We start from the raw sequence: 40,897 nt of genomic DNA on the forward strand, positions 1-40,897 counted from the left end.
GGGTATGCGGTTCCTTGTGGGAGCGGCCTTGCGTCGCGATAGGGGCGCAAAGCGCCCCTGACAATCTCAAGCCTGCTGCGGTTCGGCAGCCTTTTCCTGCGGCTTGGGTAACGACGACAGGAACGCCATCACCAGCGCTGCCACATAAGGCAACGACTGTACCAGCAACATCGCCACCCAGAAGCGCATATCCGAGCTCGGCAGCCCCTGCACCAGGTAGATGCCCAGCGCCGCGCCCCACAGCAGCACCATGATGAACAGCTCTTCACGCGCTTCGGAAATTGCCACCAGCAACCCATGGCTGTCAGCATTCTTCGGCGTGCGGAAGAACGGCATGCTGCTGGTGAAGAAGCCATACAGGACCGCCTTGGCGATGGTGTGCGACAGTGCCAGCCCGGCCAGTGCAGCTGCGAAGGCATCCTTGAGGTTCACCCCCACCGCTCGGCGGTACAGGAAGACGATCTTGCCGACCTTGAAGAAGAACAGCGCCAGCGGCGGGATGGCGAAGATCATCAGTGGCGGGTCGACCCGATGCGGCACGATGATCATCGCCGCCGACCACAACAGCGCGCCGATGGTGAAGAAGATGTTCATGCCATCGGCGATCCACGGTAGCCAGCCGGCCAGGAAGTGGTAGCGCTGGCCACGGGTCAGCTGGCTGCCTTTGCCGCGCAGCAGCGCACCGGCGTGGTGCTTGATGATCTGGATGGCGCCGTAGGCCCAGCGGAAGCGTTGCTTCTTGAAGTCGATGAAGGTGTCGGGCATCAGGCCCTTGCCGTAGCTGTTGTGGGCGTAGGCGGCGGACAGGCCTTTCTCGAACACGCGCAGCCCCAGCTCGGCATCCTCGCAGATGCACCATTCGGCCCAGCCCAGTTCTTCCAGCACACTGCGCCGGGTCATGGTCATGGTGCCGTGCTGGATGATCGCGTCACGGTCGTTGCGGGTGACCATGCCGATGTGGAAGAAGCCCTTGTATTCGCTGTAGCACAGCTTCTTGAAGGCACTCTCGTGCTGGTCGCGGTAATCCTGCGGTGACTGCACCACGGCAATTTTCGGATCGGCGAAGTGCGGCACCATGTGCTTGAGCCAGTTGCGGTCGACGCAGTAGTCCGAGTCGATTACCGCGATCACTTCGGCGTCCTTGGCCGTGTGCGGGATCAGGTAATTCAGTGCACCGCCCTTGAAGCCGGCCAGAGGCGCGACGTGGAAGAACTTGAAGCGCTCGCCAAGCTTCTCGCAGTGGGCCTTGAGCGGCTCCCACACGGCCGGGTCCTTGGTGTTGTTGTCGATCACCAGTACTTCGTAGTCGGGGTAGTCCAGGGCGGCCAGGGCGTCGAGGGTTTGTTTCACCATCTCAGGTGGCTCGTTGTAGCACGGCACGTGCACCGACACCTTGGGCCGGTAGGCACTGTCGGCCTGCACGGGCAGGAATTCGCGGCGGCGCTTGTGTATCCAGACCGCCTCGGCCAGCTCGTGGGCTTCGGTGAGCAACACGATGAACACGCCCAGCGCGCCGAGGGCCAGCAGCACGCCCACGGTCAGGCTGAACCAGGTGCTGTATTGCTGGCTGTAGTCATAGGCGATCCACACCAGTACCGACCCGCACAGGAAGGTGATGAACGTCAGGAAGGTACGGCCACGCTGGCGCAGGGCCGAGCCATCGATGAACAGCACCATCAGGGCGATCATTGCCAGCACCACCGACGCCACTGCCAGGGCCCGCCACTGCGGGATCGCCACCACGGGGCCGTCGAAGTTGAACTTCTGCTGGCGCTCGGCGTTGTAGACGCCCCAGTAGGCGCCTACCGAGCCTTCGTCGCTGGCCTTCCAGGGTTGGTCATAGGCTTCAATGACAAAGTAGTTGTAGCCACGGCGGTTGAGGGTATTGACCAGGGTGCGCAAGTAGATGGCCTGGTCGGCCTGTGTGGCATCGGCACCACCGCGCATGCGGCCGTTGCTCGGCCAGCCGACTTCCGACAGCAGCAGGGGTTTGCGCGGGAACTGGTGCTTCAGTTCACGGGCGCGGTCGAGGACGAACTCGACCGAGTCCTCCATTGGCACGAACTCCCAGTAGGGCAGGATGTGCGCGGCAATCAGGTCGACGTGCCTGGCCAGCTCAGGGTGTTCCTTCCAGATGTGCCATTGTTCACTGGTGGTCACAGGCACCTTCACGGCTGCGCGTACCCGGTCCAGGTATTTGATCAGGTTTCCCGGTGTGACTTCTTCACGGAACAGCGCCTCGTTGCCGACCACCACCCGCACCACGCTGCGCGAGGTATTGGCCAGCTGGATGGCCGTGGCGATCTCGCGCTCGTTGCGCTCCAGGTCCGGGCTGATCCATATCCCCAGCGTCACCCGCAGGCCGAACTCTTCGGCCAGGCGCGGGATGTCGGCCTGAGTGCCCTCCACGGTGTAGATACGGATGCTGTCGGTCAGTTTGCTCAGTTGCTCCAGGTCCTGGCGCAGTTCTTCGTCAGTGGGGTACTGACCCTTCTGCGGGCTTTCGCCCAGGCGGAACGGCGAATACGAAAAGCCAGAAATCTGTTCTGGCCAGGCGGGGGCGAAGACCGGGCGGTTGATCAGTGCCCAGAACCCGGTGAACAGTGCGGCGATGGCCAGCACCACTACCAGGTTCAGGCCGAATTTACGTGAAGACATCGTCGTCCATTCGTGGCGAAGTGGTAGGACATTAAAGCAGTGTTGGTAGTCTCTTTCCTAACGATGCAGGCCTTGGGGCTGCTGGCATATAATGCGTGCCGGTTTTTTGGGGTATGAACATGAGCACAGAAGATCCACGCTTTGCCGGCGTTGCCCGGTTGTATGGCGACCAAGGGCTGCAGCGGCTGGGCCAGGCCCATGTGGGCGTGGTCGGTATCGGCGGGGTGGGCTCGTGGGTGGCCGAAGCGCTGGCCCGCAGCGGCGTGGGCGAAATCACCCTGTTCGACCTGGACGATGTCTGTGTCAGCAACACCAACCGCCAGGCCCATGCGCTGGAAGGGCAGGTGGGGCGGCCCAAGGTCGAGGTCATGGCCGAGCGCCTGCGGGCGATCAACCCCGGGTGCACGGTGCATGCGGTGGCCGACTTCGTCACCCGCGAGACCATGGCCGAATACATCACCGAGCACCTCGACTGCGTGATCGACTGCATCGACAGCGTCATGGCCAAGGCGGCGCTGATCGCCTGGTGTCGGCGGCGCAAGATTGCCATTGTCACTACCGGTGGCGCGGGTGGCCAGATCGACCCGACGCAGATCCAGATCGCCGACCTGAACAAGACCTTCAACGACCCGTTGGCGTCACGGGTGCGTTCCACCCTGCGCCGCGACTACAACTTTTCGCGTAACGTCAGCCGCAACTATGGCGTGCCGTGCGTGTTCTCCAGCGAACAGCTGCGTTACCCCAAGGGTGATGGCAGCGTTTGCTTGCAGAAAAGCTTCGTGGGTGAGGGCGTGCGCCTGGACTGCTCGGGTGGCTTTGGTGCAGTGATGATGGTGACCGCGACCTTTGGCATGGTAGCGGCGAGCAAGGCGATCGAGAAGCTGGTGGCTGGAGCGCGCCGGCCGTCGGAACGGGTCAAGCCTGAATAGACCGCGTGGGCGTCTTCGCGGGCCCGCCCGCTCCCACAGGTACTGCATCTCTCTCAAGCATGACGCCGTACCTGTGGGAGCGGGCAGGCCCGCGAAGAAACCGGCGCCGATTCAGCGGTTGGACGCCAACTCCGCCATCCGCTGCAACACCGCATGCAGCCCATTGCTGCGCGACGGCGACAATTGGCGTTCCAGCCCGAGCTGGGTAAACCACTCGCGCAGATCAATCCCGGCCAGCTCCTCACTGGCCAGTCCCTGCACCCGCACCAGCAACAGCGCCAGCAGCCCACGCAACAAGCGGGCATCGCTGCTGGCCTTGAACCGCCATACTCCCTCGATCTGCTCGGCCACCAGCCACACCAGGCTCTCGCAGCCATGCACCCGGTTGGCCTCGGTCCTTTCGGCATCAGCCAGCGGCTCCAGGCGGTCACCCCACTGCATCAGCAACCGAGCACGCTGTTCCCAGCCTTTGCCCTGTTGAAAAGCTACCAGCGCTTGATGCGCCTGTTCCGGCAGGCTCATCGCAACAGCTCCAGGCCTTGATCCAGCGCGTCGAAGAAATGTTGCAAGTCATCGCTGTCGTTGTACAAACCCAGCGACACCCGTATCGCGCCCTCCAGCCCCATCCCCTTCAGCAGTGGCATGGCACAGTGGTGACCGGCACGCACGGCAATGCCCTGTTCAGTCAGCAGATGAGCGATATCGGCGTTGTGCACGCCCTCGATGACGAAACTGGCCAGGGCCGTCTGCGGTGCACCCAACACCCGCACACCTTCGCGGTCGCCCAGGCCACGCAGCAGGTGCTGGTGCAGGTTGGCTTCATGCGCTGCGACCGCATGGGCATCGAGGCTGGCCAGGTAGTCCAGTGTCGCGCCCAGGCCTATCACTCCGGCAATGGGCGGCGTACCCGCCTCGAATCCCAGGGGCGCGGGGCGGAAGCTGGCGCTGTGGTATTCGGCCAACTGCACCATCTCGCCACCGAACTGCCAGTGGCGCAACAGCTCCAGGGCCTGGGCGCGACCATAGAGCACGCCGACGCCGTCTGGACCGTACAGCTTGTGGCTGGAAAACACATAGAAGTCGCAGCCCAGTTGCTGCATGTCATGGCGACCATGCACCACGCCTTGGGCACCATCGACCACAGTCAGCGCGCCCTGGGCGCGGGCATGGGCCAGTAGCGCTGGTAGCGGCTGCCAGGTACCCAGCACGTTGGACAGCTGGCTGACGGCGAGCACCCGGGTGCGCGGGCCGATCAGTTGCAGTGCCTGTTCCTGGTCGATACGGCCATGGGCATCCAGCGGCAGCACCACCAGGCGCAGGTTGCGCCGGTGCGCCAGCTGTTGCCAGGGCAGCAGGTTGGCATGGTGCTCCAGGGCACTGACGGCAATTTCGTCACCGGCTTCGAGGCGGTGCTCCAGGCCATAGGCCAGCAGGTTCAGCGCCGAGGTAGCACCGTGGGTGAACACGATCTGCCGCGAGTCTGCGGCATTGAGCCAGGCGGCGACCTTGTCGCGGCTGGTTTCGAAGGCCTGGGTCGCCAGCGCGCCGGGCAAATGCTGGGCGCGGTGCACGTTGGCCGCGCCATGGCCGTAGTAATGGCTCAGGGCGTCGAGCAGGGCTTGCGGCTTCTGGGTGGTGGCTGCGCTGTCCAGGTATGTCTGGTGCTGCCGTTGCAGGGCGGCGATGGCGGGAAAGTCGGCACGCCAGGGAGAGGGCTGAAACATGTTTGCGAGGCCTGGAATGAAAATCGGGTCTGGTGCATTGGCGCCAGACCCGATCTTAACACCTCAAACCCGGCAAGGTTCTCAGTTGTGAGCGTGCAGCGCTTCGTTCAGCTCGATGGCCGACTTGTGGGTCTTGCACTCTACCGCGCCATTGAGCGAGTTGCGACGGAACAGCAGGTCGGTCTGACCAGCCAGGTCGCGGGCCTTGACCACTTTGACCAGCTCGTTGTTCTCGTCCAGCAGGTTCACCTTGGTGCCCGCGGTGATGTACAGGCCGGCTTCGACGGTGTTGCGGTCGCCCAGCGGAATACCGATGCCTGCGTTGGCGCCGATCAGGCAACCCTCGCCAACCTTGATGACGATGTTGCCGCCACCGGACAGGGTGCCCATGGTCGAGCAGCCGCCGCCCAGGTCCGAACCTTTGCCAACGAATACGCCAGCGGAAACGCGGCCTTCGATCATGCCCGGGCCTTCGGTGCCAGCATTAAAGTTGACGAAGCCTTCGTGCATGATGGTGGTGCCTTCGCCGATGTAGGCACCCAGGCGCACACGGGCGGTGTCGGCGATACGCACGCCGGCCGGTACCACGTAGTCGGTCATTTTCGGGAACTTGTCCACCGAGAACACTTCCAGCAGCTCGCCCTTCAGGCGTGCTTCCAGTTGCAGCTCGGCCAGCTCGCCCAGGTCGACTGCGCCCTGGTTGGTCCAGGCCACGTTCGGCAGCAGCGGGAAGATGCCGGCCAGGCTTACGCCATGCGGTTTGACCAGTCGGTGCGACAGCAGGTGCAGCTTGAGGTAGGCCTCTGGGGTCGAGCTCAGGGCAGCGTCTTCGGCCAGCAGGGTGGCGACCAGCGGCTTGTGGCTTTCGGCCAGGCGGGTCAGCAGGGCGGCCTGGGCGGCGTCCACGCCTTTTACGGCTTCGGCCAGTTGCGCGGCCTGGGCGTTGCTGAAGGCGATGGCCTGGTTGCCACCTTCGTAACCGAGAACAGGGGCGACTGCAGCAACCAGTTCGGCGCTCGGGTTGAGCAGCGGTTGTGCGTAGAACACTTCCAGCCAGGCGCCCTGGCGGTTCTGGGAGCCGACACCGAAGGCCAGGCTGAACAGGGTATTGGACATGTGATTACCTCGTGCGAAATAGGGTGGGGGCTCAGGCCAGGGCAGCGGCGTACAGGTCGGGCTTGAACCCGACCAGGGTACGCGCGCCAAGGTCGAGCACCGGGCGTTTGATCATCGACGGCTGGGCCAGCATCAGCTCGACGGCCTTGGCCTGGTCGAGGTCTGCCTTGCTGGCGTCGTCCAGCTTGCGGAAGGTGGTGCCGGCACGGTTGAGGATGACTTCCCAGCCGTGTTCGTCGCACCAGCGGTTCAGGCTGTCGCGGTCGATGCCTTGGGTTTTGTAATCATGGAATTCGTAGGCGATGGCGTTGTCTTCGAGCCAGGTACGCGCCTTTTTCATGGTGTCACAGGCTTTGATGCCGTAGAGCGTGTAGGTCATTGTGTACATTGGGGTTACAAGTCGCCCCAATCTCTCCGTTTTTCGATGTCAGTCGCGGGATTATGCGGGAACGATCCTCGCGGCGCCACGCCCGTGGCGCCCCTGTTTATTGATCAGGATGTGTTCAAGCGACCAGGCGCTGGACCGACCCGATGATCTCATCGCCGTGTTGCTGTTCGGCTGTGCGCAGGTCGAAGGCCGTCTGCAGGTTGAGCCAGAACTCAGGGGTGGTGTCCAGGCAGATGGACAGACGCAGTGCCATGTCGGCGGATACACCGCCCCGTTCGCGCAGGATGTTGTTGACGGTTGGCGTTGCTACACCCAACGCCCTGGCCAGAGCCGCGGCGCTGAAGCCCATTTCCTTCTGGAAGTCCTCCCGCAGGATTTCACCCGGATGGATTGGACGCATACCGTTCTTGAGCATGATGCACCTCAGTGGTAATCGACAATTTCAACGTTAACTGGCCCGTGTTCTGTCCAGGTGAAGCACAACCGCCATTGGTCATTTACACGGATACTGTGTTGGCCGGCGCGGTTGCCGCTCAGTGACTCGAGGCGATTGCCAGGTGGCGACCTAAGGTCTCGCAACTCTGTTGCGGCATCGAGCATGGCCAGTTTGCGCTCCGCGACTGACTTGATATCTGACCAACGCCGTGTCTTTCCCGTTGTGAAGAGCGCTTCCGTGTCGGCACAGCTAAAGCTTCGAATCATGCGCCTGAATGCTTAACGTTATTCGTTAATGTCGATTATACGACGGGATCGCTGTAGTTCAAGTCTTCAATAACGGGGCACGCGACTCGCAAGCTCCGGTCACATCTGCTGGGTATCATCATGTTACATATTCACCCGTCACCTGCGACTATCGTGCAGCGGCCCCGAACCGTCGGTCGCCGCTAACATATTGTTCCAATGGCGATGTCTCGCCTTGATATAGTTTCTGGTTCACAAAGGAAGCTTTCCCGGATGCAGTCCGCCTACACCGTTCTCATCCTGCTGACGCTGGTCAGCCTGTCGAAGCTGGTCGGCCGTGTGATCCCGCTGCCATTGCCGCTGGTACAGATTGCCGCCGGTGCCTTGCTGGCGTGGCCGACGCTGGGCCTGCATGTAGCCCTTGACCCCGAATTGTTCCTGTTCCTGTTCCTGCCTCCGCTGCTGTTCGCCGACGGCTGGCGCATCCCCAAGCGTGAGTTATGGCGCATTCGTGGCCCGGTAGTGGCGCTGGCCGTGGGGCTGGTGTTGTTCACCGTGGTCGGCGCCGGTTACTTCATCCACTGGTTGCTGCCGAGCATCCCGTTGCCGGTGGCTTTCGCCCTGGCCGCAGTGCTTTCGCCGACCGACGCCGTGGCCGTTTCGGCCATTGCCCAGGACCGCCTGCCCACTCCCCTGATGCACATGCTGCAGGGCGAGGCGCTGATGAACGACGCGTCGGGCCTGGTAACCTTCAAGTTCGCCTTGGCGGCGGCGATCACCGGGGTGTTTTCGTTGGCTGACGCCGGCTTCAGCTTCGTGTTGGTCGCACTGGGCGGCCTTGCGGTGGGTGTGGTACTGAGCTGGTTGATCGGTCGCCTGCGCATGTGGATGATCACCCGGGGCTGGGACGATCCAGCTACCCATGTGGTCTTCATGCTGCTGCTGCCGTTCGCCGCCTACGTGCTGGCCGAGCGCCTGGGCGTTTCGGGTATTCTCTCGGCGGTGGCGGCCGGCATGATGCAGAGCTGGCTCGACCTGCTGCCGCGTCAGACCAGTACCCGCCTGCTCAACCGCAGTGTGTGGTCGTTGCTGGAGTTTGCCTTCAATGGCCTGATCTTCCTGCTGTTGGGCTTGCAGTTGCCAGACATCATCAAGGCTGTGGTCAGCCACGAAGCGACCCTCTGGCCGACATTGGCCTACCGCTGCCTGGACGTGGTGGCGATCTTTGCCGCACTGATTCTGTTGCGGTTCATCTGGGTCCAGAGTATCTGGCGCTCGATCGGTGTGGTCCGTCGCTGGCGCGGCAAGCCGGCACTGGTGCTGATGCCTACGGCGCGTTCCTGCTGGTTGCTGACCTTGGGTGGTGTGCGCGGCGCTGTCACCCTGGCGGGTGTCATGTCGATCCCGTTGCTGATAGGGGCTGGTACAGCTTTCCCGGAGCGTGACCTGCTTATCTTCATTGCTGCGGGGGTAATACTGCTGTCGTTGATCAGTGCCTGCCTTGCCCTGCCGCTGTTACTGCGAGGGGTGACCAAGAGCCCTGACGAGCGCTTGCATCAAGAGGTGCAGGAAGCCTGGCGGCGCACAGCCGAGGCGGCGATTCATGCCTTGGAGGCAGAAGAGGTGATCGACAGCAACGCACCGCAGGATGCTGCGCAGGCAACCTTGGCGACCGAGTTGAAGGCGCGCTTGATGGCTGAATACCGGGATGAGCTGGAAAGCTACGACGACAGTGCCGAAGCCAAGGCCCTGGCCGCACAGATGGACTTGCTGGAGCGGCGTTTACGCTTGCGTGCCCTGAGGGCCCAGCGGCTGGAGCTGTACAACCTGCATCGTCAGCACCTGGTGGGCGATGAGGTGGTGCGGCAAGTACTGGGTGAGCTGGATATGAGTGAGGCGAACCTGGGTTCAGTCAAGTAGACCCTATCAAGGCCCTTCGCGGGCGCGCCCGCTCCCACAGGTACTGCGCTGCGCTTGAAATCAGCGCAGTACCTGTGGGGGCGGGCGTGCCCGCGAAGGGGTTGATCAGCGGTTTTGCAGGAAGGCGCGAATCCGCTCCGCCGCCTCGATGCATTCGGCCAGCGGTGCAACCAGTGCCATGCGCACGCGCCCGGCACCCGGGTTCACCCCGTCCACTTCACGCGACAGGTACGACCCCGGTACCACGGTCACATGCTGGGCTTCGAACAGGTCACGGGTGAACTCGGCATCGTCGCCCGGTACCTTGGCCCACAGGTAGAAACTGCCGTCCGGGCGTTGCACGTCCAGTACCGGCTGCAGAATATCCAGCACGGCATCGTACTTGGCCCGGTATTGGTCGCGGTTGTCGCGCACATGCGCCTCGTCCTGCCAGGCGGCGATGCTGGCCAGTTGGGTTTGTACCGGCATCGCGCAGCCGTGGTAGGTGCGGTACAGCAGAAACGGCTTGATGATCCGGGCATCGCCGGCGACGAAGCCCGAGCGCAGCCCCGGCAGGTTGGAGCGCTTGGACAGGCTGTGGAACACCACGCAGCGCGCAAAATCGCTACGGCCTAGCTCGGCGCATGCCGTCAGCAGGCCTGGCGGTGGCGCGTCTTCGTCGAAGTACAGCTCGCTGTAGCACTCGTCGGCGGCGATCACGAAGTCGTGCTCGTCAGCCAGGGCAATCAGCTTCTTCAGGGTGTTCATCGGCACCAGCGCACCCGTAGGGTTGCCCGGCGAGCACAGGAACAGGATCTGGCAACGCTTCCACACTTCGGCCGGTACGGCGTCGAAGTCCGGGTTGAAACCGTTGTTCTCCAGGCACGGCAGGTAGTGCGGGGTGGCGCCGGCCAGCAGCGCTGCGCCTTCGTAGATCTGATAGAACGGGTTGGGGCTGACCACCAGGCCTTCATCGGCGCGGTTGACCACGGCCTGGGTGAAGGCGAACAGCGCTTCACGGGTGCCGTTGACCGGCAGGATGTGGCGGTCGGCGTCCAGCCAGCCGGTCGGCACGCCAAAACGTCGTTCGCACCACTGACCGATGGCCTGGCGCAGGGCTGGCAAGCCGATGGTGCTGGGATAAACCGCCAGCTTGTCGAGGTTGTCGGCCATGGCCTGGGCGACGAACGCCGGCGATTCGTGCTTCGGCTCACCGATCGACAGGGCGATGGCGCGTTTGTCCGCCGCGGGCTTCACGCTGCCCAGCAGGGCACGAAGCTTTTCGAACGGATAGGGCTGAAGCTGGGTCAAGGCATGGTTCATCGGCGCGAGGTCTCGTCAATCGTCTAATCGTTAAATGGTCACGCGGGTCTGGCTGGTGTCGCTACCTTGGCCGGCCTGCAGTTGCTGCACGATGGCTTCCTGCAGGCGGCTGCACAGTTGCGGGTCTGACAGCGGCTGGTTGTCGGCATCGGTAATGAAGAACACGTCTTCAACCCGCTCGCCGAGGGTGGCGATCTTGGCGTTTTGCAGCGACAGGTCGAACTCCAGGAAGATCCGCCCCAGTCGGGCCAGCAGGCCCGGGCGGTCTGGCGCGGTGATTTCGAGGATGGTCACCGGCCGCTGGGCATCGTTGAGGATGGTCACTTGCGGCGGGAAGTCGAAGTGCTTGAGCTGCCGCGGCACCCGGCGCTGGATGATGGTCGGGTAGTCCTCGGGGTTGCGCAGCGCTTCGGTCAGACCGTCGCGAATCTGCTTGACCCTCTGCGGGTTGTCGCCGATCGAGCCACCGTCGTTGTCCAGCACAATGTAGGTGTCGAGGGTGAACTGGCTGCTCGACGTGATGATCCGTGCGTCGTGGATGTTCAGGTTCAACTGCGACATGGCCGCCACCGTCACGGCGAAGAAATCGTGCTGGTCGGGGGCATAGATGAAGATCTGCGTGCCGCCTTCGAACTCGCGCTGGGTGGTTTCCTTGATCAGCACCAGCGGCCCGCCGTCGGCCGGTTGCTGCAGGATCGCATCCGTGTGCCAGGCCACGTCGGCGGCTGTGTGCTTGAGGAAATAGTCATCGCCCAGTTGCGCCCATAGCTGCTCGACGTCGTCCGGGTCGGTGCCCTCGCGCACCAGGATATCCAGCGCTGACGACTGGGTCTGGCGAATCTGCTCTTCGCGGTCCAGCGGGTTTTCCAGGCCGCGGCGCAGGGCGCGCTTGGTCTCGGTGTACAGCTGGCGCAGCAGGCTGGCCCGCCACGAGTTCCACAGGCTCGGGTTGGTGGCGTTGATGTCGGCCACGGTCAGCACGTACAGGTAGTCAAGGCGCGTCTCGTCGCCCACGTGCAGGGCAAAGTCGTTGATCACCTGTGGGTCGGACAAGTCCTTGCGCTGGGCGGTAGTCGACATCACCAGGTGGTTCTGCACCAGCCAGACGATCAGGCGGCTGTCCCAGGCCGGCAACTGGTGCCGTTCGCAGAACTTCTGCGCGTCCACCGCACCGATTTCCGAGTGGTCGCCCTGGCGACCCTTGCCGATGTCGTGGTACAGGCCGGCCAGGTAGATCAACTCGGGTTTGGGCAGGCGCCCCATGAGCTTGCTGGCCAGCGGGAATTTCTCGGACACCGGCGTGTATTGCAGCTTGCGCAGGTGCTTGATGAGGTTGAGGGTGTGCGCGTCGACCGTATAGATGTGGAACAGGTCATGCTGCATCTGCCCGACGATCAGGCCGAACTCTGGCAGGTAGCGGCCAAGAATGCCGTAGCGGTTCATCCGGCGCAGGTTGCGGTGGATGCCGATTTCGCACTTGAACAGCTCGATGAACAGGCTGGTATTGCGGATATCGGTGCGGAACGTGTCATCGATCAGGTGGCGGTGTTCGCGCAGCAAGCGCACGGTATCGGCACGCACCCCCTTGATCTCGGGGTGTTGGGCCATCAGTACGAAAATTTCCAGCATGGCGAACGGCGTGCGCTTGAACACGTTCGGGTTGGCGGCCTCTATATAGCCGTCATGCAGGCGGAACCGCGCGTTCAGCGGCTGGGTGCTGCCACTCTCCTCGTCGGCGAGGATAACTTCTTCGAAGTGCTGGATGATCAGGTCGCACAGCTGGCTGATGCTCATCACCACCCGGTAGTACTGCTGCATGAACTGTTCGATCGCCCGCTTGGGGTTTTCATCGCTGTAGCCCAGCAGCGTGGCGATGCTGCGCTGGTGGTCGAACAGCAGGCGGTCTTCGGCGCGTCCGGCCAGCATGTGCAGGGCATAACGGACTTTCCAGAGGAAGTCCTGGGACGAAGCCAGCAGTTCATTCTCGCTTTCCAGCAAGAAGCCTTCGCCGGCCAGTGCATGCAGGTTGAGCGTCCCGTACTGGCGGCGGGCCACCCAAAGGACCGTCTGGATGTCACGCAGGCCGCCTGGCGAACCCTTGACGTTGGGTTCGAGGTTGTACTCCGTGTCGTTGTACTTGTGGTGGCGGGCCTTGAGTTCGGCGCGCTTGGCCAGGAAGAATTCCTTGCTCGGCCACATTTGCGCGGTGCTGGTGACTTCCAGCATGCGCTGGCGCAAGGCCTCGGGGCCGGCGATGGTGCGGCTTTCCATCAGGTTGGTGATTACCGTCAGGTCGGCGCGGGCCTGTTCGGCGCACTCGTCGACAGTGCGCACGCTCTGGCCGACTTCCAGGCCAATGTCCCACAGCAAGGTCAGAAAGCGCTCAATGGCGTCGCGGTACTGTTCGTGCTCGGCCGCGCCCAGCAGAATCAGCAGGTCGATGTCCGAGTGCGGGTGCAGTTCACCGCGCCCGTAGCCGCCCACCGCAACCAGGGCAATGCCGCTCTGGTCGCCCCAGTCGAACTGGTTCCACGCCTGTTGCAGGATATTGTCGACGAGCCAGGCGCGGGCCTCGATCAGCGGGCGGATGTCGCTGCCGGCGCTAAAACGTTTGTCGAGCACCTCGCCGGCCAGGCGGATGGCTTTCTTGAAGGCGGCGATGGGGCTCGCCTTGAGGGCCAGTTCCGCCTGGAACTGGCCACGGTCGAACAGCTCGGGGTCCACCTGGGGCATCGCGTCACGTTCCTGTCGTGGGGTGGCCTGTCGGGGTGCGGTCAGGCCGAAGTGCGCGGGATGGTGTCGTCCTTGCGCAGGGTGAAGATTTCGTAGCCGGTCGCGGTCACCACCAGGGTGTGTTCCCACTGGGCCGAGAGCTTGCGGTCCTTGGTGATGGCGGTCCAGCCGTCGCCCAGCACCTTGGTGTCGGCCTTGCCCTGGTTGATCATCGGCTCGATGGTGAAGGTCATGCCTTCCTTCAGCTCCATGCCCGTGCCAGCGCGGCCGTAGTGGAGGATCTGTGGCTCTTCGTGGAACACCTTGCCAATGCCATGACCGCAGAACTCGCGCACCACCGAGAAACCGTTCTTTTCCGCGTGCTTCTGGATCACTTCACCGATGTCGCCCAGGCGGCAGCCCGGCTTGACCAGTTCGATGGCCTTGTACATGCATTCCTGGGTGACCTTGGACAGGCGCTCGGCCCAGACCGGCACGTTACCGACGTGGAACATGCGGCTGGTGTCGCCGTGGTAGCCGTCCTTGATCACGGTGACATCGATATTGAGCGTGTCACCGTCCTTGAGCGGCTTGTCGTTGGGGATGCCGTGGCAGACCACATGGTTGATCGAGGTGCAGATCGACTTCGGGTAGCCCTTGTAGTTGAGCGGTGCCGGAATGGCCTGCTGGACGTTGACGATATAGTCGTGGCACAGGCGGTCGAGCTCTTCGGTGGTGACACCGGGCTTGACGTGCTCTTCGATCATTTCCAGCACTTCGGCGGCCAGGCGGCCAGCGATGCGCATCTTCTCGATGTCTTCTGCGGTCTTGATGGTGACGGTCATTACAGGCTCTCTACGGCGCCGTGCACGGCGCGAACAAACGGGAAAGGCCGGATTCTAGCAGAGCAGGGCGCCGATCGGTCGGGATAAAGGCGGCCATGCTGTTGTCTACAGCTGGCATTCTGGCGCGAAAGCCGGGGTGCTGCAAAAAGTGCTGACAGACGCAACAGTATCCGGGTTCCGTTCGCTCGCGGTCTGTGGTATAAAATGCGCCGCTTTCGGGGACGACCCCGTCAGCACTTAACCCACACACGTGTCGACACGATGACCTGGGTGCCCCGAGTTGCAGAATTCGCGGGTTGGTCATTGGGATACGTGGAGGCCCAACCCGACTTATCAAGGAACTATCATGTCCCAAGTCAACATGCGCGATATGCTGAAGGCCGGTGTGCACTTCGGCCACCAGACCCGTTACTGGAACCCGAAAATGGGCAAGTACATTTTCGGCGCGCGTAACAAGATCCACATCGTCAACCTGGAAAAAACCCTGCCAATGTTCAACGACGCTCTGTCGTTCGTAGAGCGCCTGGCCCAGGGCAAGAACAAGATCCTGTTCGTCGGCACCAAGCGTTCCGCCGGCAAGATCGTTGCCGAGCAAGCAGCTCGTTGCGGTTCGCCGTACGTTGACCACCGTTGGTTGGGCGGCATGCTGACCAACTACAAGACCATCCGCGCTTCGATCAAGCGTCTGCGCGACCTGGAAACCCAGGCCGAAGACGGCACTTTCGCCAAGCTGACCAAGAAAGAAGCCCTGATGCGCTCCCGCGACCTGGAAAAACTGGATCGCAGCCTGGGTGGCATCAAGGACATGGGCGGTCTGCCAGACGCTCTGTTCGTTATCGACGTTGATCACGAGCGCATCGCGATCACCGAAGCCAACAAGCTGGGTATCCCGGTTATCGGCGTTGTCGATACCAACAGCAGCCCGGAAGGTGTTGACTACATCATCCCAGGTAACGATGACGCCATTCGCGCTATCGAGCTGTACATGACTTCGATGGCTGACGCAGTCATCCGCGGCCGCAACAACGTTGCCGGCGGCACCGAAGTTTACGCTGAAGAAGCGGCTGCACCTGCTGCTGAGTAATAGGCGCTAGCGTCTACTTGGCACGCAAAAAGGGGGCTTTGCCCCCTTTTTGCCACCTTGAAATCCTGCTGTCAGCATCGGCCCCGCATCATGGGCCTGCTGAAATGAAAGCAGCGGATTTGCAGAATTGAACGCCCGTGATTGACGGGTGGAATGGTTGAAAAACTTTCCAAGAGGATTTTGAAATGGCAGCAATTACTGCAGCGCTGGTAAAAGAACTGCGCGAGCGTACCGGCGAAGGCATGATGGATTGCAAAAAGGCCCTGGAAAAGGCCGGCGGCGACATCGAGAAAGCCATTGACGACATGCGTGCCTCGGGCGCCATCAAGGCCGCCAAAAAGGCTGGCAACGTCGCTGCTGAAGGCGCTATCGCCGTCAAGACCGACGGTACATCCGCCGTCCTGCTGGAAGTGAACTCGCAGACCGACTTCCTGGCCCTGCAAGACGACTTCAAGAACTTCGTGGCCGAAAGCCTCGAAGAAGCCTTCGCCCAGAAGCTGACCGACGCCGCTCCGCTGATCGCCTCGCGTGAAGCTGCTCGTGAAGCCCTGGTTGCCAAGTGCGGCGAGAACGTCAACATCCGTCGCCTGGTGCGCGTTGAGGGTGACGTTGTCGGTGCCTACCTGCACGGCAACAAGATCGGCGCTGTCGTCGTTCTGAAAGGCGGTGACGTGGAGCTGGCGAAGAACATCGCCATGCACGTCGCAGCTTCGAACCCTGAGTTCCTGGATTCGTCGGAAATCTCCGCCGAGGCCATCGAGCGCGAGAAGAATGTCTTCCTGCAGCTGAACGCCGACAAGATCGCCGGCAAGCCGGAAAACATCGTTGAGAACATGATCAACGGTCGTATCACCAAGTTCAAGGCAGAAGCCTCGCTGAAAGAGCAAGCTTTCGTCATGAACCCGGAAGTCAAGGTTGGCGAGCTGGCCAAGAAAGCCGGTGCTGAAATCGTTTCCTTCACCTACTTCAAGGTAGGCGAAGGCATCGAGAAGCCAGTCGACGACTTCGCTGCTGAAGTTGCCGCTCAGGTAGCTGCTGCCAAGCAGTAAGACAGCCCCGTCTGTCGCCCCAAAGAGGCTGCCCGCTCACGCGCGCAGCCTCTTTGTCAAAACGGGGAGGGGTTTATACGACTCCCTCTTCGCTGGCACCGAAGCGGTGCCACGCTACAGTTAGCAGGCTGCAAACAGCCCGCACGAATTTTCTAAAAGTACGCCGCAGGAGAGACTCGCAATGGCTCAGCAGGTGAGTGGTCGCCAACCTCGCTATAAACGCATTTTGCTCAAACTTAGCGGCGAGGCCCTGATGGGCTCGGAAGACTTCGGGATCGACCCGAAAGTGCTGGATCGCATGGCGCTTGAAGTTGGCCAGCTGGTAGGGATCGGTGTACAGGTCGGCCTGGTCATCGGTGGCGGCAACCTGTTCCGCGGCGCCGCGCTCAGCGCAGCCGGCATGGACCGCGTCACGGGTGACCACATGGGCATGCTTGCTACCGTGATGAACGGCCTGGCCATGCGCGATGCGCTGGAGCGCTCGAACATCCCGGCGCTGGTCATGTCGGCCATTTCCATGGTGGGTGTCACCGATCATTACGATCGCCGCAAAGCTATTCGTCACCTCAACTCCGGGGATGTGGTAATTTTCTCCGCCGGTACCGGCAACCCGTTCTTCACCACCGACTCCGCGGCCTGCCTGCGCGCCATCGAAATCGATGCCGACGTGGTGCTGAAGGCGACCAAGGTCGATGGCGTGTACACTGCCGATCCATTCAAGGACCCGCACGCCGAGAAATTCGATCACCTGACCTACGATGAGGTTCTGGATCGCAAGCTGGGTGTGATGGACCTGACCGCAATCTGCCTGTGCCGTGACCACAAGATGCCATTGCGGGTATTCAACATGAACAAGCCTGGCGCCCTGCTGAACATCGTGGTGGGTGGCGCTGAAGGCACACTGATCGAGGAAGGCCAAGCATGATCAACGACATCAAGAAAGACGCGCAGGAGCGCATGGGCAAGTCCATCGAAGCCCTGTCCCGCAACCTGGCTGCAATCCGCACCGGTCGCGCTCACCCAAGCATCCTGGACAGCGTCAAGGTTACCGCCTGGGGTAGCGAAATGCCGCTGAACCAGGTCGCCGCGATCACCGTCGAAGATGCGCGCACCCTGAAGATCGTCGCTCACGACAAGAACCTCAGCGCTGCCATCGAAAAGGCCATCCTCACCTCCGATCTGGGCCTTAACCCGTCCAGCGCCGGTACCACCATCCGAGTACCGATGCCGGCCCTGACCGAGGAAACCCGCAAGGGCTACACCAAGCAGGCCAGCGGTGTTGCCGAGGATGCCAAGGTAGCCGTGCGCAACGTGCGCCGCGACGCCCTGGCTGACCTGAAAAAACTGACCAAGGACAAGGAAATCAGCGAAGACGAAGAACGTCGCGCCGCTGACGAGATCCAGAAGCTGACCGACAAGTTCGTCGCCGAAGTGGATGCTGCCTTCAAAGCCAAGGAAAAGGACCTGATGGCCGTTTAAGGCCGGGGTTTTTTAATGGAAAAGACCAAGCCAGCGGCGCCGTCCTCGGTGCCGCGTCATGTCGCGATCATCATGGATGGCAACAACCGCTGGGCGAAAAAACGCCTGCTGCCCGGCGTGGCCGGGCACAAGGCGGGTGTGGATGCCGTTCGCGCGGTCATCGAAGTCTGTGCCAAGTCCGGGGTCGAGGTGCTGACCCTGTTCGCCTTCTCCAGCGAGAACTGGCAGCGCCCTGCCGAAGAGGTCGGGGCGCTGATGGAGCTGTTCTTCTCGGCGCTGCGCCGTGAGGCCAAGCGCCTTGACGAGAACAATATCAGCCTGCGCATCATCGGCGACCGTTCGCGTTTTCATCCTGAGCTGCAGGCCGCCATGCGCGAGGCCGAGGCAGTGACCGCTGGCAACAACCGCTTCATTCTGCAGATAGCAGCCAACTACGGTGGCCAGTGGGACATTGCCCAGGCTGCCCAGCGGTTGGCGCGGGAAGTGCAGGCCGGGCACCTGCGCCCGGAAGACATCACCCCGGGTCTGCTGCAGACCTGTCTGGCAACCGGCGAGCTGCCGTTGCCGGATCTTTGCATTCGCACCGGTGGCGAGCATCGCATCAGCAATTTCCTGCTGTGGCAACTGGCCTATGCCGAGTTGTACTTCTCCGACCTCTACTGGCCGGACTTCAAACACGAGGCCATGCGCAATGCCCTGGCCGATTTCGCTTCGCGCCAGCGCCGCTTCGGTAAGACCAGCGAGCAGGTCGAGGCTGGAGCTCGTGCTTAATGCTTAAACAACGCATCATTACTGCGCTGATCCTGTTGCCGGTCGCGCTGGGTGGTTTCTTCCTGCTCAATGGCGGGGACTTCGCCCTGTTCATCGGATTCGTAGTGACCCTCGGTGCCTGGGAGTGGGCGCGCCTTGCCGGGCTGATGGCCCAGCCGCTGCGCATTGCCTATGCAGCGGTGGTCGCCGGAGCGCTGATGCTGCTGTACATCCTTCCGGAGCTGGCGCCCTGGGTGCTGGGCGCTGCGGTTATCTGGTGGGGGCTGGCTACCTGGCTGGTGCTTACCTATCCGCGCAGCAGCGAGCTGTGGGTCAGTGCTGCCTGTCGGCTGTTGATCGGCCTGCTGGTGCTGTTGCCGGCCTGGCAGGGACTGGTGCTCCTCAAGCACTGGCCCCTGGGGAACTGGCTGATCCTGTCCGTCATGGTGCTGGTGTGGGCCGCCGACATCGGTGCGTACTTCTCTGGCCGGGCGTTCGGCAAGCGCAAGCTGGCCCCGCAGGTCAGCCCGGGCAAGAGCTGGGAAGGTGTGTATGGTGGGCTGGCAGTCAGCCTGTTTATCACCTTGGGTGTCGGCATCAGTCGCGACTGGGGCTTTGGTCAGATCCTGCTGGGCCTGCTGGGCGCTGCGTTGCTGGTGATGTCCTCGGTGGTCGGTGACCTGACCGAGAGCATGTTCAAGCGTCGCTCCGGCATCAAGGACAGCAGCAATCTGCTACCTGGGCACGGTGGTGTGCTCGACCGCATCGACAGCCTGACAGCGGCAATTCCGATCTTCGCGGTGCTGTTGTGGGCTGCCGAATGGGGTGTGATGTGAGTCGCCCGCAACGTATTACCGTGCTCGGGGCGACCGGCTCCATCGGCCTGAGCACGCTGGATGTGATCGCGCGCCATCCCGACCGTTATCAAGCGTTTGCCCTCACCGGCTATTCGCGCGTCGACGAACTGTTGGCGCTATGTGTGCGTCATCGTCCGGCATTCGCTGTGGTGCCGAGCACTGAGGCGGCGGTGAGGTTGCGTGCAAGTCTGGCTGCAGTTGGTTGTACCACCGAGGTGCTGGAGGGCGAGGCAGGGCTTTGCCAGGTGGCGTCGGCCGCTGAAGTGGATGCGGTGATGGCAGCCATTGTCGGTGCTGCCGGCTTGCGCCCCACGCTGGCGGCCGTCGAGGCAGGCAAAAAGGTGTTGCTGGCCAACAAGGAAGCACTGGTAATGTCGGGCGCGCTGTTCATGGAGGCGGTGCGGCAAAAGGGTGCCGTGCTGCTGCCGATCGACAGCGAACACAACGCTATCTTCCAGTGCATGCCAGGCGACTACGCCCGTGGCCTGAGCGCCGTCGGTGTGCGCCGGATCCTGCTTACCGCTTCTGGTGGGCCGTTCCGCGAGACGCCGGTCGAGGCGCTGCTGGACGTGACCCCGGAGCAAGCTTGTGCTCACCCTAACTGGTCCATGGGGCGCAAGATCTCCGTGGATTCGGCCAGCATGATGAACAAAGGCCTCGAGTTGATCGAGGCCTGCTGGTTGTTCGATGCCGCGCCGTCCAAGGTTGAGGTGGTGGTGCACCCGCAAAGCGTGATCCACTCGCTGGTCGACTACGTGGACGGTTCGGTGCTCGCGCAGTTGGGCAACCCGGACATGCGTACGCCGATCGCCAACGCGTTGGCTTGGCCGGAACGGATCGATTCCGGGGTCGCCCCCCTGGACCTGTTCGCCATCGCCCGTCTGGATTTCCAGGCGCCCGACGAACAACGCTTCCCTTGCCTGCGCCTTGCGCGGCAGGCTGCCGAGGCTGGCAACAGTGCGCCAGCGGTGCTCAATGCAGCCAACGAAGTGGCGGTCCAGGCATTTCTTGAACGGCGCATCCGCTTCCCGGAGATCGCGGGTATGATCGAACAGGTACTCGACCAGGAACCCGTCGTACCGTTGCCGTCGCTGGATGCGGTATTTGCCGCCGATCAGCGTGCCCGGGAGCTTTCCCGAGAGTGGCTGAGGCGTCACGGCCGCTGATGCAGGCCCGCCAAGGTTCGTGAGGGGGCTGGGGATGCCAGCCCGCTGAACATCATTCGGAGATGGACATGACAGCGCTCTACATGATTATCGGCACCCTCGTGGCTCTGGGTGTGCTGGTCACTTTCCACGAATTCGGTCACTTCTGGGTGGCGCGCCGCTGCGGCGTCAAGGTGCTGCGTTTTTCGGTGGGTTTCGGCACGCCGCTGCTGCGGTGGCATGACCGCCACGGCACCGAGTTCGTTGTTGCGGCCATTCCTCTGGGTGGCTACGTCAAGATGCTCGACGAGCGCGAAGGCGATGTGCCGCCAGCGCTGGCCGGGCAGTCGTTCAACCGCAAGTCGGTGCGCCAGCGTATTGCGATTGTCGCGGCAGGCCCGATCGCCAATTTTCTGCTCGCTATCCTGTTTTTCTGGGTACTGGCGATGCTGGGTACCCAGCAAATCCGCCCGGTTATCGGTGCGGTCGACAGTGGCAGCCTGGCAGCATCGGCCGGGCTGACCGCGGGTCAGGAAATCGTCTCTGTCGACGGTAAGCCGACCAACGGTTGGTCGGCGGTCAACCTGCAGTTGGTTCGTCGTCTGGGTGAGAGCGGTACCTTGCAGATTGGCGTGCGCGATGAGGGTGCCAGCGCCGAGCGCCAGTTGCAGGTCAAGCTGGACAGCTGGCTCAAGGGCGCCGACGAGCCGGACCCGATTCAATCCCTGGGGCTGCGCCCCTGGCGCCCGGCGATCACCCCGGTGCTGGCCGAGATCGACCCGAAGGGGCCGGCTGCCGCTGCTGGCCTGAAAACCGGTGACAAGCTGCTGGCTCTGGATGATGTGGCGGTGACCGAATGGCAGCAGGTTGTCGACCGCGTGCGCGCCCGCCCTGATGCCAAGGTAGTGGTGCGAGTGGAGCGCGATGGAGCTGCCCTGGAGCTGCCGGTGACCCTGGCCCGCAAGGGTGAGGGCAAGGCAGTCGGTGGCTATCTTGGTGCTGGCGTCAAAGGTGGCGAATGGCCTGCCAACATGCTCCGCGAAGTCAGCTACGGCCCGCTGGATGCGGTGGGTGAGAGCTTGTCGCGTACCTGGAGCATGAGCGTCCTGACCCTTGAATCGCTGAAGAAAATGCTGTTCGGGGAGCTCTCGGTAAAAAACTTGAGTGGACCGATAACCATTGCTAAAGTGGCGGGCGCTTCAGCCCAGTCCGGCGTGGGGGATTTCCTGAATTTCCTGGCCTACCTGAGCATAAGCCTGGGGGTTCTTAACCTGCTGCCCATACCCGTACTGGATGGGGGGCATTTGCTGTTTTACCTGGTCGAGTGGGCGCGCGGTCGTCCGCTGTCGGATCGGGTGCAAGGTTGGGGGGTTCAGATCGGTATCAGTTTGGTCATAGGGGTGATGTTGCTCGCCCTGATCAACGATCTGGGTCGACTATAAAGCTTCGCTCAATTGCGAACCTGCCGTTTGTGACGGCAGGTTGTTTATTGCCAGTTGGAATAAAAGGACTTCATGAAACGTCTGCTGCTAACTGCGGTCATGTCCGCACTGATGATCGCTGAAGTTCACGCCGAGTCCTTCACCATCTCCGATATTCGCGTCAACGGCCTGCAGCGGGTTTCCGCCGGCAGTGTGTTCGGTGCCTTGCCGCTGAACGTTGGTGACCAGGCCGACGACCGCCGCCTGGTGGACTCGACTCGTTCCTTGTTCAAGACCGGGTTCTTCCAGGACATCCAGTTGAGCCGTGATGGCAATGTGCTGATCATCAACGTGGTCGAGCGCCCGTCGGTGTCGAGCATCGAGATTGAAGGCAACAAGGCGATCAGCACCGAAGACCTGATGAAGGGCCTGAAGCAATCGGGCCTGGCCGAAGGCGAGATCTTCCAGCGTGCCACCCTCGAAGGCGTGCGTAACGAGCTGCAGCGCCAGTACGTGGCCCAGGGGCGCTACTCGGCCGAGGTAGACGCCGAAGTGGTGCCGCAGCCGCGCAACCGCGTGGCGCTGAAGATCAAGATCAACGAAGGCACCGTCGCCGCCATCCAGCACATCAACGTCGTTGGCAACAACGTATTCGATGATGAGACCCTGGGGCAGCTGTTCGAGCTGAAGACCACCAACTGGCTGTCGTTCTTCAAGAACGACGACAAGTACGCCCGTGAAAAACTCTCCGGTGACCTGGAGCGTCTGCGTTCCTATTACCTGGACCGCGGCTACATCAACATGGACATCGCCTCCACCCAGGTGTCCATCACGCCGGACAAGAAGCACGTCTACATCACCGTCAACATCAACGAAGGCGAGAAATACACCGTTCGCGACGTGAAGCTGTCCGGCGACCTCAAGGTGCCGGAAGACCAGGTCAAGTCGCTGCTGCTGGTGCAGCCGGGCCAGGTATTCTCGCGCAAGGTGATGACCAGCACATCCGAGCTGATCACCCGTCGCTTGGGTAACGAAGGCTACACCTTTGCCAACGTCAACGGTGTGCCACAGCCGAACGACCAGGACCACACGGTCGACATCATGTTCGTGGTCGACCCGGGCAAGCGTGCCTACGTCAACCGCATCAACTACCGCGGCAACACCAAGACCGAAGACGAAGTGCTGCGCCGCGAAATGCGCCAGATGGAAGGTGGCTGGGCTTCGACCTACCTGATCGACCAGTCCAAGACCCGTCTGGAGCGGCTGGGTTACTTCAAGGAAGTCAACGTCGAGACCCCTCAGGTACCTGGCACCGACGACCAGGTGGACGTGAACTACAGCGTCGAAGAGCAGGCCTCCGGTTCGATCACCGCCAGCGTCGGTTTCGCCCAGAGCGCCGGCCTGATCCTCGGTGGCTCGATCAGCCAGAGCAACTTCCTCGGTACCGGTAACAAAGTGTCCGTCGGCCTGACCCGCTCGGAATACCAGACCCGCTACAACTTCGGCTTCGTTGATCCCTACTTCACTGCCGATGGCGTCAGCCTGGGCTACAACGCCTTCTACCGCAGCACCGATTACGACGACCTCGACGTCGACGTTGCCAGCTATGCGGTGGACAGCTACGGTGCGGGCGTCAGCCTGGGCTATCCGATCAGCGAGACCTCGCGCCTGACCTACGGCCTGAGCGTGCAGCAGGACAAGATCAAGACCGGCAAGTACACCGTTGACGAGATCTTCGACTTCCTCGAGCAGGAAGGTGACAACTTCCTGAACTTCAAGGCCTCGATCGGCTGGTCCGAGTCGACCCTGAACAAAGGCGTGTTGGCCACCCGTGGCCACTCGCAAAGCCTGACCCTGGAGTCCACTGTTCCGGGCAGCGACCTGTCGTTCTTCAAGCTTGACTACCGTGGCCAGCTGTTCAAGCCGATCACCAACGACTACACCCTGCGCCTGCATACCGAGCTGGGCTATGGTGATGGTTACGGCAGCACCTCCGGCCTGCCGTTCTACGAGAACTATTTCGCGGGCGGTTTCAACTCTGTCCGTGGCTTCAAGGACAGCAGCCTGGGCCCACGCAGTACGCCTAGTCGCGGCGAGGCCGACGGCGGCAAGCCGGGCACTATCCGCGACCCGGATCAGGATCCGTTGCCGTTTGGTGGTAACGTGCTGGTGCAAGGCGGCGCCGAGCTGCTGTTCCCGCTGCCGTTCGTCAAGGACCAGCGTTCACTGCGCACCTCCGTGTTCTGGGACGTGGGTAACGTGTTCGACACCAATTGCGGCAACAAACCTGATTGCGAGAAGGTCGGGTTCTCGGGCATGGCCAGTTCGGTCGGCCTGGGCGTGACCTGGATTACCGCACTGGGCCCGTTGAGCTTCAGCCTGGCAATGCCGGTCAAGAAGCCGGACGATGCCGATACCCAGGTGTTCCAATTCTCTCTGGGCCAGACCTTCTAAGGTCGGCCCTTGCTTAACGACAACGGTTTATCCAGGAGTGCATCGTGCGTAAATTGGCTCAAATGGCCGTAGTGGCCGCGGCGCTGGTCGCCACCCCGGCTTTCGCCGAAATGAAGGTTGCCGTCCTGAACTACCAGATGGCCCTGCTCGAGTCGGATGCCGCCAAGAAGTATGCGGTTGATGCCGAGAAGAAATTCGGTCCGCAACTGACCAAGCTGAAGAACCTGGAAAGCAGTGCCAAGGGCATCCAGGACCGCCTGATCAAGGGCGGCGACAAGATGCAGCAGCAGGAGCGTGAGCGCCTGGAGCTCGAGTTCAAGCAAAAGGCCCGGGACTTCCAGTTCCAGTCCAAGGAGCTGAACGAAGCGAAGGCCGTTGCTGATCGCGACATGCTCAAGCAACTGAAGCCGAAGCTGGATGGTGCTGTCGAGGCAGTGATCAAGAAGGGCGGCTACGACCTGGTCCTCGAGCGTGGTGCGGTCATCGATGTCAAACCTCAGTATGACATCACCCGCCAAGTCATCGAGCGCATGAACCAAGCCCGTTGATATGAGTGTGACCATGACGTTAGGCCAGCTGGCCGAGGCACTCGGAGCCACCCTCAAAGGGCCCGAGACGCTGCAGATTACCGGGCTGGCCACCTTGCAGGAGGCTGGCCCCGGTCAGTTGAGCTTCCTCGCCAACCCGCAGTACCGAAAATTCCTGGATGACAGCCAGGCGGCCGCAGTGCTGCTCAAGGCGGCGGATGCCGAAGGCTTTGCCGGCAATGCACTGATCGTCGCCGATCCGTACCTGGCCTACGCACGCATTTCCCACCTGTTCGACCCCAAACCCAAGGCTGTGGCGGGTGTTCATCCCAGCGCCGTGGTGGCTGAGGACGCGCAGGTGGATGCCAGTGCCAGCATCGGGCCGTTCGCGGTCATCGAAAGCGGTGCGCGTATCGCGGCCAATGTCACTGTGGGTGCACACTGCGTGGTCGGCGCGCGTTGCGTGATCGGCGAGGGTGGTTGGCTGGCACCGCGGGTCACCCTGTACCATGACGTGACCATCGGCAAGCGCGTGGTCATTCAGTCGGGGGCGGTGATTGGCGGTGAAGGTTTCGGCTTTGCCAACGAGAAGGGTGTGTGGCGCAAGATCGCCCAGATCGGTGGCGTGACCATCGGTGATGACGTGGAAATCGGCGTCAACACTGCTGTCGACCGCGGTGCTTTGTCGGACACGCGGATCGCTGACGGGGTCAAGCTCGACAACCAGATCCAGATCGCCCATAACGTGCAGATCGGCGAGCACACGGCCATGGCCGCTTGCGTCGGGATTTCCGGTAGCACGCGCATTGGCAAGCACTGCACCATTGCCGGCGGTGTCGGCATGGTCGGCCATATCGATGTCTGTGATAACGTTTTCGTGTCCGGGATGACCATGGTAACCCGTTCGATCACCGAACCGGGTGCCTATTCTTCCGGCACTGCCATGCAGCCGCTGGCTGACTGGCGCAAGAGCGCCGCGCGTATCCGCCACCTGGACGACATGGCCAAGCGTCTCCAGCAGCTGGAAAAACGCGTCGATACCGTGACCTCAGGTGGCCTGCCGACATCAGAAGGCTGATACCATTCCCTGAGCAAGAGTGAACAGTCGCTAGCTGGCTCCTCTTTGGATTGCAAAAGGAGCGTGTGGTCAGCACCTGCGCTCCCTATTCTTATTACAGGCTTCCCCACCGAAATGATGGACATCAACGAGATTCGCGAATACCTGCCTCACCGCTACCCGTTCCTGCTGGTAGATCGTGTGACGGATCTGGACTTCGAGGCCCAGAGCATTCGTGCCTACAAGAATGTCAGCATCAACGAGCCGTTTTTCAATGGCCACTTCCCGGCACACCCGATCATGCCGGGTGTCCTGATCATCGAAGCCATGGCCCAGGCGGCCGGCATCCTTGGTTTCAAGATGCTCGATGCCAAGCCGGCCGATGGCACCCTGTACTACTTTGTCGGTTCCGACAAACTGCGTTTCCGTCAGCCGGTTCTGCCGGGTGACCAGCTTGTGCTGGAAGCCAAGTTCCTCAGCCGTAAAAGCATGATCTGGAAGTTCGAGTGCCGCGCCCTGGTCGACGGCAAGCCGGTCTGCTCGGCAGAAATCACCTGCGCGGAACGCTCCCTATGAATTCGATTGATCCTCGGGCCATTATCGATCCGTCGGCCAAGCTGGCCGACGGCGTCGAGGTCGGCCCTTGGTCGATCGTTGGCCCTGATGTGGAAATCGGGGAGGGCACCGTTATCGGCCCGCATGTTGTGCTTAAAGGCCCGACCCGCATCGGCAAGCACAACCGTATCTTCCAGTTCTCTTCCATCGGTGAAGACACCCCGGACCTTAAGTACAAGGGTGAGCCGACGCGCCTGGTGATCGGCGATCACAATGTCATTCGCGAAGGGGTGACCATCCACCGCGGTACTGTTCAGGATCGCGCGGAAACCACCGTGGGTGACCACAACCTGATCATGGCCTATGCCCACATTGGCCACGACAGTGTCATCGGCAACCACTGCATCCTGGTCAACAACACGGCGCTGGCAGGTCATGTACATGTGGGTGACTGGGCGATCCTGTCCGGTTACACCCTGGTTCACCAGTACTGCCACATTGGCGCCCACGCGTTTTCCGGTATGGGCACGGCGATTGGCAAGGACGTTCCGGCCTTCGTGACCGTGTTCGGCAGCCCGGCCGAAGCCCGCAGCATGAACTTCGAGGGCATGCGCCGCCGCGGTTTCAGCGACGAGGTGATCCATGTGCTGCGTCGTTGCTACAAGATTGTCTACCGTCAGGGCCTGACCGTAGAAGACGCGCTCAAGGAGCTGGCCGAACCCGCTGCGCAGCACCCCGAGGTCGAGCTGTTCCGTCAGTCGATCCTGAGCTCCGCTCGCGGCATCACACGCTGATATGGCCCAGCTTTGCGTAGCGCTGGTCGCCGGTGAGGCCAGTGGCGATATTCTTGGTTCAGGCTTGATGCGTGCCCTGAAGGCGCGCCACCCCGACGTACGTTTCATCGGGGTTGGCGGGCCTTTGATGGAGGCCGAAGGCCTGCAATCCTATTTCCCCATGGAACGTCTCGCCGTCATGGGGCTGGTCGAGGTGTTGGGGCGCCTGCGTGAGCTGCTCAAGCGCCGCAAGTTGCTGATCCAGACCCTGATCGAAGAAAAGCCCGACGTATTCATCGGCATCGACGCCCCTGACTTCACCCTCAATATCGAGCTGAAGCTGCGTCAGGCCGGGATCAAGACCGTCCACTATGTCAGCCCGTCAGTGTGGGCCTGGCGGCAGAAGCGCGTGCTGAAGATTCGCGAAGGCTGCGACCTGATGCTGACGCTGCTGCCGTTCGAGGCGCGGTTCTACGAAGAGCAGGGTGTGCCAGTGCGTTTTGTCGGCCACCCGCTGGCAGACACCATCCCGCTTGAAACCGACCGCCCGGCCGCGCGCGCCGCGCTGGGCCTGGGCGAGGGGCCTGTGGTGGCGCTGATGCCGGGCAGCCGGGGTGGCGAAGTAGGGCGCCTGGGCGCGTTATTCCTCGACGCCGCCGAGCGCCTCTGCCAACAAGTGCCGGGTGTGCGCTTCGTGTTGCCCTGCGCCAACGCCACGCGGCGTGCCCAGATCGAGCAGATGCTGGAAGGGCGCCAACTGCCGCTGACCCTGCTCGATGGCCAGTCGCACCAAGCCCTCGCGGCCTGTGACGCGGTGCTGATCGCCTCGGGCACCGCCACCCTCGAGGCGCTGCTGTACAAGCGGCCGATGGTGGTGGCGTACCGCCTTGCGCCCTTGACCTACTGGATTCTCAAGCGTCTGGTGAAAAGCCCTTACGTGTCATTGCCGAACCTGCTGGCCCAGCGAGAGCTGGTGCCCGAGTTGCTGCAAGACGACGCTACCAGCGAAGCGCTGGCCAACACCTTGGCGCCGCTGGTACGCGATGGAAGCCAGCAGACCGAACGTTTCGACGAAATTCACCGCACCCTGCGCCGTGACGCCTCCAATCAGGCGGCCGAGGCGGTACTGGCCCTGCTCAAGGACCGCTGACATGCAAATTGGACTGGACTTCAACCTGGTAGAAGACCTGGTCGCCGGCGTTGACGAAGTGGGCCGTGGCCCGCTGTGTGGCGCGGTGGTCACGGCGGCGGTGATTCTTGATCCTGCGCGGCCGATTCTCGGTCTGAACGACTCGAAGAAGCTCACCGAAGCCAAGCGTGAGGCGCTGTTCGACGAGATCTGCGAAAAGGCCTTGAGCTTCTGCATCGCCCGCGCCGAGGTCGAGGAAATCGACAGCCTGAACATCCTGCAGGCCACCATGCTGGCCATGCAGCGGGCAGTGGAGGGCTTGCACATTACGCCGAAGCTGGCCCTGATCGATGGCAATCGCTGCCCGAAGCTGGCTGTGCCGGCCGCACCGGTGGTCAAGGGGGATAGCCAGGTGCCGGCCATTGCAGCGGCATCGATCCTGGCCAAGGTGACCCGTGATCGGGAGATGAGCGCCTTCGAACTGATCTACCCGGGGTATGGCATTGGCGGGCACAAGGGCTACCCGACCCCGGTGCATCTCGAGGCCTTGGCGCGCCTTGGGCCTACGCCCATTCATCGGCGATCCTTCGCCCCTGTGCGGGCGGCCTGGGAAGCGCGCGAAGGCGTCACCGATTCCCTGATCTGACCTATTGGGGCCGCTTTGCGGCCCTTCGCGGGCACGCCCGCTCCCACAGGATTCATCGGTCTGAGCAGCGGGGCCGTACCTGTGGGAGCGGGCGTGCCCGCGAAGGGCTGCAAAGCAGCCCCAAAAAAAGCCCCTAGTTAGGCTACAATCCCGCCCTTGTCGTTAAGCACTGCTACAGGATCTTCCATGTCGGTTTCCTTCGTTCACCTGCGCGTCCACTCTGAATTCTCGCTGGTTGACGGCCTGGTGCGGATCAAGCCGCTGGCCAAGGCACTGACCGGGATGAACATGCCGGCGGTCGCCATCACCGATCAGAGCAACATGTGCTCGCTGGTGAAGTTCTACAAGACTGCCATGGGCGCCGGTATCAAACCGATCTGCGGTGCCGACCTGTGGCTGGCCGGCGCCGACCCGGAAGCCCCGCTGTCGCGCATCTGCTTCCTGGCCATGGACCCCAAGGGCTATCGCAACCTTACCGAACTGATCTCGCGCGGCTGGACCGATGGCCAGCGCAATGGCCTGGTCATCCTCCAGCGTGAATGGATCGCGCCGGCCAGCGAGGGCCTGATTGCCCTGTCCGCGGGTAAGGAAGGCGACATCGGCATGGCCTTGCTGGCTGGGCGGCAAGATGAAGCCGAAGCGCTACTTCAAGACTGGATGGGCATGTTCCCCGAGCGCTTCTACGTTGAAGTGCAGCGCACCAATCGGGCACGCGACGAAGAATACGTGCACGCGGCGGTGGCGTTGGCCGACAAGCTTGGCGCCCCGCTGGTGGCTACCAACGACGTGCGTTTCATCAAGCAAACGGACTTCGACGCCCACGAAACCCGCGTATGCATTGGCGAGGGATGGACCCTCGACGACCCGCGCCGTCCGCGTTGCTACAGCGACCAGCAGTACCTGAAGTCGGCCGAGGAAATGGCCGAGCTGTTCAGTGACCTGCCCGACGCCATCGCCAACACCGTCGAGATCGCCAAGCGCTGCAACATCCAGGTGCAGCTGGGCAAGTACTTCCTGCCTGACTTCCCCACGCCCAACGGCATGGGCATCGACGACTACCTGCGGCATGTGTCCCACGAAGGCCTGGAAGAGCGCCTGGCGGTGCTGTGGCCGAAAGAGACCACGCCCAATTATGAAGAAAAGCGTCAGGTCTACCTGGATCGCCTGAAGTTTGAACTGGACATCATCATCCAGATGGGCTTCCCCGGTTACTTCCTGATTGTTATGGACTTCATCAAGTGGGCCAAGAACAACGATGTACCGGTTGGCCCGGGCCGCGGCTCGGGTGCTGGCTCGCTGGTGGCCTATGTACTGAAGATCACCGACCTCGACCCGCTGGCCTACGACCTGCTGTTCGAGCGCTTCCTCAACCCTGAACGTGTTTCCATGCCCGACTTCGACGTCGACTTCTGCATGGACGGCCGTGACCGGGTGATCGACTACGTAGCCGAGGCCTACGGCCGTAATGCGGTGAGCCAGATCATCACCTTCGGTACCATGGCCGCCAAGGCGGTGGTGCGTGACGTGGCGCGGGTGCAAGGCAAATCCTATGGCCTGGCCGACCGCCTGTCGAAGATGATCCCCTTCGAAGTGGGCATGACCCTGGAGAAGGCCTACGAGCAGGAAGAGATCCTGCGTGACTTCCTCAAGGGCGACGAAGACGCCCGTGAAATCTGGGACATGGCCCTGAAGCTGGAGGGTGTGACCCGGGGCACCGGCAAGCACGCCGGTGGTGTGGTTATCGCACCGACCAAGCTCACCGACTTTTCGCCGATCGCCTGTGATGAAGAGGGTGGTGGCCTGGTAACCCAGTTCGACAAGGATGACGTCGAGGCCGCCGGCCTGGTGAAGTTCGACTTCCTCGGCCTGCGTACCTTGACCATCATCAAGTGGGCGATGGAGATCATCAACCGCGAGCAGGCCAAGAAGAACCTGCCCGACCTCAACATCGACTTCATCCCGCTGGACGACCGCAAGACCTACGAGTTGCTGCAGAAGGCCGAAACCACGGCGGTGTTCCAGCTTGAATCGCGCGGCATGAAGGAGCTGATCAAGAAGCTCAAGCCCGACTGCCTGGAAGACCTGATCGCACTGGTTGCGCTGTTCCGCCCGGGCCCGCTGCAATCGGGCATGGTGGACGACTTCATCAACCGCAAGCACGGCCGCGCCGAACTGGCCTACCCGCACTCCGACTACCAGTACGAAGGCCTCAAGCCAGTACTGGCGCCGACCTACGGCATCATCCTGTACCAGGAACAGGTGATGCAGATCGCCCAGGTGATGGCAGGTTATACCCTGGGTGGCGCCGACATGCTGCGTCGGGCCATGGGTAAGAAAAAGCCCGAGGAGATGGCCAAGCAGCGCGGTGGTTTCATCGAAGGTTGCGTGGCCAACAATATCGATGCGGACCTCGCCGGTAACATCTTCGACCTGGTAGAAAAGTTCGCTGGCTACGGCTTCAACAAATCCCACTCCGCCGCCTATGGCCTGGTGTCGTACCAGACCGCCTGGCTGAAAACCCACTACCCGGCGCCGTTCATGGCTGCGGTCCTGTCGGCGGATATGCACAACACCGACAAGGTGGTGGTGCTGGTGGAGGAGGTGCGCAGCATGAAGCTGCGCCTCGACGCGCCGGACGTGAACTTCTCGGACTTCAAGTTCACCGTCAACAACGACGGCCGGATCGTCTACGGCCTTGGCGCCATCAAGGGTGTCGGCGAAGGCCCGGTGGAGGCGATTGTCGAAGCCCGTGCCCAAGGCGGTCCGTTCAAGGACCTGTTCGATTTCTGTGAACGCATCGACCTCAAGCGGGTCAACAAGCGTACCCTTGATGCGCTGGTGCGCAGTGGCGCGCTGGACCGCCTTGGCCCGCACTTCCATGACGAGATCAAGGCCTACCACGCCAATATCGACATCAACCGGGCAACCTTGCTGTCGGCGCTGGGCGAGGCCATCAAGGCAGCCGAGCAGGCTGCGCACACCGCTGACAGTGGCCATGTCGACCTGTTCGGCGGCATGTTCGACGCGGCAGATGTCGACGTCTACGCCAACCATCGCAAGGTGCGCGAGCTCACCCTCAAGGAGCGTCTGAAGGGAGAGAAAGACACCCTGGGCCTGTACCTGACCGGCCACCCGATCGACGAGTACGAGGCCGAGATTCGCCGCTTCGCCCGCCAGCGCATCGTCGACCTCAAGCCGTCGCGCGAAACCCAGACCATCGCCGGCATGATCATTGCCCTGCGGGTGATGAAGAACAAGAAGGGCGACAAGATGGGCTTCGTCACCCTGGATGACCGTTCCGGGCGGATCGAGGCATCGCTGTTTGCCGATGCCTTCATGGCGGCACAGTCCTTGCTGCAGACCGATGCCATGGTGGTGGTGGAAGGCGAGGTCAGCAATGACGACTTCTCCGGGGGCTTGCGCCTGCGGGTGAAGCAGGTGATGACCATGGAAGACGCGCGCACCAAGCTGGCCGAGAGCCTGCGCCTGAAGGTGGCGCACGACGCACTGAAAGGCGACCGGCTGAAGTGGCTGGGCGAGCTGATCACCCGCCATCGTGGTGCTTGCCCGATCACGCTGGAGTACACCGGCAGCGACGCCAAGGCCATGCTGCAGTTTGGCGAGCAGTGGGCGATCGACCCGGCCGATGGCCTGATTCAGGCGCTGCGTGACCAGTTCGGGCGTGAGAACGTCTTCCTGCAATATCGTTGAACCGACAAAAATTTAATCTCGACCTGAATGCGCCTGATCCCTTAAGGTATGGCGCCAAACGGATCAACCGGCCGGCCGCCTGGCCGTAGACCCAAGACGGATGACTATGAACCCGAATTTCCTCGATTTCGAACAGCCGATTGCCGACCTGCAAGCCAAGATCGAAGGCCTGCGCCTGGTGGGTAACGACAACTCGCTGAACATCAGCGATGAAATTGCCCGTCTGCAAGACAAGAGCAACACCCTGACCGAAAGCATCTTCGGCAACCTGACCAGCTGGCAGATCGCCCGCCTGGCCCGTCACCCGCGTCGTCCTTACACCTTGGACTACCTGGAGCACATCTTCACCGAGTTCGAAGAACTGCACGGGGACCGTCACTTCTCTGACGACGCCGCCATCGTGGGTGGTACTGCGCGTCTGGACGGCAAGCCGGTCATGGTCATTGGCCACCAGAAGGGCCGTGAAGTGCGCGAGAAAGTGCGTCGCAACTTCGGCATGCCGCGCCCGGAAGGCTACCGCAAGGCCTGTCGCCTGATGGAAATGGCCGAACGCTTCAAGATGCCGATCCTGACCTTCATCGACACGCCGGGCGCCTACCCGGGCATCGACGCCGAAGAACGTAACCAGAGTGAAGCCATTGCCTGGAACCTGCGGGTCATGGCACGCCTGAAAACCCCGATCATCGCGACCGTGATTGGTGAGGGTGGTTCCGGTGGGGCACTGGCCATTGGCGTGTGCGACCAACTGAACATGCTGCAGTACTCCACCTACTCGGTTATCTCGCCGGAAGGGTGTGCGTCGATTCTGTGGAAAACCGCCGACAAGGCAGCAGACGCGGCCGAGGCCATGGGCATCACCGCCGAGCGCCTGAAGAGCCTGAACATTGTCGACAAGGTCATCCAGGAGCCGCTGGGCGGCGCCCACCGTGATCCGGCCCAGATGTCCGAAAGCATCCGTGCCGATCTGGTGCAGCAGCTGGACATGCTCGGCAAGTTCGACAACGACGCGCTGCTGGCCCGTCGCTACGAGCGCCTGATGAGCTACGGCCTCTGATTCTGATTTGCCCCGGGGGCCGTTTTGTGGCCCTTGTGATTGACGGCACCGGCTTCGCTGGTGTTCGCGGGTAGACCCGCTCCTACAGGTATTGCGCTGTCCTTGAGGCTTGCGCCGTGCATGTGGGAGCGGGCATGCCCGCGAATGCTTTCTGGAATCGAGCGAGGGCTAGATGATCAACCTCACTCCTTGGCTCAACGCCCCCACCTGGCACGTCGCCTTCTCCGGCGGCCTCGATTCCACCGTCCTCCTGCACCTGCTGGCCGATTACGCCCGCAATCACGTTTCCCCACCGCTGCGTGCCATTCATGTCCACCATGGCCTGCAGTCCGCTGCTGACGCCTGGCCTGCTCATTGCCAAGCCGTCTGCGACAATCTTTGCATCGAACTCCACGTCATTCACGTCCAGGTCAGCCCCGGCGCCAGCCTGGAGCAGGCGGCCCGAGATGCCCGCTATGCCGCCTTCAGGCAAGCGCTCGGCCCAGGCGACATCCTGTTCACCGGCCAGCACCGCGACGACCAGGCCGAGACTCTGCTGTTCCGCCTGTTGCGCGGCGCCGGCCTGCGCGGCCTGGCAGCCATGCCGGTGCAGCGGGCATTAGGGCAGGGCAGCCTGGTCAGGCCGTTGCTGGGTTGTTCGCGGCAGCAGTTGCAGGACTATGGCAAAGCCCAAGGGTTGGTCTGGATCGAAGACCTGTCAAACGCCGACACACAATTCGCCCGCAACTACCTGCGCGGCGAAGTGATGCCGCACTTGCAGCAACGTTGGCCTCAGGCCAGCCAGAACTTCGCCCGTGCAGCAGAGCATCTGGGTGAGGCGCTGGGTTTGCTGGACGAACTGGCCCAGGAGGATCTGGCGCTTGCGCGTAAGGGGGCGCCCATCGCCTGGCCGGGGCTGGATTCCCTCGACCTGGCCACCCTGGTAGCGCTATCGCCAGCCCGTCAGCGCAATGCCTTGCAGTACTGGCTAAGCCAGCGCACCCGTTTGCCCGATACCCGGCACTGGGCCGGCTGGGCAGACCTGCGCGATGCCGCCGCCGATGCCCGGCCAGTCTGGCGGCTTGCCGATGGGCGGTTGGTGCGTAGCCACGGGCGCATCTGGTGGTTGAGCGGTGATTGGCTACAGCAACCCGCTGGCTCGCTGGCCTGGCCAGACCCTGATGGGCCGCTGCGGTTGCCGGGCAATGGTTGCGTGCGTCTTATCGGCGCAGCCGTGCCGGGCGGGTTGCGCATTGCCTACCGTCAGGGTGGTGAAATGCTGGAGGTTCCCGGCCGAGGCCGGCGTGACCTCAAGCGCCTGTTAAACGAGCAGCAAGTGCCGCATTTCCTGCGCTCGCGCCTGCCCTTGCTATATAGCGACGATTGCCTGCTGGCGGTGGCCAACCTGCCCGGGCTGGTGAGGGCGGATTGCCAACTGCACTGGCAGTTACCGACGAACGCGCAAGGTTTGAGCTGAAGGGTACATTCCGGTAGACTACCCTCCCTTCTTGATACAACTTCTGTGGGTTCCGCGAAAACACAGGGGTTGCCGATTACCAAGCAGTTTTTTGCCGAGCTGATTCTGGAAATGACGAGCGAACGCCATGCCGGGTATACCCTGGCTGTACAGACGCGGCAGTTTTTCGAGATGCACTGTGATTGACGCAGGTGATCGGGGGCTTCGGCCTTCCTTCGCTTTCTCCGGCGGCGCTGGCCGCCTTAACGCAGACTTCTAGGGTTTTTCATGACGCGCTACATATTCGTCACGGGCGGTGTTGTTTCTTCATTGGGGAAAGGCATTGCCTCGGCTTCCCTGGCGGCCATCCTGGAAGCGCGGGGCCTGAAGGTCACCATGCTCAAGCTGGATCCGTACATCAACGTCGACCCGGGCACCATGAGCCCGTTCCAGCACGGTGAAGTGTTCGTCACCCACGATGGCGCCGAGACCGACCTCGACCTGGGGCACTACGAGCGGTTCATCCGCACCACCATGACCCAGAACAACAACTTCACCACCGGCCGTATCTACGAGCACGTGCTGCGCAAAGAGCGTCGTGGTGATTATCTGGGCGCGACCATCCAGGTCATCCCGCACATCACCGACGAAATCAAGCGTCGCATCATCAAGGGTGCCGGCGATGCCGACGTGGCCCTGGTGGAGATCGGCGGTACCGTGGGTGATATCGAGTCGCAGCCGTTCCTCGAGGCGATTCGCCAGCTGCGCGTCGAAGTGGGCTCCAAGCGTGCCATGCTGATGCACCTGACCCTGGTCCCGTACATCGCCACCGCTGGCGAAACCAAGACCAAGCCGACCCAGCACTCGGTCAAGGAGCTGCGCTCCATCGGCCTGCAGCCTGACGTGCTGATCTGCCGCTCCGACCACCCGGTCGATGCTTCGTCGCGTCGCAAGATCGCGCTGTTCACCAACGTTGAAGAGCGTGCGGTGATTTCGCTGGAAGACGTCGACACCATCTACAAGATCCCGGGCGTACTGCATGCTCAGGGCCTGGACGACTTCGTCGTCGAGCGCTTCGGCCTGCAGTGCAATGGCGCCGACCTGTCCGAGTGGGACAAGGTGGTCGATGCCAAGCTCAACCCGGAGCACGAAGTGACCATCGCCATGGTCGGCAAGTACATGGAGCTGCTGGATGCGTACAAGTCGCTGATCGAAGCGATGAGCCACGCCGGCATCACCAACCGGACCAAGGTCAACCTGCGTTACATCGACTCGGAAGACATCGAGAACCAGGGCACCAGCCTGCTCGAAGGCGCCGATGCCATCCTGGTACCGGGCGGTTTCGGCCTGCGCGGTGTGGAAGGCAAGATCACTGCGGTGCAATACGCCCGTGAGAACAAGGTGCCGTACCTGGGTATCTGCCTGGGCATGCAGGTGGCCGTCATCGAATTCGCCCGTAACGTGATGGGCTGGAAAGACGCCAACTCCACCGAGTTCGACCGTAACAGCGGCCACCCAGTGGTCGGCCTGATCACCGAGTGGGCCGATGCCACCGGTGCCGTCGAGACCCGCGACGAGGCTTCCGACCTGGGCGGCACCATGCGCCTGGGCGCACAGGACTGCCAGCTGGCTAACGGTTCCAAGGTGCACGACTGCTACGGCAAGGATGTGATCACCGAGCGTCACCGTCACCGCTACGAAGTGAACAACAACCTGCTGCCACAACTGGTGGAAGCTGGTCTGGTGGTTTCCGGCCGTTCCGAAGACGGCGCGCTGGTGGAAGTGGTCGAGTCCAAGGACCACCCATGGTTCGTCGCTTGCCAGTTCCACCCGGAGTTCACCTCCACCCCGCGTGACGGCCACCCGCTGTTCAGCGGCTTCGTCAAGGCAGCCCTGGCTCAGAAGAACAAGGCCTGATCGATGACCCAGAAGATCATTCGCGTCGGTAACATCGAGATCGCCAACGACAAGCCGTTCGTCCTGTTCGGCGGCATGAACGTTCTGGAATCCCGTGATCTGGCGATGAAGGTCTGCGAAGAGTACGTGCGGGTTACCGAGAAGCTCGGTATCCCGTATGTGTTCAAGGCCAGCTTCGACAAGGCCAACCGTTCGTCGGTAACGTCCTACCGTGGCCCTGGCATGGACGAGGGGCTGAAGATCTTCGAAGAGATCAAGCGCACCTTCAACGTGCCGGTGATCACCGACGTGCACGAGCCTTACCAGGCCGAGCCCGTCGCCAAGGTATGCGACATCATCCAGCTGCCGGCTTTCCTGTCGCGGCAGACTGACCTGGTGGTGGCCATGGCCAAGACCGGCGTGGTGATCAATATCAAGAAGGCTCAGTTCCTCGCACCTCAGGAAATGAAACACATCCTGGCCAAGTGCGAGGAGGCCGGTAACGACCAGTTGATACTCTGCGAGCGTGGTTCGAGCTTCGGCTACAACAACCTGGTGGTCGACATGCTGGGCTTCGGCATCATGAAGCAGTTCGAATACCCGGTGTTCTTCGACGTGACCCACGCCCTGCAGATGCCGGGTGGTCGCGCCGATTCCGCCGGCGGCCGTCGTGCCCAGGTTACCGACCTGGCCAAGGCCGGCATGAGTCAGGGCCTGGCCGGGCTTTTCCTCGAAGCCCACCCCGATCCGGACAACGCCAAGTGCGATGGCCCATGCGCCCTGCGCCTGGATAAACTGGAGCCGTTTCTGGTCCAGCTCAAGCAATTGGACGACCTGGTGAAAAGTTTTCCGACGGTAGAAACCGCGTAAAGCTCATTTCTCGGGTAAAGTACCGCCCGATCCACCCCTGACCAGTCGGTCAGGGGCTCCCTTCATCAGGCCTGCCCAAAGCAAGTTCGCCCGGTGAACGGCAAGAATTTCCTAAGCTAAGTTGTTTTCGTCAAATTCTGGAGTGCTTACAACAATGGCAAAAATCGTCGACATCAAAGGTCGTGAAGTTCTCGATTCGCGTGGCAACCCCACTGTGGAAGCCGATGTACTGCTCGACAACGGTATCATCGGCAGCGCTTGCGCGCCGTCCGGTGCTTCTACCGGCTCGCGCGAAGCGCTGGAGCTGCGTGATGGCGACAAGAGCCGTTACATGGGCAAGGGCGTGCTGAAGGCCGTCGCCAACATCAACGGCCCGATCCGCGACCTGCTGCTGGGCAAGGATCCTTCCGACCAGAAGGCTCTGGACCGCGCCATGATCGAACTGGACGGTACCGAGAACAAGGCCAAGCTGGGCGCCAACGCCATCCTGGCTGTTTCCCTGGCTGCCGCCAAAGCTGCTGCCCAGGACCAGGACCTGCCGCTGTACGCGCACATCGCCAACCTGAACGGCACCCCGGGCCAGTACTCGATGCCGGTTCCGATGATGAACATCATCAACGGTGGTGAGCACGCCGACAACAACGTCGACATTCAGGAGTTCATGGTTCAGCCGGTTGGCGCCAAGACCTTCTCTGACGGCCTGCGCATGGGTACCGAAATCTTCCACCACCTCAAGGCCGTACTGAAGGCCCGTGGCCTGAACACCGCCGTAGGTGATGAAGGTGGTTTCGCCCCTAACCTGGCGTCCAACGAAGACGCCCTGGGCGCCATCGCCGAAGCTGTCGAAAAAGCCGGCTACAAGCTGGGCACCGACGTGACCCTGGCCCTGGACTGCGCGGCTTCGGAATTCTACGAAGACGGCAAGTACAACCTGTCCGGCGAAGGCAAGTCGTTCGACGCCGAAGGCTTCGCCGACTACCTGAAAGGCCTGACCGAGCGTTTCCCGATCATTTCGATCGAAGACGGCCTGGACGAGTCCGACTGGGCTGGCTGGAAAATCCTCACTGACAAGATCGGTGAAAAAGTCCAGTTGGTCGGTGACGACCTGTTCGTGACGAACACCAAGATCCTCAAGGAAGGCATCGAGAAGGGCATTGGTAACTCGATCCTGATCAAGTTCAACCAGATCGGCTCGCTGACCGAAACCCTGGAAGCCATCCAGATGGCCAAGGCTGCTGGTTACACTGCAGTGATCTCGCACCGTTCCGGTGAAACCGAGGACTCGACCATCGCCGACCTGGCTGTGGGTACTGCTGCTGGCCAGATCAAGACCGGTTCGCTGTGCCGTTCCGACCGCGTTTCCAAGTACAACCAACTGCTGCGCATCGAAGAGCAACTGGGTGCCAAAGCGGTTTACCGCGGTCGTGCCGAGTTTCGCGGCTAAGCAAGAGATGGTAAAAAGGCAGCAGCCGAAGTTGTAGGAACGTTCGTACTGAACTTTCCTACGTACTAACGGGTTTCTGTCGACGAAGCCTGGCCTCGGCCAGGCTTCGTGCTATTCGAGGCCCCGAAGTGAAAAGTACGCGGCAGCCTTTTTAACCTGGATAACGTGATGCGCAGTCCCTATTGGTTGTTCCTCGTTCTGCTCTTGCTGTTGGGTGGCCTGCAGTACCGCCTGTGGGTGGGTAACGGCAGCCTGGCGCAAGTGACCGAACTGAAGCAGCAGATTGCCGATCAGCATGCCGAAAACGAGCGTTTGCTCGAGCGTAATCGTGTGCTCGATGCTGAAGTGCTAGAGCTGAAAAAAGGCATGGAGACCGTTGAAGAACGGGCCCGCCATGAATTGGGGATGGTCAAAGAGGGCGAAACCCTCTTCCAGTTGCCACAGAAATGATCGATACCTTGCCGGCCTTCTGGGCCGTGATTCCTGCGGCGGGTGTAGGTGCCCGCATGGCTGCCGACCGCCCCAAGCAATACCTGGAGCTGGCTGGGCAGACCCTTCTCGAGCACAGCCTCGACTGTTTTCTTGGCCACCCGGCGCTTAAAGGCGTGGTGGTCAGCATTGCCGAAGATGACCCTTACTGGCCTGGCTTGCGCTACGCCAGCGACCCACGCATCCAGTGTGCGGCGGGCGGGCGTGAACGAGCTGACTCGGTGCTTAACGCCTTGCTGATGCTGCATGCCCAGGGGGCGGCTGAAAGCGACTGGGTACTGGTGCATGATGCCGCGCGGCCGAACCTGGCGCGCGGCGACCTGGACAAGCTGTTGTCGGAGCTGGCGGACGACCCGGTGGGTGGACTGCTGGCGGTGCCGGCGCGCGATACCCTCAAGCGCGCCGACAGCCATGGCCGGGTGAGTGCTACCGTGGACCGCAGCACGATCTGGCAGGCGTACACACCACAGATGTTTCGCCTTGGGGCGTTGCACCGGGCGCTGGCCGAGTGCCTGGTGTCGGATGTGGTGGTGACCGACGAGGCTTCTGCCATCGAATGGTCCGGTCAGGCGCCGCGGCTGGTGGAAGGGCGCAGTGACAACATAAAGGTGACCCGGCCCGAGGATCTCGAATGGTTGCGCCAGCGCTGGGCGGGTAAACGCTGAGCGTTCGCCTGTGCCGGTCTCTTCGCGGGTGAACCCGCTCCTACCACGGTGGTGGACACACATCGGGGGTTGGACACAGGCCGCCGTAGGAGCGGGTTTACCCGCGAAGAGGCCGGCCCTGCTGGCCAATCT

General features: G+C 62.1%; 35 protein-coding genes. 25 read left to right on the forward strand and 10 right to left on the reverse strand.

The features are described 5' to 3' along the window. Window positions 1-66: 66 nt before the first annotated feature. Window positions 67-2,658 (reverse strand): glycosyltransferase, encoded by a 2,592-nt coding sequence (locus ACF8GF_RS20450; protein ID WP_392488423.1) that lies wholly within the window; start codon window positions 2,656-2,658, stop codon window positions 67-69. Between the two features lie 119 nt (window positions 2,659-2,777). Here ACF8GF_RS20450 and tcdA point away from each other — a divergent pair, with 119 nt between their 5' ends. Next, window positions 2,778-3,587: a tRNA cyclic N6-threonylcarbamoyladenosine(37) synthase TcdA gene (gene tcdA / locus ACF8GF_RS20455; protein WP_176682749.1), complete on the forward strand. Its 810-nt coding sequence runs from the start codon at window positions 2,778-2,780 to the stop codon at window positions 3,585-3,587. Between the two features lie 111 nt (window positions 3,588-3,698). Here tcdA and ACF8GF_RS20460 read toward each other — a convergent pair whose 3' ends face one another. From ACF8GF_RS20460 to graT, 6 genes are all read right to left on the reverse strand, one after another. Continuing rightward, window positions 3,699-4,109, reverse strand: a complete 411-nt coding sequence (locus ACF8GF_RS20460; RefSeq protein WP_176682750.1) for a SufE family protein — start codon at window positions 4,107-4,109, stop codon at window positions 3,699-3,701. After that, window positions 4,106-5,311: a cysteine desulfurase gene (locus ACF8GF_RS20465; RefSeq protein WP_176682751.1), complete on the reverse strand. Its 1,206-nt coding sequence runs from the start codon at window positions 5,309-5,311 to the stop codon at window positions 4,106-4,108. Before ACF8GF_RS20465 ends, ACF8GF_RS20460 begins: the two co-directional genes overlap by 4 nt. A gap of 81 nt (window positions 5,312-5,392) precedes the next feature. Continuing rightward, window positions 5,393-6,427, reverse strand: coding sequence for a 2,3,4,5-tetrahydropyridine-2,6-dicarboxylate N-succinyltransferase (gene dapD, locus ACF8GF_RS20470; protein WP_019437665.1), 1,035 nt, complete (start codon window positions 6,425-6,427; stop codon window positions 5,393-5,395). A 31-nt stretch (window positions 6,428-6,458) separates the two neighbouring features. Further along, window positions 6,459-6,806, reverse strand: a complete 348-nt coding sequence (locus tag ACF8GF_RS20475; protein ID WP_176682752.1) for an ArsC family reductase — start codon at window positions 6,804-6,806, stop codon at window positions 6,459-6,461. Between the two features lie 124 nt (window positions 6,807-6,930). Beyond that, window positions 6,931-7,230, reverse strand: coding sequence for a type II toxin-antitoxin system antitoxin GraA (gene graA / locus ACF8GF_RS20480; RefSeq protein ID WP_003252274.1), 300 nt, complete (start codon window positions 7,228-7,230; stop codon window positions 6,931-6,933). 8 nt (window positions 7,231-7,238) lie between these two features. Beyond that, on the reverse strand, window positions 7,239-7,517 hold the full coding sequence (gene graT / locus ACF8GF_RS20485) for a type II toxin-antitoxin system toxin GraT (protein WP_176682753.1): 279 nt from the start codon (window positions 7,515-7,517) through the stop codon (window positions 7,239-7,241). Between the two features lie 252 nt (window positions 7,518-7,769). On the opposite strand from graT, the gene ACF8GF_RS20490 reads away from it, so the two are divergent. Beyond that, entirely contained in the window at window positions 7,770-9,416 is a 1,647-nt protein-coding gene (locus ACF8GF_RS20490) for a Na+/H+ antiporter (protein WP_392488424.1), read from the forward strand. Window positions 9,417-9,521: 105 nt separating this feature from the next. Here the strand turns inward: ACF8GF_RS20490 and dapC are convergent, their stop codons facing one another. From dapC to map, 3 genes are read right to left on the reverse strand one after another with little or no spacing between them, the layout of a single operon-like run. Beyond that, window positions 9,522-10,718, reverse strand: coding sequence for a succinyldiaminopimelate transaminase (dapC, locus tag ACF8GF_RS20495; RefSeq protein WP_392488425.1), 1,197 nt, complete (start codon window positions 10,716-10,718; stop codon window positions 9,522-9,524). Window positions 10,719-10,748: 30 nt separating this feature from the next. Further along, entirely contained in the window at window positions 10,749-13,451 is a 2,703-nt protein-coding gene (locus tag ACF8GF_RS20500; RefSeq protein WP_176682756.1) for a [protein-PII] uridylyltransferase, read from the reverse strand. Between the two features lie 41 nt (window positions 13,452-13,492). Next, window positions 13,493-14,275 (reverse strand): type I methionyl aminopeptidase, encoded by a 783-nt coding sequence (gene map / locus ACF8GF_RS20505; protein WP_003252286.1) that lies wholly within the window; start codon window positions 14,273-14,275, stop codon window positions 13,493-13,495. A gap of 346 nt (window positions 14,276-14,621) precedes the next feature. Here map and rpsB point away from each other — a divergent pair, with 346 nt between their 5' ends. The 23 genes from rpsB to ispD all read left to right on the forward strand — a co-directional run bounded on the left by rpsB (window position 14,622) and on the right by ispD (window position 40,765). Further along, window positions 14,622-15,359: a 30S ribosomal protein S2 gene (gene rpsB, locus ACF8GF_RS20510; protein ID WP_003252287.1), complete on the forward strand. Its 738-nt coding sequence runs from the start codon at window positions 14,622-14,624 to the stop codon at window positions 15,357-15,359. Between the two features lie 185 nt (window positions 15,360-15,544). After that, the gene (gene tsf / locus ACF8GF_RS20515; RefSeq protein ID WP_003252290.1) at window positions 15,545-16,408 is read left to right on the forward strand and encodes a translation elongation factor Ts; all 864 of its coding nucleotides are present in this window, start codon (window positions 15,545-15,547) and stop codon (window positions 16,406-16,408) included. Window positions 16,409-16,589: 181 nt separating this feature from the next. Next, the gene (gene pyrH / locus ACF8GF_RS20520) at window positions 16,590-17,333 is read left to right on the forward strand and encodes a UMP kinase (protein ID WP_003252294.1); all 744 of its coding nucleotides are present in this window, start codon (window positions 16,590-16,592) and stop codon (window positions 17,331-17,333) included. Next, window positions 17,330-17,887: a ribosome recycling factor gene (gene frr, locus ACF8GF_RS20525; protein WP_003252296.1), complete on the forward strand. Its 558-nt coding sequence runs from the start codon at window positions 17,330-17,332 to the stop codon at window positions 17,885-17,887. The genes pyrH and frr overlap by 4 nt, the downstream gene beginning before the upstream one ends. Before the next feature lie 15 nt (window positions 17,888-17,902). Further along, entirely contained in the window at window positions 17,903-18,658 is a 756-nt protein-coding gene (uppS, locus tag ACF8GF_RS20530) for a polyprenyl diphosphate synthase (protein WP_003252299.1), read from the forward strand. Further along, window positions 18,658-19,473, forward strand: coding sequence for a phosphatidate cytidylyltransferase (locus tag ACF8GF_RS20535; protein ID WP_176682757.1), 816 nt, complete (start codon window positions 18,658-18,660; stop codon window positions 19,471-19,473). Before uppS ends, ACF8GF_RS20535 begins: the two co-directional genes overlap by 1 nt. Further along, on the forward strand, window positions 19,470-20,660 hold the full coding sequence (gene ispC, locus ACF8GF_RS20540) for a 1-deoxy-D-xylulose-5-phosphate reductoisomerase (RefSeq protein WP_176682758.1): 1,191 nt from the start codon (window positions 19,470-19,472) through the stop codon (window positions 20,658-20,660). Before ACF8GF_RS20535 ends, ispC begins: the two co-directional genes overlap by 4 nt. Window positions 20,661-20,728: 68 nt before the next feature. Beyond that, on the forward strand, window positions 20,729-22,081 hold the full coding sequence (rseP, locus tag ACF8GF_RS20545; RefSeq protein ID WP_176682759.1) for an RIP metalloprotease RseP: 1,353 nt from the start codon (window positions 20,729-20,731) through the stop codon (window positions 22,079-22,081). Window positions 22,082-22,153: 72 nt separating this feature from the next. Then, window positions 22,154-24,514: an outer membrane protein assembly factor BamA gene (bamA, locus tag ACF8GF_RS20550; RefSeq protein ID WP_176682760.1), complete on the forward strand. Its 2,361-nt coding sequence runs from the start codon at window positions 22,154-22,156 to the stop codon at window positions 24,512-24,514. A gap of 62 nt (window positions 24,515-24,576) precedes the next feature. Then, entirely contained in the window at window positions 24,577-25,062 is a 486-nt protein-coding gene (locus tag ACF8GF_RS20555) for an OmpH family outer membrane protein (RefSeq protein WP_218115276.1), read from the forward strand. Between the two features lies 1 nt (window position 25,063). Beyond that, window positions 25,064-26,119 (forward strand): UDP-3-O-(3-hydroxymyristoyl)glucosamine N-acyltransferase, encoded by a 1,056-nt coding sequence (gene lpxD, locus ACF8GF_RS20560; protein ID WP_392488426.1) that lies wholly within the window; start codon window positions 25,064-25,066, stop codon window positions 26,117-26,119. Window positions 26,120-26,233: 114 nt separating this feature from the next. Beyond that, a complete protein-coding gene (gene fabZ, locus ACF8GF_RS20565; RefSeq protein ID WP_003252314.1) occupies window positions 26,234-26,674 on the forward strand; it encodes a 3-hydroxyacyl-ACP dehydratase FabZ in 441 nt (146 codons plus the stop codon). Continuing rightward, on the forward strand, window positions 26,671-27,447 hold the full coding sequence (gene lpxA / locus ACF8GF_RS20570; RefSeq protein ID WP_176682763.1) for an acyl-ACP--UDP-N-acetylglucosamine O-acyltransferase: 777 nt from the start codon (window positions 26,671-26,673) through the stop codon (window positions 27,445-27,447). The genes fabZ and lpxA overlap by 4 nt, the downstream gene beginning before the upstream one ends. A gap of 1 nt (window position 27,448) precedes the next feature. Next, window positions 27,449-28,576: a lipid-A-disaccharide synthase gene (gene lpxB, locus ACF8GF_RS20575; RefSeq protein WP_392488427.1), complete on the forward strand. Its 1,128-nt coding sequence runs from the start codon at window positions 27,449-27,451 to the stop codon at window positions 28,574-28,576. Between the two features lies 1 nt (window position 28,577). Next, on the forward strand, window positions 28,578-29,201 hold the full coding sequence (rnhB, locus tag ACF8GF_RS20580; protein ID WP_176682765.1) for a ribonuclease HII: 624 nt from the start codon (window positions 28,578-28,580) through the stop codon (window positions 29,199-29,201). Window positions 29,202-29,387: 186 nt separating this feature from the next. Next, a complete protein-coding gene (gene dnaE / locus ACF8GF_RS20585) occupies window positions 29,388-32,912 on the forward strand; it encodes a DNA polymerase III subunit alpha (RefSeq protein WP_209963988.1) in 3,525 nt (1,174 codons plus the stop codon). A 106-nt stretch (window positions 32,913-33,018) separates the two neighbouring features. Next, window positions 33,019-33,966 carry an acetyl-CoA carboxylase carboxyltransferase subunit alpha gene (locus ACF8GF_RS20590; protein WP_014754274.1) on the forward strand — a complete coding sequence of 316 codons (948 nt, stop codon included), beginning with the start codon at window positions 33,019-33,021 and terminating at the stop codon, window positions 33,964-33,966. A 172-nt stretch (window positions 33,967-34,138) separates the two neighbouring features. Beyond that, window positions 34,139-35,422: a tRNA lysidine(34) synthetase TilS gene (gene tilS, locus ACF8GF_RS20595; protein ID WP_392488428.1), complete on the forward strand. Its 1,284-nt coding sequence runs from the start codon at window positions 34,139-34,141 to the stop codon at window positions 35,420-35,422. Window positions 35,423-35,689: 267 nt separating this feature from the next. Beyond that, window positions 35,690-37,318, forward strand: coding sequence for a CTP synthase (locus ACF8GF_RS20600; RefSeq protein WP_392488429.1), 1,629 nt, complete (start codon window positions 35,690-35,692; stop codon window positions 37,316-37,318). 3 nt (window positions 37,319-37,321) lie between these two features. Then, window positions 37,322-38,167 carry a 3-deoxy-8-phosphooctulonate synthase gene (gene kdsA, locus ACF8GF_RS20605; RefSeq protein WP_176682768.1) on the forward strand — a complete coding sequence of 282 codons (846 nt, stop codon included), beginning with the start codon at window positions 37,322-37,324 and terminating at the stop codon, window positions 38,165-38,167. A 154-nt stretch (window positions 38,168-38,321) separates the two neighbouring features. Then, the gene (gene eno / locus ACF8GF_RS20610; RefSeq protein ID WP_176682769.1) at window positions 38,322-39,611 is read left to right on the forward strand and encodes a phosphopyruvate hydratase; all 1,290 of its coding nucleotides are present in this window, start codon (window positions 38,322-38,324) and stop codon (window positions 39,609-39,611) included. A 168-nt stretch (window positions 39,612-39,779) separates the two neighbouring features. After that, on the forward strand, window positions 39,780-40,061 hold the full coding sequence (ftsB, locus tag ACF8GF_RS20615; RefSeq protein ID WP_004576849.1) for a cell division protein FtsB: 282 nt from the start codon (window positions 39,780-39,782) through the stop codon (window positions 40,059-40,061). Beyond that, window positions 40,058-40,765, forward strand: a complete 708-nt coding sequence (gene ispD, locus ACF8GF_RS20620; RefSeq protein ID WP_176682770.1) for a 2-C-methyl-D-erythritol 4-phosphate cytidylyltransferase — start codon at window positions 40,058-40,060, stop codon at window positions 40,763-40,765. Before ftsB ends, ispD begins: the two co-directional genes overlap by 4 nt. Window positions 40,766-40,897: the final 132 nt, after the last annotated feature.

The organism is Pseudomonas sp. yb_5, from assembly GCF_043103865.1.
In the GTDB taxonomy this organism is placed as follows: Bacteria; Pseudomonadota; Gammaproteobacteria; order Pseudomonadales; family Pseudomonadaceae; genus Aquipseudomonas; species Aquipseudomonas putida_Y.

Coding starts and splice junctions, on each gene's coding strand:
- ACF8GF_RS20590 (WP_014754274.1), top strand. CDS start 33,019: ATGAACCCGAATTTCCTCGATTTCGAACAGCCGATTGCCGACCTGCAA.
- tcdA (WP_176682749.1), top strand. CDS start 2,778: ATGAGCACAGAAGATCCACGCTTTGCCGGCGTTGCCCGGTTGTATGGC.
- ftsB (WP_004576849.1), top strand. CDS start 39,780: ATGCGCAGTCCCTATTGGTTGTTCCTCGTTCTGCTCTTGCTGTTGGGT.
- pyrH (WP_003252294.1), top strand. CDS start 16,590: ATGGCTCAGCAGGTGAGTGGTCGCCAACCTCGCTATAAACGCATTTTG.
- ACF8GF_RS20535 (WP_176682757.1), top strand. CDS start 18,658: ATGCTTAAACAACGCATCATTACTGCGCTGATCCTGTTGCCGGTCGCG.
- ACF8GF_RS20465 (WP_176682751.1), bottom strand. CDS start 5,311: ATGTTTCAGCCCTCTCCCTGGCGTGCCGACTTTCCCGCCATCGCCGCC.
- dapC (WP_392488425.1), bottom strand. CDS start 10,718: ATGAACCATGCCTTGACCCAGCTTCAGCCCTATCCGTTCGAAAAGCTT.
- bamA (WP_176682760.1), top strand. CDS start 22,154: ATGAAACGTCTGCTGCTAACTGCGGTCATGTCCGCACTGATGATCGCT.
- rnhB (WP_176682765.1), top strand. CDS start 28,578: ATGCAAATTGGACTGGACTTCAACCTGGTAGAAGACCTGGTCGCCGGC.
- rseP (WP_176682759.1), top strand. CDS start 20,729: ATGACAGCGCTCTACATGATTATCGGCACCCTCGTGGCTCTGGGTGTG.
- ACF8GF_RS20500 (WP_176682756.1), bottom strand. CDS start 13,451: ATGCCCCAGGTGGACCCCGAGCTGTTCGACCGTGGCCAGTTCCAGGCG.
- eno (WP_176682769.1), top strand. CDS start 38,322: ATGGCAAAAATCGTCGACATCAAAGGTCGTGAAGTTCTCGATTCGCGT.
- ACF8GF_RS20450 (WP_392488423.1), bottom strand. CDS start 2,658: ATGTCTTCACGTAAATTCGGCCTGAACCTGGTAGTGGTGCTGGCCATC.
- map (WP_003252286.1), bottom strand. CDS start 14,275: ATGACCGTCACCATCAAGACCGCAGAAGACATCGAGAAGATGCGCATC.
- ACF8GF_RS20600 (WP_392488429.1), top strand. CDS start 35,690: ATGACGCGCTACATATTCGTCACGGGCGGTGTTGTTTCTTCATTGGGG.
- dnaE (WP_209963988.1), top strand. CDS start 29,388: ATGTCGGTTTCCTTCGTTCACCTGCGCGTCCACTCTGAATTCTCGCTG.
- dapD (WP_019437665.1), bottom strand. CDS start 6,427: ATGTCCAATACCCTGTTCAGCCTGGCCTTCGGTGTCGGCTCCCAGAAC.
- lpxB (WP_392488427.1), top strand. CDS start 27,449: ATGGCCCAGCTTTGCGTAGCGCTGGTCGCCGGTGAGGCCAGTGGCGAT.
- ispD (WP_176682770.1), top strand. CDS start 40,058: ATGATCGATACCTTGCCGGCCTTCTGGGCCGTGATTCCTGCGGCGGGT.
- graT (WP_176682753.1), bottom strand. CDS start 7,517: ATGATTCGAAGCTTTAGCTGTGCCGACACGGAAGCGCTCTTCACAACG.
- tsf (WP_003252290.1), top strand. CDS start 15,545: ATGGCAGCAATTACTGCAGCGCTGGTAAAAGAACTGCGCGAGCGTACC.
- ACF8GF_RS20490 (WP_392488424.1), top strand. CDS start 7,770: ATGCAGTCCGCCTACACCGTTCTCATCCTGCTGACGCTGGTCAGCCTG.
- fabZ (WP_003252314.1), top strand. CDS start 26,234: ATGATGGACATCAACGAGATTCGCGAATACCTGCCTCACCGCTACCCG.
- rpsB (WP_003252287.1), top strand. CDS start 14,622: ATGTCCCAAGTCAACATGCGCGATATGCTGAAGGCCGGTGTGCACTTC.
- lpxA (WP_176682763.1), top strand. CDS start 26,671: ATGAATTCGATTGATCCTCGGGCCATTATCGATCCGTCGGCCAAGCTG.
- lpxD (WP_392488426.1), top strand. CDS start 25,064: ATGAGTGTGACCATGACGTTAGGCCAGCTGGCCGAGGCACTCGGAGCC.
- tilS (WP_392488428.1), top strand. CDS start 34,139: ATGATCAACCTCACTCCTTGGCTCAACGCCCCCACCTGGCACGTCGCC.
- uppS (WP_003252299.1), top strand. CDS start 17,903: ATGGAAAAGACCAAGCCAGCGGCGCCGTCCTCGGTGCCGCGTCATGTC.
- ACF8GF_RS20555 (WP_218115276.1), top strand. CDS start 24,577: ATGGCCGTAGTGGCCGCGGCGCTGGTCGCCACCCCGGCTTTCGCCGAA.
- frr (WP_003252296.1), top strand. CDS start 17,330: ATGATCAACGACATCAAGAAAGACGCGCAGGAGCGCATGGGCAAGTCC.
- graA (WP_003252274.1), bottom strand. CDS start 7,230: ATGCTCAAGAACGGTATGCGTCCAATCCATCCGGGTGAAATCCTGCGG.
- kdsA (WP_176682768.1), top strand. CDS start 37,322: ATGACCCAGAAGATCATTCGCGTCGGTAACATCGAGATCGCCAACGAC.
- ACF8GF_RS20475 (WP_176682752.1), bottom strand. CDS start 6,806: ATGACCTACACGCTCTACGGCATCAAAGCCTGTGACACCATGAAAAAG.
- ACF8GF_RS20460 (WP_176682750.1), bottom strand. CDS start 4,109: ATGAGCCTGCCGGAACAGGCGCATCAAGCGCTGGTAGCTTTTCAACAG.